Annotated in this window: 38 protein-coding genes and 1 tRNA gene (1 of these 39 cut by a window edge); 15 read left to right on the forward strand and 24 right to left on the reverse strand. The window is 70.5% G+C overall.

Features of this window, described 5'->3' with window-relative positions:
- The 9 genes from ACIBJG_RS32775 to ACIBJG_RS32815 all read left to right on the forward strand — a co-directional run.
- On the forward strand, positions 1-937 hold the end of the coding sequence (locus ACIBJG_RS32775; RefSeq protein WP_399313112.1) for a tetratricopeptide repeat protein. Its footprint begins 1,850 nt before the window's first position; only the last 937 of its 2,787 coding nucleotides appear in the window; the start codon falls outside the window, past its left edge; the stop codon is at positions 935-937.
- A complete protein-coding gene (locus ACIBJG_RS32780) occupies positions 934-2,274 on the forward strand; it encodes a PP2C family serine/threonine-protein phosphatase (RefSeq protein WP_399313113.1) in 1,341 nt (446 codons plus the stop codon). The genes ACIBJG_RS32775 and ACIBJG_RS32780 overlap by 4 nt, the downstream gene beginning before the upstream one ends.
- Before the next feature lie 114 nt (positions 2,275-2,388).
- Positions 2,389-3,741, forward strand: a complete 1,353-nt coding sequence (locus ACIBJG_RS32785) for a VWA domain-containing protein (RefSeq protein WP_399313115.1) — start codon at positions 2,389-2,391, stop codon at positions 3,739-3,741.
- A 106-nt stretch (positions 3,742-3,847) separates the two neighbouring features.
- Entirely contained in the window at positions 3,848-5,227 is a 1,380-nt protein-coding gene (locus ACIBJG_RS32790) for an FHA domain-containing protein (RefSeq protein ID WP_399313117.1), read from the forward strand.
- Between the two features lie 121 nt (positions 5,228-5,348).
- Positions 5,349-5,753: a globin gene (locus ACIBJG_RS32795; RefSeq protein ID WP_399313119.1), complete on the forward strand. Its 405-nt coding sequence runs from the start codon at positions 5,349-5,351 to the stop codon at positions 5,751-5,753.
- 166 nt (positions 5,754-5,919) lie between these two features.
- Positions 5,920-9,240 carry an ABC transporter permease gene (locus ACIBJG_RS32800; protein WP_399313121.1) on the forward strand — a complete coding sequence of 1,107 codons (3,321 nt, stop codon included), beginning with the start codon at positions 5,920-5,922 and terminating at the stop codon, positions 9,238-9,240.
- Between the two features lies 1 nt (position 9,241).
- Entirely contained in the window at positions 9,242-12,067 is a 2,826-nt protein-coding gene (locus tag ACIBJG_RS32805) for an FtsX-like permease family protein (protein WP_399313122.1), read from the forward strand.
- Positions 12,064-13,032, forward strand: coding sequence for an ABC transporter ATP-binding protein (locus ACIBJG_RS32810; RefSeq protein ID WP_399313124.1), 969 nt, complete (start codon positions 12,064-12,066; stop codon positions 13,030-13,032). Before ACIBJG_RS32805 ends, ACIBJG_RS32810 begins: the two co-directional genes overlap by 4 nt.
- A 73-nt stretch (positions 13,033-13,105) precedes the next feature.
- Positions 13,106-14,155: a DUF2804 domain-containing protein gene (locus ACIBJG_RS32815; RefSeq protein WP_399313126.1), complete on the forward strand. Its 1,050-nt coding sequence runs from the start codon at positions 13,106-13,108 to the stop codon at positions 14,153-14,155.
- Between the two features lie 5 nt (positions 14,156-14,160).
- Here ACIBJG_RS32815 and ACIBJG_RS32820 read toward each other — a convergent pair whose 3' ends face one another.
- Genes ACIBJG_RS32820 through ettA form a run of 3 tightly spaced genes read right to left on the reverse strand, consistent with a single transcriptional unit; the run spans position 14,161 to position 16,933 of the window.
- Positions 14,161-14,844: a hypothetical protein gene (locus ACIBJG_RS32820; protein WP_399313128.1), complete on the reverse strand. Its 684-nt coding sequence runs from the start codon at positions 14,842-14,844 to the stop codon at positions 14,161-14,163.
- A complete protein-coding gene (locus ACIBJG_RS32825; RefSeq protein WP_399313130.1) occupies positions 14,841-15,263 on the reverse strand; it encodes an acyl-CoA thioesterase in 423 nt (140 codons plus the stop codon). The genes ACIBJG_RS32820 and ACIBJG_RS32825 overlap by 4 nt, the downstream gene beginning before the upstream one ends.
- 5 nt (positions 15,264-15,268) lie before the next feature.
- The gene (ettA, locus tag ACIBJG_RS32830) at positions 15,269-16,933 is read right to left on the reverse strand and encodes an energy-dependent translational throttle protein EttA (RefSeq protein ID WP_399313132.1); all 1,665 of its coding nucleotides are present in this window, start codon (positions 16,931-16,933) and stop codon (positions 15,269-15,271) included.
- Between the two features lie 244 nt (positions 16,934-17,177).
- Between ettA and ACIBJG_RS32835 the strand changes: the two genes are divergently transcribed.
- Positions 17,178-18,014, forward strand: coding sequence for a hypothetical protein (locus ACIBJG_RS32835; protein ID WP_399313135.1), 837 nt, complete (start codon positions 17,178-17,180; stop codon positions 18,012-18,014).
- A gap of 111 nt (positions 18,015-18,125) precedes the next feature.
- On the opposite strand, the gene ACIBJG_RS32840 is transcribed toward ACIBJG_RS32835, so the two are convergent.
- The 4 genes from ACIBJG_RS32840 to ACIBJG_RS32855 all read right to left on the reverse strand — a co-directional run bounded on the left by ACIBJG_RS32840 (position 18,126) and on the right by ACIBJG_RS32855 (position 24,113).
- On the reverse strand, positions 18,126-19,577 hold the full coding sequence (locus ACIBJG_RS32840; protein WP_399313137.1) for an LAETG motif-containing sortase-dependent surface protein: 1,452 nt from the start codon (positions 19,575-19,577) through the stop codon (positions 18,126-18,128).
- A 234-nt stretch (positions 19,578-19,811) separates the two neighbouring features.
- Positions 19,812-20,390: a single-stranded DNA-binding protein gene (locus tag ACIBJG_RS32845; protein ID WP_399313138.1), complete on the reverse strand. Its 579-nt coding sequence runs from the start codon at positions 20,388-20,390 to the stop codon at positions 19,812-19,814.
- A 103-nt stretch (positions 20,391-20,493) separates the two neighbouring features.
- Positions 20,494-22,464, reverse strand: coding sequence for a GTP-binding protein (locus ACIBJG_RS32850; RefSeq protein WP_399313141.1), 1,971 nt, complete (start codon positions 22,462-22,464; stop codon positions 20,494-20,496).
- Positions 22,461-24,113 (reverse strand): dynamin family protein, encoded by a 1,653-nt coding sequence (locus ACIBJG_RS32855; RefSeq protein ID WP_399313183.1) that lies wholly within the window; start codon positions 24,111-24,113, stop codon positions 22,461-22,463. The genes ACIBJG_RS32850 and ACIBJG_RS32855 overlap by 4 nt, the downstream gene beginning before the upstream one ends.
- Before the next feature lie 318 nt (positions 24,114-24,431).
- On the opposite strand from ACIBJG_RS32855, the gene ACIBJG_RS32860 reads away from it, so the two are divergent.
- Positions 24,432-24,504, forward strand: a tRNA-Arg gene (locus ACIBJG_RS32860).
- A gap of 201 nt (positions 24,505-24,705) precedes the next feature.
- On the opposite strand, the gene ACIBJG_RS32865 is transcribed toward ACIBJG_RS32860, so the two are convergent.
- The 5 genes from ACIBJG_RS32865 to ACIBJG_RS32885 all read right to left on the reverse strand — a co-directional run bounded on the left by ACIBJG_RS32865 (position 24,706) and on the right by ACIBJG_RS32885 (position 28,945).
- Entirely contained in the window at positions 24,706-26,094 is a 1,389-nt protein-coding gene (locus ACIBJG_RS32865; RefSeq protein ID WP_399313143.1) for a tyrosine-type recombinase/integrase, read from the reverse strand.
- Positions 26,094-26,291: a helix-turn-helix transcriptional regulator gene (locus ACIBJG_RS32870; protein ID WP_399313145.1), complete on the reverse strand. Its 198-nt coding sequence runs from the start codon at positions 26,289-26,291 to the stop codon at positions 26,094-26,096. Before ACIBJG_RS32870 ends, ACIBJG_RS32865 begins: the two co-directional genes overlap by 1 nt.
- A gap of 163 nt (positions 26,292-26,454) precedes the next feature.
- Positions 26,455-27,702, reverse strand: coding sequence for a DUF3631 domain-containing protein (locus ACIBJG_RS32875; protein WP_399313147.1), 1,248 nt, complete (start codon positions 27,700-27,702; stop codon positions 26,455-26,457).
- Positions 27,699-28,046: a hypothetical protein gene (locus tag ACIBJG_RS32880; protein WP_399313149.1), complete on the reverse strand. Its 348-nt coding sequence runs from the start codon at positions 28,044-28,046 to the stop codon at positions 27,699-27,701. Before ACIBJG_RS32880 ends, ACIBJG_RS32875 begins: the two co-directional genes overlap by 4 nt.
- Complete coding sequence (locus tag ACIBJG_RS32885; RefSeq protein WP_399313150.1) at positions 28,043-28,945, reverse strand: bifunctional DNA primase/polymerase; 903 nt, start codon at positions 28,943-28,945, stop codon at positions 28,043-28,045. The genes ACIBJG_RS32880 and ACIBJG_RS32885 overlap by 4 nt, the downstream gene beginning before the upstream one ends.
- A gap of 99 nt (positions 28,946-29,044) precedes the next feature.
- Here ACIBJG_RS32885 and ACIBJG_RS32890 point away from each other — a divergent pair, with 99 nt between their 5' ends.
- Positions 29,045-29,341, forward strand: a complete 297-nt coding sequence (locus ACIBJG_RS32890) for a hypothetical protein (protein ID WP_399313152.1) — start codon at positions 29,045-29,047, stop codon at positions 29,339-29,341.
- A gap of 19 nt (positions 29,342-29,360) precedes the next feature.
- Here ACIBJG_RS32890 and ACIBJG_RS32895 read toward each other — a convergent pair whose 3' ends face one another.
- The 10 genes from ACIBJG_RS32895 to ACIBJG_RS32940 form a co-directional block, all read right to left on the reverse strand.
- Positions 29,361-29,534, reverse strand: a complete 174-nt coding sequence (locus ACIBJG_RS32895; RefSeq protein ID WP_399313153.1) for a hypothetical protein — start codon at positions 29,532-29,534, stop codon at positions 29,361-29,363.
- A 16-nt stretch (positions 29,535-29,550) separates the two neighbouring features.
- Entirely contained in the window at positions 29,551-30,057 is a 507-nt protein-coding gene (locus ACIBJG_RS32900; RefSeq protein WP_399313154.1) for a hypothetical protein, read from the reverse strand.
- A gap of 220 nt (positions 30,058-30,277) precedes the next feature.
- Positions 30,278-32,362, reverse strand: coding sequence for a hypothetical protein (locus tag ACIBJG_RS32905; RefSeq protein ID WP_399313156.1), 2,085 nt, complete (start codon positions 32,360-32,362; stop codon positions 30,278-30,280).
- Position 32,363: 1 nt separating this feature from the next.
- Complete coding sequence (locus ACIBJG_RS32910) at positions 32,364-33,953, reverse strand: hypothetical protein (RefSeq protein WP_399313157.1); 1,590 nt, start codon at positions 33,951-33,953, stop codon at positions 32,364-32,366.
- Positions 33,954-34,044: 91 nt separating this feature from the next.
- Entirely contained in the window at positions 34,045-34,266 is a 222-nt protein-coding gene (locus tag ACIBJG_RS32915; RefSeq protein WP_399313159.1) for a hypothetical protein, read from the reverse strand.
- Positions 34,267-34,287: 21 nt separating this feature from the next.
- Positions 34,288-34,620, reverse strand: a complete 333-nt coding sequence (locus ACIBJG_RS32920; RefSeq protein WP_399313161.1) for an RRQRL motif-containing zinc-binding protein — start codon at positions 34,618-34,620, stop codon at positions 34,288-34,290.
- On the reverse strand, positions 34,617-35,621 hold the full coding sequence (locus tag ACIBJG_RS32925) for a DUF2637 domain-containing protein (protein WP_399313163.1): 1,005 nt from the start codon (positions 35,619-35,621) through the stop codon (positions 34,617-34,619). Before ACIBJG_RS32925 ends, ACIBJG_RS32920 begins: the two co-directional genes overlap by 4 nt.
- A 57-nt stretch (positions 35,622-35,678) precedes the next feature.
- Positions 35,679-35,891 carry a hypothetical protein gene (locus ACIBJG_RS32930; protein WP_399313164.1) on the reverse strand — a complete coding sequence of 71 codons (213 nt, stop codon included), beginning with the start codon at positions 35,889-35,891 and terminating at the stop codon, positions 35,679-35,681.
- Positions 35,888-36,232: a hypothetical protein gene (locus ACIBJG_RS32935; RefSeq protein ID WP_399313165.1), complete on the reverse strand. Its 345-nt coding sequence runs from the start codon at positions 36,230-36,232 to the stop codon at positions 35,888-35,890. Before ACIBJG_RS32935 ends, ACIBJG_RS32930 begins: the two co-directional genes overlap by 4 nt.
- Positions 36,229-36,537 carry a hypothetical protein gene (locus ACIBJG_RS32940; RefSeq protein WP_399313167.1) on the reverse strand — a complete coding sequence of 103 codons (309 nt, stop codon included), beginning with the start codon at positions 36,535-36,537 and terminating at the stop codon, positions 36,229-36,231. Before ACIBJG_RS32940 ends, ACIBJG_RS32935 begins: the two co-directional genes overlap by 4 nt.
- Positions 36,538-37,202: 665 nt before the next feature.
- On the opposite strand from ACIBJG_RS32940, the gene ACIBJG_RS32945 reads away from it, so the two are divergent.
- Together ACIBJG_RS32945 and ACIBJG_RS32950 are read left to right on the forward strand one after the other, a co-directional pair.
- On the forward strand, positions 37,203-37,973 hold the full coding sequence (locus tag ACIBJG_RS32945) for a helix-turn-helix domain-containing protein (RefSeq protein ID WP_399313169.1): 771 nt from the start codon (positions 37,203-37,205) through the stop codon (positions 37,971-37,973).
- Positions 37,970-38,443 (forward strand): NUDIX domain-containing protein, encoded by a 474-nt coding sequence (locus ACIBJG_RS32950; RefSeq protein WP_399313171.1) that lies wholly within the window; start codon positions 37,970-37,972, stop codon positions 38,441-38,443. The genes ACIBJG_RS32945 and ACIBJG_RS32950 overlap by 4 nt, the downstream gene beginning before the upstream one ends.
- Here ACIBJG_RS32950 and ACIBJG_RS32955 read toward each other — a convergent pair.
- Both ACIBJG_RS32955 and ACIBJG_RS32960 read right to left on the reverse strand, forming a co-directional pair.
- Positions 38,431-39,000, reverse strand: a complete 570-nt coding sequence (locus ACIBJG_RS32955) for an HD domain-containing protein (protein WP_399313173.1) — start codon at positions 38,998-39,000, stop codon at positions 38,431-38,433. The two genes, ACIBJG_RS32950 and ACIBJG_RS32955, sit on opposite strands and share 13 nt — an antisense overlap.
- A gap of 11 nt (positions 39,001-39,011) precedes the next feature.
- The gene (locus tag ACIBJG_RS32960) at positions 39,012-39,458 is read right to left on the reverse strand and encodes a GntR family transcriptional regulator (RefSeq protein ID WP_399313175.1); all 447 of its coding nucleotides are present in this window, start codon (positions 39,456-39,458) and stop codon (positions 39,012-39,014) included.
- A gap of 969 nt (positions 39,459-40,427) precedes the next feature.
- Between ACIBJG_RS32960 and ACIBJG_RS32965 the strand changes: the two genes are divergently transcribed.
- The gene (locus tag ACIBJG_RS32965) at positions 40,428-41,171 is read left to right on the forward strand and encodes a hypothetical protein (RefSeq protein ID WP_399313177.1); all 744 of its coding nucleotides are present in this window, start codon (positions 40,428-40,430) and stop codon (positions 41,169-41,171) included.
- Positions 41,172-41,703 lie beyond the last annotated feature (532 nt).

Here is a 41,703-nt window from a genome sequence, read left to right on the forward strand (position 1 = left end):
GACCTCGCTGGCGCTGCCCGTCCCCCGGGTCGACGCGAGCGACCCCAACGCGGGGTTCCTCGCCGGGGTGATGGCGTCGGCACCCGCCGAACTGATCGCCGCACTCCAGGCTGTGCCGGCCGCCTCGTTGGAGACCCGGCTGCGTGAGCTGCGGGCCGCCCTGGAGATGAACGACCTCGGCGGCGCGACGGAGACCCTGACGGCGCTGGAGGCGAAGCACCCGGACGACTGGCGGGTGGTCTGGTACCGCGGGCTCACCTCCCTGGTGTCCGGCGACAAGGAGAACGCGGCGCTGTCCTTCGACGCGGTCTACGACGCGTTCCCCGGGGAGCCCGCGCCGAAGCTGGCCCTCGGTATCTGCGCGGAGGTTCTGGGGCAGCTGGACAACGCCGCGGAGTACTACCGGCTGGTGTGGATGACCGACCCGAGCTTCGTGAGCGCGGCGTTCGGCCTGGCCCGGGTGCAGATCGCGGCCGGGGACCGGGGCGGTGCCGTCAGGACCCTGGAGTCGGTGCCGGAGGCGTCGATCCACTTCACGGCGGCCCGCGTCGCCGCGGTGCGGGCCCGGCTGCGCGAGCGGGCCCCGGACGACCCGCTGATCACCGATCTGATGGCCGCCTCGGCGCAGGTCTCGGGGCTGGCCGGGCTGGGTCTGGACGCGGTACGCCGCGAGCAGTTGTCGACCGAGGTGCTGGGGACGGCGCTGGACTGGGTACTCTCCGGTAGTCCCACGGCTCGGCCCTCGGACCCGAAGTCGGCCCCGTACGCGGGGGCGCAGGGGCCGAAGACGCTGCTCGGCAGTGAGTTGGACGAGCGCGGCCTGCGTTTCGGGCTGGAGAGGTCGTACCGGATGCTCGCCCGGCTTGCGGAGCCCGGTGACGAGAGGATCGAACTGGTGGAGCGGGCCAACCGTTTCCGCCCCCGAACGTGGGTGTGAACATGTCGCAGAATCACCAGGAGACGGCCTTGTCGAGGTGTCCCGGCTGCGAGGAACCGCTGGAGCCGGGGGACCTGTTCTGCGGTGCGTGCGGGTACGACCTGTCGGCCGTGCCCGAGCCTCCGCAGGACCGTCCGACGGTCGCCATCGCCACCCCGGCCACCCCGGCCCCCCCGGCCCCCCCGGCCGCGGAGGCTGCGCCGGCTGCCGGTCCCGGGCCGGTACCCGGCTCCCCCGCGGGCGGGGAAGGCTCGCCGCCACCGCCGCCCGTCGGCGCCCCGTCGGCCACCCGTTTCGACGGGCCCGACGCGTCGGGCGACTTCGAGCTGGCCGCTCCGGCGGCCGCGGGAGCGGCGCCCGCGCCCGACCCGCGTACCTCCCCCGACCCCGACCCGGCTCCGGCCCCGTCGGCCGGGTCCAAGGTGTGTGTGGCCTGCCGGGCCGGCCGGGTCGACAACGACGGCTACTGCGAGAACTGCGGCCACGCCCAGCCTCGCGAGCGCGATCACATGGAGCAGGAGCTCGGTTCGGTCGCCGCCGTCAGCGACCGCGGACTGCGGCATCACCGCAACGAGGACTCGTTCGCCGTGTCGACCACCGCGCTCCCGGACGGCTCGCCGGCCGTCGTCGCGATCGTCTGCGACGGGGTGTCGTCGGCCAGCCGGCCCGACGAGGCCTCGGCCGCCGCCTCGCACGCCGCCAACGAGGCGCTGCTGAACTCGCTGCCGCGCGGCACGCATCCGCAGCAGGCGATGCACGAGGCGATCGTCGCCGCCGCCGAGTCGGTCAACCTGCTCGCGCAGGACTCCGCCCAGGCCCAGGAGCAGGATCCGCACCGCCATCAGAACGCCCCGGCCTGCACCCTGGTCGGCGCGATCATGGCGAGCGGTCTGCTGGTCGTCGGCTGGGTCGGCGACAGCCGCGTGTACTGGGTGCCCGAGGACCGCACCAGTGCGCCGGCCCGGCTCACCGAGGACGACTCCTGGGCCGCGCAGATGGTCGCGGCCGGCCTGATGAACGAGGCGGAGGCGTACGCCGACGAGCGCGCCCACGCCATCACGGGCTGGCTCGGCGCGGACGCCTACGAACTGGAGCCGCACACCGCGTCGTTCAAACCGGACCGGCCGGGGCTCGTCGTGGTCTGCACGGACGGCTTGTGGAACTACGCGGAGTCCGCGGCCGAAATGGCCGCCGCGGTGCCCGAGGACGCGTACGAAAGGCCGCTGCACGGCGCCCAGGTGCTGGTGGGTCACGCGCTCGACGGCGGCGGCCACGACAACGTAACAGTGGCCCTGGTGCCGTTCGCCGTACCACCGCAAGGGGCAGGATCCGCCTGAAGCAGCGGGTGAGTCCCCTACCGTCCGCCCCCGTTCCGTCCGCCCCGCACCTCCGATGCCTTTGCCCGCACATCTGTCTTCATCTGACATGTGGAGCCTCAAGGAGCCGATCAGATGGCCAACTTCTCCAAGTCGAACGTGCCGCAGTTCTCCGTCGAGGTGTACCAGAACGAATATCTGCCCGAGGGCGGCCGTGAGGTCAACGGCATCATCACGGTCACGTCGACCGGGGGCGGTACCACCGGCGGCGTTCCCCTGACGGGTGCGACGCCCTCGCAGCTGCCGGGCGGTGCCACCGGCGCAGCGGTGGTGATCATGGTGGACTGCTCGGGTTCGATGGACTACCCGCCGACCAAGATGCGCAACGCCCGCGACGCGCCGGCGGCGGCCATCGACACCCTGCGCGACGGCACCTCCTTCGCCGTGGTGGGCGGCACGCACGTGGCCAAGGAGGTATACCCGGGCAACGGGCGGCTCGCCGTCGCCGATGCGCAGACCAAGGCCCAGGCGAAGGAGGCCCTGCGCCGGCTCAGCGCGGGCGGCGGTACGGCGATCGGGACCTGGCTGCGGCTGGCCGACCGGCTGCTCGGCGCCGCCGACGTGGAGATCCGGCACGGGATCCTGCTGACGGACGGGCGCAACGAGCACGAGGCCCCGGAGGACCTGCGGGCCGCGCTCGACGCGTGCGCGGGCCGGTTCACGTGTGACGCCCGCGGTGTCGGCACCGACTGGGAGGTGAAAGAGGTCACAGCGATCGCCGCCGCGCTGCTCGGCACGGCCGACATCGTCGCCGACCCGTCGGGGCTGGCCGCGGACTTCACGCAGATGATGGAGAACGCGATGGGCAAGGAGGTCGCGGACGTCGCGCTGCGGCTCTGGACCCCGGTCGGCGTGGAGATCAAGTTCGTGAAGCAGGTAGCGCCGACGGTGGCCGAGCTGACCGACCGCCGCACCGAGGCCGGGCCGCGTGCGGGCGACTACCCCACCGGTTCCTGGGGGGACGAGTCCCGCGACTACCACGTGTGCGTGCAGGTTCCGGAGGCCGGTATCGGGCAGGAAATGCTGGCGGCCCGCGTCTCGCTGATCCTTCCCGACCCGGCCGGCGGGGCGCCCCAGACCTTGTCGCAGGGCCTGGTACGGGCGGTGTGGACGGACGACATGGTGGCGTCGACCTCGATCAATCCGCAGGTGGCGCACTACACGGGTCAGGCGGAACTGGCACAAGTCATCCAGCAGGGGCTCGATGCACGCAAGTCGGGAGACTTCGACGGCGCGACGGCCAAACTCGGCCGTGCGGTGCAGTTGGCATCGGCGTCCGGGAACGAGGACACTGCGAAACTGCTTTCGAAGGTGGTAGACGTCGTCGACGCGGCGACCGGTACTGTGCGACTGAAGGCGAAGGTCGCGGAAGCGGACGAGATGACACTCGAAACGCGCTCCACGAAGACGGTTCGCGTCAAGAAATAACCACATATCCGCACTGATGAGCCGCCCGACCGGCCAGGTCCGCCGGGCGGCGACGCAAGAAAAATGACGGCCCCCGGGCCGGACGAGGAGAGGGGGAAGCGCCGACATGCCGACATGCCCGAACGGACACCAGTCGGGTTCCGAGGACTGGTGCGAGGTCTGCGGCCACCGCATGGCCGGGCCGGGCGCGCCTGCGGGCGCCGTCCCCCCGCCGCCTCCCCCGCCACCCGCGCCCGGCTACGGATACCCGCAGGGCTCCGGCCCCGATGCGACCCAGCAGGCCGAGCTCTGCCCCCAGTGCCGCACCCCGCGGGAGTCCATGGCTCCGTTCTGCGAGGAGTGCCGCTGGAACTTCCTCACGAACACCGCGACGTCGTACACGCCGCTGGCTCCGCAGCACGGCGCTCCGGGCGGTCCCGTCCCCGGGCTCAATCTGCCGCCGGGCTTCCAGGCCCAGCAGCCGCCCGGCCCGCCGCAGCCGCGTGAGCCCCGCGATCCGTTCGAGTACCAGAGCTCGCGCCCCTCGCAGGTGAACCGGTCGGCCGAACCGCTCTCCTCGGGTCCGGGCGGCCCGCCCGGACCGCCGGGACCGGGCCCCCAGCCCCCTCACCCGTTCCAGCAGCAGGGCCAGCAGCAGGGCCAGCACGGCCCGCCGCCTCCGCCGCCGTTCCAGCAGCATGAACAGCAGGGCGGCCCGCAGGGTTTCCCGCAGGGCCGGCAGCACGCCCAGCAGGGGAATTCGCCGCAGGGCTCACCCCCGCCGCCGTTCCAGCAGCAGAATTCACCGCAGGGTTCGCCTCCGCCGCCGTTCCAGCAGCAGCAGAGCGCGCCGCCGGCGTTCCAGCAGACGGCTCCCCCGGTCTTCGAGCAGCCCGGACCGCCTGCCCCGCCGCAGCAGCCGCAGGCGCCGCAGACCGGCGGTGACGACTGGCTGCTGTCGCCGCCCTCGCAGGCCCAGGGCCCGCAGACGCCCATGCAGCAGCAGCCGTACCCCGACCGGCAGAACCAGGGACCGGGCCTGCACCAGGGCCCCGGACCGGGTCAGGGGCATGGCCAGGACCAGGGCCAGGCGCCGCTGTCCATGAACTGGACCGCGGTCATCTCCCCCGACCGCGAGTACTTCCTGGCGATGATGCAGCGCAGCGGCCCCGAGGCCACCGGGCTCAACCTCCCGGCGTACTCACCGGAACAGCAGCTGCCGCTCACCGGCAACCAGATCACCATCGGCCGCCGCCGGCACAGCACGGGCGAGTCCCCGGACATCGACCTGTCCGTGCCCCCGGAGGACCCGGGGGTCTCGCACCAGCACGCGGTGCTGGTGCAGCAGCCGGACAGCAGCTGGGCCGTGGTCGACCAGAACTCGACGAACGGCACCACGCTCAACGGCGCCGAGGACCCGATCCAGCCCTACGTCCCCGTACCGCTCCAGGACGGCGACCAGGTGCACGTCGGGGCGTGGACGACGATCACGATCCGCCGGGACTGACGCGGATCCGAAGCACATACGGCCGGCGAGGGAGCACTCCTCGCCGGCCGTCGTGCTGCCCGCGCCGGCCGGCTTCACCCGGCCGCCCGTGCCCGGCCGGTGCGTCTGCGACCATGGACACGTGACTGAGAATCCGCGCGACACGCTGCAGGAGCTGACCTTCTACGAGCTGGTCGGCGGCGAGGACACCTTCCGGCGCCTGGTCCACCGCTTCTACCAGGGCGTGGCCGGTGACCCGCTGCTGCGGCCGATGTACCCGGAGGAGGATCTGGGCCCGGCCGAGGAGCGGTTCACGCTCTTCCTGATGCAGTACTGGGGCGGTCCCCGCACCTACAGCGACGAGCGCGGACACCCCCGGCTGCGGATGCGGCACGCACCGTTCCGGGTGGACCGTGCCGCGCACGACGCCTGGCTGAGCCATATGCGGGAGGCGCTGGACGAACTCGCGCTGGCCCCGGAGCACGACCGGCAGCTGTGGGACTACCTCACCTACGCGGCCGCGTCGATGGTGAACACCGAGGGCTGAGACCCGATCACATGTGTGCGGAATCCGGAACTCCGACTTCGGATAGCGATCACAATCGCATCAAGGTCTGCCCGTAAGCGGTTTCGGTCGTAGCCGCCTTCTGACAGCATCCGTTACGACGCGCCGGGGGCGGTGAGCGCGCTGTGAGCGGTGACCAGGGGGCCAGGTGACGGGGTTCGTCTTTCTGCGGGTGCGGGCCCATCGGCTCCTGCTCGCCGCGGCCGTCCTGGCCGTCCTCCTCACCACCTCGGTCCTGGCCGCCCTCACCGCCTTCTCCGGCTCCGTCGGTGACGCCGCACTGCGCCACAACCTCGCCCACCGGTCGGCCGCGCCCGCGGCTCTCGTCATATCCGTGCAGGCGGAGCGCGACCGTCGGGACGCCGCGGAGGCGTCCGTGCGCCGGGCCGCCCACGACACGTTCGACGGGCTCCCGGTGACCGTACGGAAACTGGAGTCCTCCGGGCCGTACGCGCTGCCGCGCAGCCTGCAGGACCCCGCCGCCCGTAGCGGCGATCCCGACCTCACGCACTTCGCCTCCCTCGACCGCAGCCGGGTCCGGCTCGCCGCCGGCCGCATGCCGGACGCCGGCGCGGGAGAGGCCGGCGCCCCCGTCCAGGTCGCGCTCCCCGCCACCGCCGCCGACGTCCTCGGGCTGAAGCCCGGCGCCCGGCTGAAGGTCACCGACCGGCTCGGCGGCAGACCGGTCCAGATCCTGGTCACCGGCCTCTACCGGGCCGCGGACCAGTCCGATCCATACTGGAAACTGGACGCGCTCGGGGGGCGCGGCATCCGCAAGCTGGTCTTCACGACGTACGGTCCGCTGCTCACCGACCCGGCCGTGCTCGGCTCCGGCCGGATCAGCTCCGGTGAGATGTCCTGGCTGGCCTCCGCCGACTTCGGGACCGTCACGACGGACCGGATGGCCGCGCTGCACGACTCGGCGACGACCGGCCCGAAGGCCCTGCTCTCCGCGCCGGAGTTCAAGGACGGGGCCCATGCGCAGACCTCGCTGCCCACCGTCCTCGACGAGATCGACCGGGCCCTGCTCGTCTCCCGCTCGACGCTGACGATCGTGGCGGTGCAGCTGGTCCTGCTCGCCGGGTACGCCCTGCTGCTGGTGGCACGGCTGCTCAGCAGCGAGCGCGGCGGCGAGACCCGGCTGCTGCGGGCGCGCGGCGGGTCGCGTGCCCGGATCACCTCGTTCGCGGCGATCGAGGGGCTGCTGCTCGCGCTGCCGGCCGCCGTCGTCGCCCCGCTGCTCGCCGGACCGCTGACCCGCCTGCTGGCGGACCACGGCGAACTCGGCCGGATCGGCCTGCGGCTCGACGGAGACGTCACCGGCCAGGTGTGGCTGATCGCGGGCGTCACCGCGCTGGCGTGCGCGCTCGCGGTCGTCGCCCCGGCCCTGGCCAACGGCGCCGGGGGCCGGCGGTCCACCCGTTCCGCCGCGCTGCCCGCACCGGTGCGGGCGGGCGCGGACATCGCTCTACTGGTGATCGCCGCGGTCGCGTACTGGCAGCTGGACCGGCAGACCGAGGGCTCGGGCGGTGGCGGGCTCAGCGGCGACCGCGAGGGCGAACTCGGCATCGATCCCCTGCTGGTGGCCGCGCCCGCGCTGGCGCTGCTCGCCGGCACCGTACTGACGCTGCGTCTGCTGCCGCCCGCCGCCAGGCTCGCGGAACGCCGCGCGGCCGGTGGCCGGGGACTGGCGGCGGCGCTGGCGGGCTGGCAGTTCAGCCGGCGCCCCCAGCGGGGGGCCGGACCGGTGCTGCTGCTGGTGCTCGCGGTGGCGATGGGGATGCTGGCGATCGGGCAGAGCGCCTCCTGGGACCGTTCGCAGAGCGATCAGGCGGACTTCAGGTCCGGCGCGTCGGTGCGTATGACCGGCGGTGTCAACGCGGACCCGGCGAAGTCCGGTGCGTACGCGAAGGTGCCGGGCGTACGGGACGCGGCGCCCGCATTCCGCACGTCGGTGGACCTCTCCGACGAGCGCACCGCCGACGTCCTCGCGCTGGACACCGCGCACGCCGACGAGCGGATGCTGATGCGCGGCGACCTCGGCGACGGCACGGTGGACCGGCTGTTCGACAGCCTCGCCCCGGCGGCGACGGCCCGCCCCGGACTGCTGCTGCCGAAGGACAGCACCCAGCTCCGCTTCGACGTACGGATCTCCGCGGTGACCGCGCCCGGCAAGGTCTCGCCGTCCGGCATGGGGCCGCTGGTCACCGTGGGACTCGAGGACCGCTACGGCCTTGCGTACCAGGTGGTCGCCGGTTCCGTACCCGTCGACGGCAAGGTGCATCCGGTCTCGGTCGACGTGGCCGCCGCCGGCGAGCTCGCCGTCACCGGGATCGAACTGAACGGCAATCAGCCCGTCGGCCGGGGGGAGTCGCACCGGCTCACCGTGAGCGCCCTGCGGACCGCCGGGCCGGGCGGCGCCGAGCAGCCGGTCCCGGTCCCCGACGGATTCCGCTGGCAGGCCGCCGTGACCGCCGCCGTGTTCGGTGAGGTACGGCCGGGCGAGGACGTCCACCCGACCGCCTCGGCCACGAAACCGCTGGGCCTCGACTACACCACGGGGTTCGTCACACCCGAGGACGCGGTGTACGAGCTTCCGACCCTCCATGTCCGGATCACCGCAGGCCGCACCAAGGCGCCCGCCCTGAACGCCGTGGCCACGGACGCCTATCTGAAGGCGACGGGGGCCAGGCAGGGGCAGCACGTCGACGTCACGCTGGCCGGTGAGACGGTCCGGGTGAAGATCGCGCGGACGGTGCACCGGCTGCCGACCACCGGGCCCGGCTCCGGCTCCTCCGACTCCGCCGAGGAGACGCAACGGGCGCGGGACGGCGGGGCGCTGCTCCTCGACATCCGGTCCCTGGGCCGGGTCTTCGCCGAGCGCCCGAACGCCCGGTTCACCGCCACCGAATGGTGGCTGAGCACCGAACCGGGCCGGGCCGCGGAGGTCGCGGACGCGCTCCGCAAGCAGCCCGACACCGACCCCGTACAGGTGCAGGTGCGCGACGAGGTCGCCGAGGACCTGATCAGCGATCCGCTGGGGGCCGGCCCGCAGTCCGCGCTCCTGGCGGTGGCGGTCGTCGCCGCCGCGCTGGCCGCGGTCGGCTTCGCGGTGGCCGCGGCCGGATCGCGGCGGGAGCGTTCCGCCGAGTTCGCCGTGCTGCGGGCCCTGGGCACGCCCCGCCGTCAGCTGGCCCGGATGACCGCCGCCGAACAGGGCGTACTGATCGCGATCGCACTGCTCGTCGGGGCCCTGCTCGGCGCGCTGCTCACCCGGGCGGTCGTGCCGCTGATCGTGCTGACCGGGCAGGCGTCCCAGCCGGTTCCCCCGGTGCTGGTGCAGTTGCCGGCCGGGCAGGTGGCCCTGCTGCTGGCCGGGGTGGCGGCGCTGCCGTTGATCAGCATCGCGGTCCTCGCGCGGCGCCGCACCGACCCGGCGATATCGCTGCGCACCCAGGGGGACAGCTGACATGAGCCCGCGATCGAGAGCCCCCCGTGCCGCACCCGCCTGCGCCCCCTGGGTCCGCACCCGGCTGCGGACGGCCCCCGGTGCCGCCTGCGCGTTCGCGCTGCTGGTGATGGTGACGGCCTTCCTCGCAGCGGCCTTCCCCCGGGCCGTCGACAGCTACGAGAACCAGGGGCTGCGCCACGACCTCGCCGCCGCAGCCCCCACACGCAGCGTCCTGGAACTGACCGGACCCCAGCCCGGCCTGGAACTGCCCGACGCGGCCCGCGAGTCCGCGGTGCGCGAGAACACCCTGGAGTCCGCGCAACACCGGCTCCTGGCCGGGCTGCCCGACCCGGTACGGGCCGACGCCTCCCAGTCCGCGTACGGGGTGCGGACCTCGGACTCGATCACGGCGAGCGAGCCGTGGTTCCCCCGCCCCTACGGCCTCGACCCCCAGCTGACGTACGCCACCCAGTCCGCGCTGCCCGAACACTCCATTCTGCGCACGGGGAAGTGGCCGGCCGTCCACGGCACGGTCTCCCTCACCACCAGGGAGGTCGAGGCCGCCGTCACCGAGCAGACCGCGAAGGCGCTGCGGATCAAGCCCGGCGCGACGGTCTCCGTCCCGACCCACGGCGGTGAGGCGCTGACCGTACGGATCACCGGGATCGTCACGCCCCGGGAGCCCGAGGCCTCCTACTGGTCGGCCGAACCCCTGCTCCGTACGCCGTCCCTGGTCCTCCAGCACAAGCCCAAGCCCAGCCAGGATGATCCGCGCTACTACTGGGCCGCCGCGCTGCTGCTCCCGCCGGACGCCGCGCCGGCCCTGCTCTCCACCATCGGGCAGCCGGAGGTGTACTGGCGGATCGCGCCCGACGGTTCGCGGCTCACCGCGCTCGACGCACCGCGGCTGCGAACCGCTGTGGCCTCCATGGAGGGCGGCCCGGAGCTGCTGAAGATGCGCGCGGTGGCGGGTGGCGAGGTCGCGTTGACGACCGATCTGGACGAGATCCTGACGGCGTACGACGGGATGCGCGGCGCGATCGAGCCGGTCGTCACGGTCGCCGCCGTCGGGATCGGAGCCGTCGCGGCCGTCGTCCTGCTGATGACGGGCGGTCTGATGGCCGGCCGCCGCCACACCGAACTGGCCCTGCTGCGGGCCCGCGGCGGATCCCTGCCCGGCATCGGCGGGCGCCTGCTGGCCGAGACCGCGGCAGGGGCCGTGCCCGCCGGGGCGCTGGGTCTGCTGCTCGCGCTCCTGGCGGTCGGCGAGGCCCGGCCGTGGCCCGCGGTGGCCGGCGCCGCCGCGGTCGTCGTCCTGGTCTGCGTCGCACTTCCGCTGCGGACGACGCTGCTGCACCGCACCCCGCAGTTGCACGGCGGACGCGACGACCTGGTGGCCGCCCGGCCGTCGCGTCGGCGTACCGTCGCCGAACTCACCCTGCTGGTCCTGGCCGTCGGCGCCGTCGCCGCGCTGCGCCGGCGCGGTACGGACAGCGACGGCGGCACGGACCTGCTGATCAGCGCGGCCCCGGTGCTGGTCGGGCTGATCGCGGCCGTGGTCCTCGTCCGGCTCTACCCGCTGCCGCTGCGGCTCGCGCTGCGTTCCGTGGCCCGGCTGCGCGGTGCGGTCGGCTTCCTGTCGCTGGCCCGCGCCGGGCGCTCCTCGGCGGCCGGCACCCTGCCCCTGCTCGCACTGCTGGTCGCGCTGACGACGGCGGCCTTCGGCGGTTCGGTACTCGCCGGCGTCGCGGACGCCCGGGACGACGCGGCGGTGCGCGCCATCGGCGCCGATGCCCGGATCAGCGGCCAGGCCGACTCCATCCCCCTGCCGGACCGTGTGGTCCGTGCGGTGCGCGAGACAGACGGTGTACGGGACACGGCCCGCGTGCAGATCGAGTACGGGGTCGCGCTGCCGATGCCCGATGCCGGCTTCGTGGACTCCAAGGGGGCCACCCTGATCGGCGTCGACCCGGTCACGTACGCCAGGCTGTCCCGCTCCACCGGCATCGGTGCCTTCCCGGCCGACCGGCTGAAGGCGACCGGGCCGGCGACGCCGAAGGGAACGATGCCGTCGAAGGACCAGGTGCTGCCGGTCCTCGTCTCGCCGTCCGTCGCCGAGCGGCTCGGTGACCGGCCGCGTGAGCTGGAGTCGATGGCCGGGGACTTCAAGGTGCGGGTGGCGGGGACGGTGGCGCGTACACCCGCCGTCAGCGACACCTCGTTCATCATCGTGAACTCCGCCTCGCTCACCCATCGGCAGACCACCGCGCTGCTGCTCACCGGCGACCGACTGGACGCCGAGGCGCTGCGCACCGCCGCCCGCGCCCCGGGCGGGAGCTTCACCGTACAGATGCGCGCCGAGGAGCGTGCCACGTACGTCGACACCCCGATGCAGACCGGGGCCGAACGGATCTACACGGCGGCGATCGCGGCCGGCGCGGGCTACGCCCTGCTCGCCGTCCTCCTCTCGCTGCTGCAGACCGCCCCCGAACGCATGACGCTGCTGGCCCGGTTGCGCACCATGGGCCTCACCTCCCGGCAGGGCGGCCGCCTCCTCGCCTTCGAGGCCATGCCGCAGGCGCTGCTCGCCGCCGGCGGCGGGCTCCTCGTCGGCTGGGCGGCCATCGCGCTGCTGGCACCGGGCATCGATCTGATGCGCCTCGCACTCGCGGCCGGTCCCGGCTCCGGCCGGCCGGCCACCGCACCGCTGCGGACCGATCCGTGGTCGCTGGCCCTCCCGGCGCTGGGCGTGGTCGTCCTCGCCGCGGGGGTGGCCGGCGTGCAGGCCTGGTGGGCGGGGCGCCGCGGATCGATCACCGAACTCAGGGCAGGAGACTCCCGATGACGACACCGTCGACCGATGCCACGCTGGCGGAACTCGAGCAACGGGCCGCCGCCCGCCGGGACCGGCCCTCCTACGGGCACGACGCACTGATCGCCTGCGACCGGCTGGTCCGCATCTTCACCACGGACGGGGTGGAGGTACAGGCCCTTCAGGGACTCGATCTCCTGGTCACCGAGGGCGAGTTGCTGGCCCTGGTCGGGGCGTCCGGCAGCGGCAAGTCGACCTTGATGAACATCCTGGCGGGCCTGGACGAACCCACGGCGGGGGCCGCAAGGGTCGCGGGCTTCGACCTCCTCTCCATGGGACAGAAGGAACGGCTCCGCTACCGCCGGGACGTCGTCGGATTCGTCTGGCAGCAGACCTCCCGCAACCTGCTCCCCTACCTGACAGCGATCCAGAACGTCACGCTGCCGATGCAGCTGCGCGGCCGCGGCCGCACTCGCGAACGCACCGCACGCGCGGAGTCGTTGCTGACGATGCTGGAGGTGGCAGACTGCCGCGACCGGCGCCCGCACCAGATGTCGGGCGGTCAGCAGCAGCGGGTGGCGATCGCGGTCTCGCTGGCCAACTCGCCCTCGGTACTCCTCGCCGACGAGCCGACCGGGGAGCTGGACTCGGCCACCGGCGAACAGGTCTTCGCCGCCTTCCGCCGCGCGAACGAGGAGCTCGGCACGACGATCGTGATCGTCACCCACGACCAGGCGGTCGCGAACGAGGTCCGCCGCACGGTCGCCATCCGGGACGGCCGCACGTCCTTCGAGGTGCTGCGCCGTACGGAGGTCGACGCGGCGACGGGCCAGGAGTCCCAGGTGGCGCGCGAGTACGCGATGCTCGACCGCGCTGGCCGGCTGCAACTGCCCGCGGACTACACGGAGGCGCTGGGCATGGAGCACCGGGTGATGCTGGAACTGGAGCAGGACCACATCGGGGTGTGGCCGGACGGCGCAGGGCCCGAGCCCGAATAGGCTCCAGGGCCCGCCTCGGGCCCCGCCGCAGGCCTGCCGGGGAACGGTCCGGGGCCCGCTATAGGATCCGCGCATGACGACGTCCGAACACGAGATCACCGAGCCGGTCGACCTCTGCCTGCCCGACGGCACTCTCGATCCGGCTGCGGTCGGCTGGTCGCGGACGCCCCTGCACCGCGCCAATCTGCGCGGCTGGGGCCGGACGAAGCGCTGGGAGTACTGGTGCGTGACGACACCCACCCATCTGGTGGCGCTGACCGTCAGTGACCTGGACTTCCTCGCTCTGAACACCGTCTACCTGCTCGAATACGCACCGGGCGGGCTGGAGTTGGAGCGTACGGCGATCATCCCCGGCGGCTTCGGCGTCGAGCTCCCCGACAGCATCGCGGGCGCCCCCGGCTCCCGGGACGTGGTGGTCGGCCCCGAGCGGCCGTCCGGCGGCAAGGTGCGCGTCGAGATCCGCGACGAGAACGCCGGCACCCGGCTGAGGGCCCGCTGCCTGACCCCGGAGCGGCTGCCGCTGGAGGTCGACCTCCTGGTCGCCCGCCCGCCGGAGCACGAATCCCTGTCGGTCGTCGTCCCCTGGAGCGACCAGCGCTTCCAGTACACCTCCAAACACACCGCGCTCCCCGCGTCGGGCCGGGTCCGGATCGGCACCGAGTACCTGGAGTTCGACGGGGACGACACCTGGGCCGTCCTGGACCACGGCCGCGGCCGCTGGCCGCGCACGGTCGACTGGAACTGGGGCGCCGCGTCCGGACGCACCGGCGGACATACGGTGGGCCTGCAGTTCGGCGGGCGCTGGACGGCGGGCACCGGCTCCACCGAGAACGGGCTCTGCGTGGACGGCCGACTCACCAAGATCGGTGAGGAACTGGACTGGCGATGGTCCACGACCGACTTCCTCGCGCCCTGGACCATCCGTACGCCGGCGTCCGGCCAGGTCGACCTGACGTTCACCCCGTTCCACAACCGGTCGACGCGCACGGAGACCGGCCTGATCGACAACCGCACCGACCAGTGCTTCGGGTACTACGACGGGCGGGTCCGCACCGACGACGGCACGGAGATCGCCGTGGAACGCCTGCTGGGCTGGGCCGAGGACGTCCACATGCGCTGGTGACGCGGCTAGCCGCTCACCGAGACAGCCAGCGTCCCCAGGCCCCCGGCCGCACCCGCCCGCCGCAGGGCGATCGCCCCGTAAGGCGTACGCAGCCGCAGCCAGGCCCCCGTGGCCAGCAGGGCCACGGGGAAGTCCGGCGCGGCACGCAGGAAACCGAGAGCCTGTGCCGCGTGCACGGCGCGCAGCGGAAGCTCCGTGGCGCCGACGGTCCGCGACCAGATGTCCCGCCCGATGAGATCCCGCTCCGCCCGGGTGCGCCGCTCCTCGGGCAGTGCCGCGTCCCGCGTACGGAACTCGGCGACGGCGTCGTTCAGTACCGCACGCAGGGCGGGAGGATCGGGCAGCCCCGGCCGCTCCTGCCAGCCGCCGCGCGGAGGCAGCACACCGGTCCAGGGAGGCCCCGTCACCGGCGAGGGGACGGCGCCGGAGCCGGTCGACTCCTCCAGGGACTCGAGGAGCTCACCGGCGGACACGGTCACGTCGAACTGATGCGTGTCCGCCAGCCGTACCGCCCGGACAGCCAGCACCTCGAACGACGGCGGCCGGCCGAACACGGCCAGCGCACCGCCGCCCGCCTGCAGCCGTACGGCGGCGGCACGGTCGTAGTGGAGCAGCCGGCCGAGGAAGGCCGCGAGATCCGCGGCCTCCCTCGCGTCGGCGAACTGCAGGGACTGCACGGGCACGGTCATGCCGCAGCGGGCTCCTCGGCCAGGTACTGCTGGAGGAAGAGCTTCTCCTCCGCGGAGATCCGCCGGGGCCGTTCCTCGGCCAGGTCGTACGGGACGACGATGGTCGACGCCCGCACGTACACCTGATCCGGGTCCTTGATCTCGTACGCGATCGTGAGCGAGGCGGCACCTATCTTCGTGACCCACGACTCGACGGTCACCGGCGCGTGCCGGTGGACCAGCGGGCGCACGTAGTCGATCTCGTGCCGGGCCACGACGGATCCGCCCGCGAAGGACGGCGAGCCGTCCCCCGGCGCCAGCCGGAACATGAAGTCGATGCGCGCCTCCTCCAGGTAGCGGAGGAAGACCACGTTGTTCACGTGGCCGAAGGCATCCATGTCCGACCAGCGCAGCGGGCAGCTGTAGATGTGACGAGCCAAGACGATCAGCCTCGCGTGAGCTTCTTGTACGTGGCACGGTGCGGGCGTGCGGCGTCCGCACCGAGACGCTCGACCTTGTTCTTCTCGTACGACTCGAAGTTGCCCTCGAACCAGTACCACTTGGAGTCGCCCTCGTACGCCAGGATGTGCGTGGCGACCCGGTCCAGGAACCAACGGTCGTGGGAGATGACCACGGCCGCACCCGGGAACTCCAGCAGCGCGTTCTCGAGCGACGACAGGGTCTCGACGTCGAGGTCGTTGGTGGGCTCGTCGAGGAGCAGCAGGTTGCCGCCCTCCTTGAGCGTCAGCGCCAGGTTGAGGCGGTTGCGCTCACCACCGGAGAGCACACCGGCCGGCTTCTGCTGGTCCGGGCCCTTGAAGCCGAACGCGGAGACGTACGCCCGCGACGGCATCTCGACCTGGCCGACGTTGATGTAGTCCAGCTCGTCCGAGACGACCGCCCAGAGCGTCTTCTTCGGGTCGATGTTGGCGCGGCTCTGGTCGACGTAAGAGATCTTGACCGTGTCGCCGACCTTGATGGCACCGGAGTCCGGCGTCTCCAGGCCCTGGATCATCTTGAACAGCGTGGTCTTGCCCGCACCGTTCGGACCGATGATGCCGACGATGCCGTTGCGCGGCAGCGTGAACGACAGGTTGTCGATGAGGACCTTGTCGCCGAAGGCCTTCGAGAGGTTCTCGACCTCGACGACGATGGAACCGAGCCGCGGGCCCGGCGGAATCTGGATCTCCTCGAAGTCCAGCTTCCGCATCTTGTCCGCCTCGGCCGCCATCTCCTCGTACCGGGCGAGACGCGCCTTGGACTTGGTCTGGCGCCCCTTGGCGTTCGACCGCACCCACTCCAGCTCTTCCTTGAGCCGCTTCTGCCGCTTCTCGTCCTTGCGGCCCTCGACCTTGAGGCGGGTGGACTTCTTCTCCAGGTACGTGGAGTAGTTGCCCTCGTACGGAATGGCGCGGCCGCGGTCGAGCTCGAGGATCCACTCGGCGACGTTGTTCAGGAAGTACCGGTCGTGGGTCACGGCGACCACGGCGCCCGCGTACTTCGAGAGGTGCTGCTCCAGCCAGTTCACCGACTCGGCGTCGAGGTGGTTGGTGGGCTCGTCGAGCAGCAGCAGGTCGGGCGCCTCGATGAGGAGCTTGCAGAGCGCGACGCGGCGCTTCTCACCACCGGAGAGGTTGGTGACGGCCCAGTCACCGGGCGGGCAGCCCAGCGCGTCCATGGCCTGCTCCAGCTGAGCGTCCAGGTCCCACGCGTTGGCGTGGTCCAAGTCCTCCTGAAGCTTGCCCATCTCGTCCATGAGCGCGTCGGAGTAGTCGGTCGCCATGAGCTCGGCGACCTCGTTGAAGCGCTTCAGCTTGCCCATGATCTCGGCGGCGCCGTCCTGGACGTTCTCCAGAACGGTCTTCGACTCGTCGAGGTGGGGTTCCTGCATGAGGATGCCGACGCTGAACCCGGGCGACAGGAAGGCATCACCGTTGGACGGCTGCTCCAGGCCCGCCATGATCTTCAGCACCGTGGACTTACCGGCACCGTTGGGACCCACCACACCGATCTTCGCGCCGGGCAGGAAGCTCAGCGTCACGTCGTCAAGGATGACCTTGTCGCCGTGCGCCTTGCGTGTCTTGCGCATCGTGTAGATGTACTCAGCCAAGAGAAACCGTCCGGCAATCGATGAGTGGGCAGATACACCCCATCTTGCCTGACGGCTACCTCTTGACGGAAACCCGTATCGGCTGGTGGCCGTGACCTGGGCCTACGCCGGTCCACGCCCGTAGCTGATCTGTCACTGGCTGTCGCCGTCGATCACTCCCGAGCGAGAGGGCGCCCGCCTTCACGCCGATGGCACTCATAGCAACATATGGCCTAAATACCCCCAAAAGGGCTAGGGTCAGGCAGTGAGTCGAATCGAGAGAGTCGCCGAGGGTGCGGGGCCGTTCACGACACGGCTGACCTGGCATCTCAGCAATGGGGACACTGCGGTCTGGGAGTCGCGGCCGGCACGCAAGCGCTGCCTGCTCACCGTGCGGGCAGCGGGCGCGTCCGAGCCCCGCTCCCGAAAGGCGGACCGTGTATCGGTCCACCGTCTCCGCAGGCTGAACGGCATTGCGGCCGGTGCGTTTGCGGTTGGTGGAGGCTTATTTGCCTACGGGGCCGCGGTGGCGCAATTCGGCACAGGTGGTGCGACGGTCGCCTGGATCTACTTCGTCGGCGGCCTGTTCTTCAACGTGGGCGGATACGTGTCGCTCCTCCAAGCGGTCAACGCTCCTCACCAGGACGACGGAATCGGGGCGCTTGCCGCTCGGCGCTGGAGATGGTGGAGCTACGAGCCCGGCCGGATCGACTGGCTGAGTACCTTCCTGCTGTTCGCGGGAACGCTTGTGTTCGGCATCAACCTCCTGAGTTCCTTACTGCAAGGGCTTTCGGCGCAGCAGGTGGACAAGCTGGTCTGGGCCCCCGACATGATCGGGTGCACCTTGTTCCTTCTTTCGGGGCACCTTGCCCTGGTCGAGGTCTGTCATGGCCGTCCAGGCATCCGACCCCGCGATTTCGGCTGGTGGGTCGTCTCTGTCAATCAACTCGGGTCCGTACTCTTCCTGGCCGCGGCGCTGGCTGACTTCACCCGTCCTGCGACGGGAAGCGTCGTGAACGTCGGCATCGCCAACTGGGGCACCCTCACGGGAGCACTCTGTTTCTCGGCCGGCGGGATGCTCCAGTACTTCGAGCGCCCGTGATCCCCAACTCGCGGACGTCATGCTCCCGGCCCGCGGCACGCAACGGCCCCGGCCGGCCGAAGCCGTACCGGGGCCGTGATCAGGGCGTCGTGACCGTCCGCCGGGCGTTCGTCACTCGCCGGAAGAGGCCTGGTCCTTGTGCCGGCGGAGGAAGAAGACCGCGCCGCCGCCGATGACGACCAGGGCGATCGCGATGCCCGCGATGATCGGGGTGGCGTTGGAGCTGCCGGTCTCGGCCAGGTTGCCCTCGGCGCCGGCCGTGCTGCCGCCGGCCGTGGCGGTGGTGATGGTGGGCTGTTCGGCGGTCTGGGTGGTGAGGCCGTCGGTGTCGTTGCCCGTGATCAGGCAGTCCAGGACGCCCTTGAACGTGCGGCTGAATCCGGCCGGTCCGGTGACCGTGACGTCGTACGCCTGGTCCTCGGCGACCGGCACCGTCACCGTCTCGGACTTGCCGGGCGCGACGGTGTGCTCCGCCCCGGCCAGCTCGTACGTGAACGCCTCGTCGCCCTTGTTGCTCGTGGTGACGTCGACGCCGCCCTTGGCACAGTTCTTCTTCGCGGTGACCGCCGGGATCGCGCCCTTGCCGGCCCATGTCGCGGTGGCGCTCGCGGAGACCGTGGACTCGCTGGACCCGGCCAGGATCTGGGTCTGGCTCTTGGTCGCACCGGCGAAGGCCCGGCCGACGGGGACCGAGGTGGTGGCCTGGACGGTCAGGGAGGCGGAGCCGTCGGCGGCGCCTGCCGGGATGTCGAAGTAGAGCTGTGAGCCGTTGGCGGCCGTGGTGACGGCCTTTCCCTTCTTGTCGGTGATCCTGACGCCACTGGCGGAGTCGGCGGGCGGGGTCACCGAGACCTGTCCGGCGTTGGTGCGCACGGTGACCGGGCCGACGCGCTGACCGGAGCGGCCGGACACCGCGGCCGGGTCCAGGGCGAGGGACGCCTTGGGCTCGGCGGTGTCGGTGGCGGACTTCTGCAGCCAGTCGGCGAGCTTCTCCGCCTGGGCGTCGGACGCGGTGACGTCGGCGTTGTCCGAGTAGCGCCAGATGGCGACCTGGGTGCCCGCCGCTGCCGTCTGCTCGGTGAGCGGGCCCGTGCCTGCCGTGTCGGCGAGTGCCTGGAGGTCGTCGGCCTTCGGGTAGGAGTGCTCCAGGATCCAGCGGATCCTGCCGGCGTTCTTGTTCGTGCCGAGCGAGGTCTGGTTCCAGGGGGTCTCCAGGTACTTCGCCTGGTCCTGGGTGGGGTTGTGGATGTCGATGCAGTACGTCTTGAACTTGCCGCCGCCGTCGACCGTCATCTCGAAGAGCCCCGCGGGCAGCTTCTGGTTCTTGCCGTCCGTGTGGAGGACCGCGCTGTCGAACGTCTTCAGCCCGTCCAGGGTCGCGGTCGCGCCACCCTGGTGCGGGGGTGCCTCGTCGGCGACCGCGCCGCCCGCGCCGGTGAGGACGCCGGCCACGACCAGGCCGGATGCCACCACCGAGGCAGCCAGCCGGGCTATGCCCCGGGTCCGTCGGGGGTTGGCCGTCGTCGTGGATGACGAGACGGTCGCTGAAGAAGCAGAAAACACAGAATTCCCCTCCGGGCGAGACCCTCGCGTCCGATACGCGTGTGGGGAATGTCCCGCCAGCCGACTCAAGTGCCCTGTGAGTACTGAGGAATCCTAAAGACCGCGCGAAGCACAGTCCCCCGTCATACCGTCCGACAACCATTCCGAATCGGAATCGTTATCCCGGGTAACGTCCCGGTGGGAGGGCAGGACTCGGGCCGGAACGCATTCCCGCCTCCTCCACCGGGCGGTCCCTCAGGGCGCCGACACCAGTTCCGGACTGCCCTTCTGACGTGCCGTCCGACGCCTTGTGACAGGGGCTTCCGCCCGGCCGGCCGCTGCCGGTTCACGCTCCGCATCCCGTGGTTCCACCTCGTCCGCGGGGTGTTCGCGCTCCGCCGGACGGTCCCGCACCGCCCACCGGTCCGGCTCGTCCGCCGCCCGGGTGCCGGCCCGTGCCGTCAGCGCGGGCTCACCCCTGACCACGCGCCGGAAGGCCGACGTCCCCCGGGTCAGATCGTGTCCCACGGCCATCGCCTCGATGTCCACGAAGGTGCGGCGCTGCCCCTCCCGTTCCTCCTCACGCACCTTCAGCCTGCCGTGCACCACCAGGGGCTCCCCCACGGCCACGGAACCCGTCAGGTTCGACGCCAGGGTGCGCCAGGCCCACACGGTGTAGAAACTGGTGTGCCCGTCCGTCCAGAGCTGTTTCTCCCGGTCCCAGCGCCGCGGCGTCACCGCGAACCGGAATCGCGCCATTCCCCCGCTCGCGGTCTCCCGGAACTCCACGCCGGTCGCCGCGTTCCCCACCAGCGTCACCAAGGTCTCGTTCATGACTCCGCCTCCCCTTCGGTCCGGATATCGGTGACCGCGCTCCTGCGTCCGGTCACTGATCCCATGCTGAAGGGGAGGCGGAATTCCTGCTGAAGCCTGTGGACTAACGGCCCGTTGTGGAAAACTCCGTCACCGCCACGAACCGCTCGCGCACCTCCCGGTAGCGCACCAGCTCCGCCGACACCGGATCGAGCACCCGGGCCCGCCCGCAGGCCGCCGCCGCCTCGCGCAGCCTTCGCTCGGCCTCCTGGCCGTACCGCCGCGCCGGCCCCCGAGCGGCCGCCACGCACGACCACTCCACCAACGGGCCGCCGATAATGCCCGCCAGCATCACCAGAGCGGGCGTCAGCAGACCCGGCTGCAGTACGCCGATGATCTGGCCGGCCAGCCACAGACCGCCGAAGATCTGCAGCAACGTCATGGCCACCTGGGCCAGTACGGCCGCGGGCCACCAGGCCGGCCGCGGCGGCCTCGCACTTCCGCGCCCGCCGTGCTCCGGGTCCGTACCGCCCCGGGCACCGGCCGCCGCACCGGCCGTGCCGCTGGCGGCATCCGCACCCCGGTCCTCCGTCCCGGCGGCCCGCCCGGCCAGTTCGTCGAGCGCCTCGGGCAGCCCCTGCGCCCCGTGCACCGCGGCCTCCCGCACCGCCTGCGCCCACGGCCCGGGCAGCCCGTCGGCGGCGTCGTCGGCCACCGTGCGCACCGCTTGTTCGACCCGTTGGCGAGCGGTGAGCTGCTCCTCGGGCGGCGCGGCGAATGCGCCGCGGTCCAGGCCGCCGGGCTGCCGGGTGGACTCGTACCAGCGCCACAGCCGCAGCCACGGTGTCCCGCACGCCCGTCCGGCGTTGCGGCGCCATTCGCGTTCGGCGGCCTGTCCGGCGGCGGCGGCGCCGACGGCCTCCGCGAGCCGGTCGGCGAACTCCTCCCGGGCCCGCTCCTCCAGGCCCGGCCGCCCCTCGGCGACGTACGCCGGGCGGAGCCTCGCCGCCGCCGCGTCCACATCCGCGGAGAGCCGGCGAGTGGCCGCCGTACGGTCCTGGACGAACCGGCCGAGCAGTTCGCGCAGCTCGCCCACCCCGTCGCCGGTGAGGGCGGACAGGGACAGGACAGTGGCGCCGGGTTCGCCGTGTTCGCCCAGGGCCATACCGTCCTCGTCGAGGAGCCTGCGCAGGTCGTCCAGGACCTGGTCGGCGGCCTCGCCGGGCAGCCGGTCGATCTGGTTGAGGACCACGAAGGTGACCTCCGCGTGTCCGGCGAGCGGCCGCAGATAGCGCTCGTGCAGGGCCGCGTCGGCGTACTTCTCCGGGTCGACCACCCAGATCACCGCGTCGACGAGCGCCAGCACCCGGTCCACCTGGTCGCGATGTCCTCGCGCCGCCGAGTCGTGGTCGGGCAGGTCGACCAGGACGAGTCCCTGGAGCGCCTCGTCGGCCGCCGTGCCGCCGGCCTGCGGCCTGCGCCTGAGCCGTCCGGGGATCGCGAGCCGGTCCAGCAGACCCGCTGCACCGTCCGTCCAGGAGCAGGCGAGGGGCGCGGCGGTGGTGGGCCTGCGCAGTCCGCTCTCGGAGATCTGGGCACCCGCGAGGGAGTTGAAGAGGGTCGATTTGCCGCTGCCGCTCGCTCCGGCGATGGCGACGACGGTGTGGCGGGAGGAGAGCCGCTGCCGGGCCGCTGCCTCGTCGAGGACCCGCCCCGCCTCGGCGAGGTCGGTCCGCTCCAGCCGGGCCCTGGAGAGGCCGACGAGTTCGCGCAGCGCGTCCAGGCGGGGGCTGAGCGGGCTTCCGGAGGGCACGTACGCCTCGACCTGCGGCCGTACGTCGTCGTCCTGGGCTGCATCACGGGCCTCGTCGGCCGTGGTCTCGTCGGTGGCGGCGGCCGCCCGGCGGGCGATCAGTCCGTCGTCCCAGCCCCCGGGCTGCCTGCCATCGTCGTGGCCGGGGTGTTCGCCGGGGTGTTCGCCGGGGTGTTCGCCGGGGTGTTCGCCGGGGTGTTCGCCGGGGCCGGAACCGTCCGGACCGCGTCCGGGTACCTGTCCCCGGCTCTGTCCCGGACCTTCGTCAGTGACGGCAGTCATCGCTGCCACCTCTCCTTCTGCAGTACGGACAGCGCGGCGATCAGTTCGGCCTGCGGTTCGGGGGCCACGTCGAGGGCGTCCAGCGGGGCGAGCCGGCGGTCACGTTCGCCGCCGAGTACCTGGTCGAGATAGGTGGTGAGCAGCGCGCCGCCCTTGTCGCGCAGGCGCAGGGCGCCCTGGGCGCCGATGCGTTCGGCCAGTTGTTCTCCGGCGGTACGGGCCCGTCGTCCGCCGAGGAGGGCGGCGGCGAGGAGCGCGGCGACGGTTTCGGTGTCGGGTGCGGTGTTGCGTTCCATCAGGCGCACCTCTTCCTCGGCCAGTTCCTCCAGGACCCGGCGCCACCTCCGTACGGTCATGGCGATCCGGCCGCGGATGTCCTCGGCCGGGCCCCAGCCACCGGCTTCCCGGCCTGCCGCCTCGAAGGCGAACAGCCCGGCCGCGGGTTCCCGCCGCCAGGTCGCGCGGATCGTTTCGTCGGCGGCGGCAACCGCGCATTCCAGCAGTGCGGCGAGGGACTCCACGAGTGCGTCGAGCACCTCCTCCGAGGTGCTGTAGAGCGGATAACCGCGCCACCGGGTCCGGGCGTCCCCGGCGAGCGCCCCGCCGTTCTGGAGCCGTCGCCGGACGCGTGCGCCCTCCTTGCGGTACGCGTCCTCCACCACACCGGTCAGCCGTACGGCGGCCGCGTACTGCGCGGCGACTGCTCCGGCCAGGGCCGGCATCCGGACGTCGAGGGAGTCGATGACCCCGGCCGCCGTCCGGCCGACCGCCTGCTGACGGGCCGCCGGGTCCTGCGCGCGGTGGGTGAGCCAGGCGCGCAGCGGGGCGACGGCGGTGGTGGGGAGCAGTCCGCTGCCGCCGCCTGCCGATTCGGGCAGCTCGGGGATGGTGAAGCGCGGCACCTCGCCGAGCCCGGCCTTGGTGAGCAGCGCGCCGTACTGCCGCGACACCTCGGCGATCACCTGGTGGGGTACCCGGTCGAGGACGGTGACGAGGGAGGCGTCGTACTCCTTGGCCGTACGCAGCAGATGCCACGGGACGGCGTCGGCGTAGCGGGAGGCGGTGGTCACCATGACCCAGACGTCCGCCGCGCAGATGAGTTCGGCGGCCAGGACCCGGTTGCGTACGACGAGCGAGTCGATGTCGGGGGCGTCCAGCAGGGCGAGGCCGCGCGGCAGCCCGGCGGCGGTTTCGACGCGCAGGGCGGTCCCTTCCTCGGCCGCGTTCCCGTCGTGTCCGTCGAGGTCGTCGCACTGGCCGGGGTCGGCGGACTCCTCGGGCGGCAGCCAGACCCGGGTGAGCTGGGGCAGTACCCGGATGTCGGCGAACCAGTGATGATCATCCGGATGGCAGACGAGCACCGGCGTGCGCGTGGTCGGCCGCAGCACCCCGGCCTCGCTGACGCGGCGTCCGACGAGGGAGTTGACGAGGGTCGACTTGCCCGCGCCGGTGGATCCGCCGATGACCGCGAGCAGGGGTGCCTCGGGGTCCTTGAGGCGAGGCAGCAGGTAGTCGTCGAGCTGGGCGAGCAGTTCGATCCTGGTCTGCCGGGCGCGTGGAGCTCCTGGGAGCGGGAGTGGAAGACGCACGGCAGCGACACGGTCGCGCAGGGCGGAAAGTGCGTCGATGAGCTGAGGCCGTACGTCCAAGGTCACCACATGCGAAGAATGCCCAATTTTGGCGCCTTTTTGAAGCGTATAGCCCCCTCTGCGCGCCGGTTCCCCCGTCCGGACAGAGGGGACGAGTGGGGCGCAGGCATAACGAGTGCACAACACCCGGGGCGTGAGGCGTCAAAAGCGGTGCATGAATCGCACCCACCTGCGATTATCGTCTCGCTTCACTGAACCTCCACATCGTGCCACGCAGGTGAAGCAACCGGGCCGAGCCAATCGGAGCCCTATCCTTGTCCCGGCAAGGTCACGGACCGCCCGGGTCCCAGGACTCCAGGCCGCCGCGGCCCACACCCGGCCCCCGTAGCTCAGTGGATAGAGCAGGCGCCTTCTAAGCGCTTGGCCGCAGGTTCGAGTCCTGCCGGGGGCGCACATCGCGCACCACTACGAGGCCCTCCACCCCGGAGGGCCTTTTCGCTGGTCAGACGCACACTAGACAGTGGCCCGTAGAGGGCGCGTAAGCGCCGGACCGGCCTCGGGAGGCTGTGAGGGCGGTCCGGCGCTGTCCGGCTGTCACCGGGTTTCTACGGGTGGCCACGGAGAATGCACGGAGAAGTTCTCCGCGCCCCCGTCAGCCCACGTCAGGGAGCTCGGGGAGGTCCTCCCCCGCTTCCATCCGCTTCTTGAGCTCGGAAAGCTGACCGGACACGCAGCGGGCGTAGATGGCGAGCAGGATCGGCACGCTGTTCCCTGCCCATTCCGCGACCTGTGCCGGCGGAATGCCGTCGTTGAGCCACTTGGTCAACCTCGTGTGCCGCAGGTCGTACACCCGCTTGCCCAAGGGCGAGGCGAACTCATCAGGGGTGAGGACCTTCACACGAGCGGATCGCCAGGCCCGGCGAATGACAGAGCCCGCGAGCAGCTCGCCCTTCTCCCCCTGGAACAGCAGGTCGCCCGGCTTCAGTTCCTCTGCCTTGATGTGCTCGCGGAGAATCCTCGTGAGCGACGGATGCCCGGGGACGCCGCGGGTGTCGTCCGCGGCTCGCCCCTTCAATCCCCGCTCCTCGTGGACGGCCCCGGTGTCGGTCCAGTTCTTGCCGACCTCCGGCTGAGCTGTGTGGAAGAGCAGCTCGCACCACTGGTCTACGGCCTCGGGGGCAGGCAACCGCACGTCCCTCACACGCATCGCGACCGCCTCCTCGGGGCGCGGACCGGCGTAGTAGAGCAGCGCGAAGAACGCATGCAGTCGGGGGCCGCCGCGGGTACGACTGCGTACACACCCCAGCAGCCGGGCCGCCTGGACGGTATTCAGCAATGCCCGCTTGTCCACCGCAGACGATGTCTTCGGCGCGGTCCCCCTGCCCTTCGGGAGGGGATTCGATCGCAGGACCTTACGCTTCACCGCGTGCTCCATGGCGACGTTGAGGACGCGCCGATTGCGCTTGACGGAACTGGCGGCGGCTCGTGTTCCATCCAGCCGCATGTCGAACGCCCGCAGAACTCCGTCCACCTTGGCCGGGTCCTCCCAGGCCGCCATGGACAGTGAGTTCCGTTCCACCCATCTGAGGATGGCTGACACCTCCGGGGGCGCCTCCTCGCGCCGCTTGGTGTTGAAGGCGAACTCACGGAGCGCCGTGCGCACGTCGACGGGCCGAAAGCCTGTCGCCGGCATTCTCAGCAGAGCGATGGTGGTTGCCGTCAGCGCCTTCGCCGTGTTCTTCCGGCTGTTGCCGGCCGTCCGGTCCCATTGGAGGTCGGTGAACTGAACGGCGAAGTCGTACCAGTTCACCGCAGTAGCACCCGACTGATGGGACACGGGCCGCCCGGTGCTGAGGCTGAACGCCTCACCGCGCCGGGTCGCGCTGACCAGCTCGGAGCGGAAGGCGTCCGCGAGCGCTCGAGTCGCGAACGGGGCTCGCTGCTCGTTGCCGTCGAGGGTCCACCGCACAGTGTGCGTGGTGCCGCGCGCGCCCTTGTACGTCGCGGTCTTCCAGACCTTGACGTTGTACGTCGTTTCCATCAAGCAGCGTCCTCGTGGTCGTCGAGCCAGTTGTCCAAGTCGCTCCGCCGTACGCGCAGGTCGCCGTTCGGGAGCTTGATGCAGCGGGGGGCGCGGCCCTTCTGGCGCCAGTCGTAGAAGGTGGATCGCGAGACGTGCAGCTCTTCGCAGACTTCGGGGAGGGTGAGCATCTTGGGGGTTCCGGTCTTGCTGGGCATTGGGCGTGCCTCCTTGGCCATGCCTCTTGTCCTCGGTGGATCCGCCACGTCCGCCACGCCGCCACATCGCAGGTCAGATGCCTACGTTTGTGGCGGATAGCGATTCTGTGGCGGATAGGTGCCGCCACACCCGTGGCATGGCGGCACCTGGTGGCGCTGGGTCTCAGCCCGCGACCGGGAAGAGCGGTGTGGCGGTTTCCGCAGACATGTGGCGGATGGCTGTGGCGGTATCCGCCACGGATTCACCCCCGCTGACCTGCGGTGTGGCGGATGTGGCGGACGTGGCGGATTCCTCCGGGGGCGGAGGGCAGTACCGGGTCCACGCGTCTGTGAGGTCTTCCGCGTAGTAGCCCTTGGGGAAGCCGGACGGGGTGCGGATGCCGCGCGGCTTGATGGGCTTGTTGGCGGGGGTGACGTACTGGGCGAGCAGCCGGGCGAGAGTTCGGGAGCTGATCGGCTTGTCGTCCAGGTCCCCCCACGGGCCGTCGTCCATGGACAGGAGGCATTCGAGGATGACGGCGGTGGGCATGCGGTCCGCGCCGCAGAAGACCCGGTCCCGCAGATCGGTGAGCAGCCGGACCCCGAGGGACGCTTCGTCGTTGTCGTGCGCGGCGTTGATCAGCTCCAAGCAGGCCGCACGGGCGCGGGTGGGCCAGTCGCCCCCGGCGGCATCGGCAACGGCGAGCAGTGGTTCCCATACGTCGGCCGGCCGGTCGGTGACTCCCTCGGGCATCTCGGGCCACGCGTCCGCGACTTGGTCGCGGACGGTGTCGGCCCACGCAGCGAGCTGGTTGCGCAGTTCGTGGCCCTGCTTCTCGTGGATGCGCTGCCGGTAGGGCTCCACCTTCTCGTTCGGGGCGCGCTTGCGCATGCGGACGATGATGGAGCGGGTCAGCACCGTGTCCGGCAGCGAGCCGAGCCCAGCCATGGCGACTGCGCAGTATGAGCCGAATACCTGCGCGTTCTGGTTGGAGCCCTCTCCCACGCACCGCAGGGCGCCGCCGATGCGTCGGTACCCGGCGTTCAGAAAGCCGCGTAGCGCTTCGTCCGCGCCGGCCTTTGGGCCGAAGATGGTGTCCACCTCGTCGAAGAGCACGGTGGGCAGTCCGGCGGCGGAGTCGACCAGCCGGTACAAGGCGTTCGCGGATGCCGAGACGGTGCTGACCGGGCGGGGGGTGAGGAGTTCCACGATCTCCAGCGCTCGGGACTTCCCCGACCCCGGTTCGGGCGAGAGGAACGCGATCCGGGGTGTGGTCTCGAAGCACTCCACCAGGTGTGCGTGAGCGTCCCACAGGGTGACGGCGACGTAGGCGGCCTCGGTGGGGAAGACGTTGAACCTGCGGTGGAATGCCTCCACATCGTTGAGCACGGTGGCGCCGTCGAGGGACGGTGCGGGTGGTGTCGCATTCATACGGCGGCGCCTTCCTGGTGGGTGCGGAGCGGGCAGCGGGTTTTGTGGTCGGTGTGGTCGGCGATCAGGGCCTGGGCCTTGCGGTGGCCGGCAGCGAAGAGGTTCCGGCCGCACTCACAGACGCTGGTCGCGGTGGGGATCGCGCCGCGGGGTGCGCTGATGGAGAGCCAGGCGATGGGGTAGCGGCCGTCTCCGGTCTGCTGGTCAGGGCGAACAGCAATGGGGACGCCTTCGGCGACGCCCTTCGCCGCACCACCGCCGGAAGGGGCCGGGGCCGGTTCGGCGATGCTGAGCCGGGGCGTGGGTGGATGGCCTTCCAAGCGGGGGCGGGGTGGGGTGCTCATGCCGTTTCCCGGGGCCGGGCGGTGCGGATGGAGCTGTCCAGGGCGCTGCGGATCGTGGCGCGGCACTCGGCAGCGGTGAGTCCCCGGGCCTCCCCCGCCCCTTGGAAGGCTGCTTCAACCTCGTGCCGGGCCAGGTCGCCCCACGCGACGAAGCGCCCCACCTTGAACGCGGACCGGTTGAGCGTGTTGTTGCCCTGCTTCTCCGGCGCCGCGACGACCCGGTTGCACTCCCGCTCCAGCGCGGCCCTGCCCGCCCGGCTGCCGCTCACGACCGGGGCGACCAGCGCCACGACCGGTGTGGGCCGGGCCGGTCGGAGCAGGCTCAGCAGCCATGCCGGCAGGGGTGCGACGGGGGCGGGGTCGGTCACCTCGTACGGGCCGGTTGTGGTGGTGCTGCCCGCGGCGACGACGTAGCCGCCCCACGCACGGGTGTCCACCAACGGAGCGAGGGTGCCCGCGGTGTTGCCGAGCCGTGTCCCGGGCGGGGCGGTGAAATAGAGGTGGTGTCCGCCGCTCGCGGTCCGGGTCCGGTAGGTGGCGGGGACGGGATGCCCGGTGCGCTCGCAGAGCGCTTCGAAGGTCGTCACGCCGGAAGGCGTGCCCTTACTGCTGTTGGGCTTGGGCATGTCGAGGTCGACGACGACCAGCCCGGACGGTCCGGTGGCGATCCCGACGTTGAACGGCCGGTCGGCCCATGCCCGGCGGATACGGGCCGGGTCGATGGTGGCGCGGTCCTCCCACTTACGGTGACCACCCGCGCAGTCCCCGAGCAGGGTGCAGACGTGCACACCGTGGAGTGCGGGCCGCTTGTCGGCGGGCCGGAGCGGGAAGACGTGCCAGCCCTGTTCGGCGGCTTGTAAGGCTGCGGACAGCGGCGCAGATGGGGCGGGATGGGGCATGCTGAATGTCTCCAGTTCTCTGGTCGAGTGCTGGACGAGGGCGGCCGTGACTTTGGCGAGAGACGGCCGCCCTGTCCGTTTCTGGTGAGGGGGAAGCTGATGATTGAGATCACCGAGCGGTTACAGAGGCGGATACGCCGAGACTTTCCCGACGCGAAAGTTGCCGAGGAAGTCGAAAGCTCTCTGCGTCTCATGGTCTGGAAGCTGGGCCCGGACGGGATGATGGGCGTGGGTCAAGAGCGCTTGATGGCTGCGGTGGTGATTGATGCGCGCGGGGATGTCCGCCAGATGAGGGAAACCGCGAGCCTTGAACGGATCGACTGGCGTGACCTGCTCGTTGCGACTCACCTCGCGGACAGCGACTTCCCGCAGCATCTCGATCAAGAACTTCCGTAGCCGACACGAACGTTGCCGGTCAGCTATGGAAGCGGTTGGAGTCGGGGCGCTGTTCGCGCCAGGCTTCGGCGCACACCTTGTGGACCGGTTCTCGGTCGTGGGAGCGCATGGGGGTGGGTTTGCCGCAGAGCACGCACGGCAGGTTCCGGGTGGCGTCGAAGTGGCGGGCGTCCCGCCAGTCCAGGAGCGGCACGGCACATCCCCCGGGGTTAGTGGTGGTTGATGGTGCCGTTGGCGCGGCCGAACATGCCGGACGCGGTGATGTTCTGCGTGATGTGCGTGCTGCCCCGGCCGGCACCGGTGGCGGCGCGGCCGAGCCGGAGCAGGACGGGGACGCCGATGGCTGCGGCGGCGATGAGGGCGACGGCGGCCCAGAGGGCTTCACTCATGGCGATCAGTCCCGGGGCTGCGTAGGAGATCCCGATACCGGCGGCGGCGATGCCCCCGCCGATGGTCGGGGTGAGGAGTGCGGTGGTCTTGGCCCATGCCGGGATCGGCTGCGCGACCGGAACCGGCGGCGCCTGCGGGGCCTGGGCCGGGGTGTAGGCGAGGGTGCGGATACCGCCGGGCAGGGTGACCATCTGCACCCCGGGCGGGATCTCCGACGGCAGCATCACGGGCCCCTCGGGCACGGGGAGATAGTTCGGGTACCCGGCCGGGACGGGGGTCGGATAGGTGGGTGTGGAGGCGGTGATCTGGTACGCGGTGTCATGCACGACGGGTCTCCTTCAGCAGCACGGGCGGCACCCGTTGGTGTGGGGTGTCGCCCGTGCTGGCTTGTCGTGTCGCTTGTCGTCCGGCTTGTCGTGTGCCTTGTCGCTTGTCTTGTCTTGTCGCTTGTCGCCTTGCAGGTCACAAGCCGTTTTCGACCCGCACAGACCCGTGTGGAGGGGTTCTCGGGCCGGTGGGGCGACAGGCGACAAGCAAGGGATGCGGTCAGGTGTAGCGGCGGTGGACGTAGCGGGTTTTGGTGCCCTCTCCGACGCGTACGGCTTCGCCGGTCTCGGCCCATTCCTTGAGCCATCCGGCGACCGTCTGCCGGGTGGTGCCGTGCCCGTCGGCCAGTGCGCGGGAGATCGCGGAGGCCCCGGTGCCGTCGGGGCCGGCAGCGATCAGGATCTGGAGCGCTGCCTGGCGGGCGGCGTTGTTCTCCGGGCGCAGCGCGGAGAGGTTCAGCCCCGGTGCGGCGGTCGGTTCCGGCGTGCTGCCGGGCTCCGGGGCGGTCGCGAACTGGGCGTCGATCTGTTCCATGAACGCCCGGACCGTGGCGTCCTCGTCGGCGACCGGGGCGGGCTGCTGGTCGCGGAGTGCGGAGAGGTTCAGCCCGCTCCCGCCTGCGGCCGACTCAGCGGACCGTCCGGCGGAACTCGGGGTGGTGTGGTCGCGCATCCACTGGGTGCGGTCCGGGTTCCACCGGGCGGCATACGCGGGTCCGGCGGCCTTGGCGGACGGGCCGTCGAGGGTGGGGTGGATGCCGGCGGTCGCGGTGACGATGTCGCGGATCTGGTTGGGCAGGATCCGCCACGACTTGAACAGCCCGGGCTCGCTCTCGGGGGTGCCCATGAACCCGGCGCCCTTGTAGGGGGCTTGCTCGGGGCGCAGTCCGCGGGAGCCGGGGAACTGCTTGCCCAGGTCCATGCCTTCCTTCTCCCCGCCGGTCAGCGCGACGCGGATCTTCGCTTCCCGCCGGAGCATGAGGTTGCCGAGAACGCTGCTGGTGGCACCGAGGGCGGTGAGGACGGTGCGGATGCCCATGGCGCGGGCGATCCGGATCACTTCGAGGATGAGGGCCGCGAGCTTCTTCAGCTCGCGGTCGTTGCTGGACAGGATCTCCGCACCCTCATCCACGACCAGCATGATCTGCGGGATCTGCGGGCTGATCGGCAGGAGGTCCGTGTTGGCCTGTGACATGAGGTCCTGGTAGGCGGTCTTGCGGTGCTTCGCGATCCTTACCAGGGCGTTCAGCATGACCAGCGCCTCTTCGTGGGAGGCGGCCAGCCAGTCGATGCCGGGCCGGGCCCCGTCCAGCGGGTTGCCGTTGGCGTCGAAGGCGGGGCGGACCCAGGGCAGGCCGGCCGATCCGGCGTTCAGGTCGATGACGCAGGTGAGCGCGTCCTCGGTGCGGGCGAACCCGGCGAGGATCGTGTGGACCATGTTCGTCTTGCCCGACCCGGTCGGACCGACGACCAGCGCGCACTGCTCACGCAGGTAGGCGCGGATCTCATCGGCGTTGGTGCGCAGGCCCCACGGGATGCCGGTGTGGATGGACAGGCGGCTGTAGTCGGAGGGGTAGAACACTTCCTGCTCAAGGACGTTCTTCGTGGTGACGTCGATGAGGACGCGGCCCTGGTCGATACCGGGGCCGGCGGTGGCGGTGCAGCCGTGCGGGAGACGGGCATCGGCGCTGAGCTTGGCCGCTTCCTGCGCGATCCGCCCGTACGTGGTCCCGCCCGCGGGGAGTTCGGCGTCGATGGTGAAGCCGGTACCGGTCGGCCACATCTCCACCGCCAGCACCCTGAGCGTGATCCCACAGACCCGCTGCACACGGTCCACCCACTCGGCAGCGATCGCCCGACGCCCGGCCGACAGCTCAGCGGCCACCTGTCGTTCGGCCGCCTCCAACGCCTCCAGTTCGCGGGCTTCTTCGTGGATGAGGGTGGAGTGCGCGGTGGTGCCGATCCCGACACCGATCGCGGCGAGGGAGCCGAGTGCAGCCCAGGTCAGGGGCCCGGATGTCATGGCCCAGGTGGTCCATCCGGCGCCGACCAGCCAGGAAGCCGACCGCATGCCGATCGTGCGGGCGGAGAGGCGGTCGCGCAGGGAGCTGATGGTGTGGCCGATCGCGCCGGTGGCGCCGACGGCCAGCGCCCAGCCGGGCGGCATGCCGGTGGCGGCTCCGGTGGTGGCGAGGGCGAAGGCTCCGGTGGTGGCGGACAGGGCGCCGGTCACGGGTCCGTGACCAGCAGCCCAGTCCCACACCGGACCACCCTCATGGTTCTTGGTGGTGGTGTTGGTGGTCATGTCAGACGTTCCAGCCCTTCTCGGCCTCGGGACCGTTGCGGGGGTCCTCGTGACGGGCGATGTCGTGCTCGTGAACGTTGCGGAACAGCTCACCCAGGTCGCCGGACGCGTCGACCGCCCGCATCAGAGCGCCGTAGATCTCGTCAAAGGCCCCGGCGATGTCCTTCTCCAGCGGGAATTCGGAGTCGGAGCGCTCGGCGAGGATGCGGAAGGTGTTCGCCACCGAGGTCAGGGCGTCGGGGAGGTTCTCGACCATGGAGAGGATCTCCATGCTGTTCTCGGGCTCGTAGGTGCGGGCCGCGTTCTCCATCTCGGCCGCGGCCTCTTCGAACTTGAAACCGGACATGCTGACAACCTCCACAGGCGTGGTGTTCGTGGCGGGGAGCAGGTGGAACGGGCGCTGAACGGTGTCGCCGATCGGGATGCCGCCCGCAGCGGCGTCATCGAGGGCCTTCTCCTCGGCGGCCAGACGCTCGCGTATCGCGGCGTCGCGGGCGGCTTTGCGTTCCTCGGCGGAGCGCATCATGTGCCGGTACAGGCGGCGGCCGGGCTGCTGCAGCCAGGCCCAGCCGAGCTTCCGGCCCAGCGGTGTGCTCAGCATCCCGAGCACACCCAGCGGCGCGGCCAGCAACGCGGCCATCAACCGACGGCCCTGCTTCCGGACCGCTGACCTGCGCAGCGCGGCCCGTGCTGCCTTGCGGACACCGGCCTTGCGGACGCGGTCCCGGCTGGACTCCAGCCGGGCGGCGGCCCGCCTGTCCTGTGCGGTGCGGCCCTTGCCGATCACGGCGTCACGGACGGAACGGGCCTTGCCCGCCGCAGCCTTACCGGCCCGGCCGATCAGCCCGGACCGGGCCTTGCCGGGGCCGGTGGTGCTGCCGGCGCGTGCGGCGCGGCGGGCATCGGCTACCGAACGGCGAGCCTGGTTCGTGCCTGTGCGGGCCGTGTGACGAGACGGGGCCTGCTTCCGGGCCGTATCCCGCAGGCCTTTGACCTGCGAAACCCGGCCACCAGACCCGCGGCCCACCGACTTCCCGAGCTTGCCCCGACCCGCACCGGCGGCGCCCCGGCCCAGCCCGGAACCAGCCCTGCTCGCGCCGGGAGCGGACGGACCGCCAGCGGAACGGCCCTTGCCTGAACCGGGCTTGGTGCCGGAGCCGGTCCGTGACGTAGCTCCGGTGGAGCGGGAGGCGGTGCTGCGGCCCTGCGCTGGAAGACCCCGCGTAGTACCGCCTGTGCGGGCTCCCGTGGCCTTCCGGAGGGTGCCGGACCGGGGCTTGCCCACCTTGTGACGGGCAGCGCGGGCCTTGCTGCGGCGGCGTACCGCGGCCGTGGTGGCGACCACAGCAGCCCCGGCGGCAGCCACCGCGGCACCGACCGGCCCGGCGGCCAGCGCGGACGCAGCGACCACCCCGATCGTGGAGTTCGCCCCGGTCACAGCCAGCGGCACCACCGGCCACCCGCCCGCGGTGTGCTCCACCTTCTTGCCGGTGGACTGATCGGGGGTGGTGGGTGCCGGGTTGGTGGGAGGGGGTGTTGTGAGCGGGGCAGCAGCGGGGGCTGCTACCGGTTCTGTGCTGACTTCCGTCATGCTGAGTGCACTCCCTTTGCGGAGGAGGCGGTGGCCCGGACACGGCCGTCCAAGCAGGCGTCCGGGTCACCGCGCAGCCAGTCGTACGAGGTCAGAGCGTGTTCAGTTCGAGCGAGAAGAACGTGACGCAGGCCCGCTCCAGGTCCGGGTAGCGCTTCTCGAACGCGTCCCGGATCTCCGCGTACACCTCGTGCCGCCTCTGTCCGGGCCGGGGCGTGAGGTAGGCGGACCAGGTGGCCATCGCGTGGCCACCGCCCGGCAGGGGCTTCTGCGCGGTGATGACGAAGTGGTACTCGGGCAGTTCCTCGGGCATGTCGGATCTCCCAGTGAGTGTTCAAGGCGTGGGCGGGGTGTCGTGGCAGGGCACGCACATGCCGAGCGAGGACGGGATGCGATACCCGGCATCCCGCCGGCAGTTCGGGCAGACCTGCCGGGCCGCGTTCGCCTTCGCGAGTGCGGCCCGCTTGGCCGGCGTCATCGGCCGGACCGGCTTGGCCCGGTCGACGCGGTAGAGGTAGGCGACCAGAGGGCCCCGGCGCTTCCGTGGGCGTTCCAGCACGGCGGCGACGTCCTGACCGCCGGGCCGCAGCCCGCAGGCGCGGAGCTGGCGACGGGTGGCGTAGCCGGCAGGGGCCAGGCGCCACCGGTAGACCGGCAGCGTGCTCACTGGCTCGCGCTTTCAAGCGCCCTGTTCGGGGCGGGGTCGCGCAGTTCCTGGTAGCGGGTGGAGATCCAGCCGACGGACCAGCCGGTCAGCTCAGCCGCGGCCCTCACCGCCAGCCCCGCTTCGAACGCGGCACGCACGGTTGCCCGTGCCTGCTCCTCGGACTGCTTCTCCATCGCGGGGCCGACCGCCAGCAGTGCGGCCCGTTCACGCTCGGCCCGCTCCTGCCGCTCGGCCTGTTCACGGTGTTCACGCTGCTCGCGCTCACGACGCTCAGCGGCACGGCGCCCGGCGGCCTCTCGTTCGAGGCGTTCACGCTCTGCCTGCTGCTGTTCACGCTCGCGTTCACGGCGTTCACGGATCTCTCGCTCGGCACGCTCCCGGGCCTCGGCCCGCTCGCGCTCCTCCGCCCGTGCCGCCTGCTCCCGGGCGGTCTGTTCACGGGCCAGCAGCGCTTCATGCTCACGCTGCTCACGCACCAACTGGGCGGCGTGCTCGCGCTCCTCACGGGCCCGCCGCTCGGCCGCCTCACGGCGCTCCAGGGCGACTTGCTCGCGCTCGGCCTGCTCGGCCTTCTGTCGGGCTTCCTGCGCGGTCAGGGCGGCGGTGATGGCCTGGCGGTAGGCGAGACCAGTCTCCGCAGTGACGATGAGCAGGAGCGGGGCGACCGCATGCACGGCCACTCCGACCAGCTCTTTCCTCAGTGCGGACTCGGCCACGTTCAGGGCCAGGGTCATGCACCCGGTCATCCACCGCAGCGCGACCGGCCACCGCCCGCCGTGCCCACCAAGACGGGCCAGCACGGCATCGAGCCGGACCACGATGACGACCGCAGCATCCACCACGAGCGGCAGAATCGGCGCGGTCCACTTCCACCCCTCGACCGTGTGCCGCTCCATCAGCGGCGTCACCGTGAGGATGGAGAAGAGCATCGCCCCACCCACGATCAACCACGTGCCGACCGACAACGCGCGCTCTGCTGAACGGATCTGAACGCTGTTCATGACACCACCCCCGACCGTGAACACAGCCCGGGCGAGGGCTCCATGGCCATGCTCGGCTTACGGCTCATCACGGCCCCCGTCCCCACCGCGGGAGCGGCGGTGGTGGGTCACGGCCAGCAGGTGAGTGCAGGCGATGAACACCAGGATGTTCCACACGGACCGGCCCCAGGACGGCAAGGGCAGTAGCCACGACAGCACGCACGCCGCGATCAACAGGGCGCCGCCGTACCGCAGCCACCACGCGCCCAGACCGGCGTTCGGGGCGCTCATGTGGCCACCTCCCAGGGAGCAAGCGGCGCGGCCGGTGCCTGCTGCCGCCCGTATCCGGTCAGCTGGACGGTGACACCATCCAGGGCCGTTTCAGCGCGCAGCCACGTCATGGGACCGCCGATCTCCTCTTCCCTGGACACCGCCGCGTAGCTGATGCCGAGCGCCGACCGCCAGACCTCGAAGTTCGTCTCTCCGAGGTCGCCGTGGAAGGACAGGCCCAGCCGGTTCGGGAAAACCGTGGACACGGTCACGTCCGCGGCCGGCAGATCCGGGAACCGCTCCACGAGCAGCGCCCCGGCCGCGACTGCGGCGGCCAGGCCGTTCATCGTCTGCGTCCTCATGCCGCCACCGCCGTACGGGCGGTACAGCCGTTGGCCGGGCGGCGGACCGTGCGGCGCGGGCGCCGGCCGGACGGGCGCGGCTGCTGCAGCGGCAGCGTCCGCAGCAGGCTCGCGGCGTACGCGGCCGTCTCGGGGTTGCTCTCCCGGAGCTCCGCGAGAACCTCCTTGGCGACGTCCAGTCGGGCCGCCCGGTCCAGCGGGGACTCGGTGGCGGTGCCGGTGAACAGCTCCAGGTCGATACCCAGGGCCAGTTCAATGAACTCAGTGCGGGTAACGGGCTCGCGACCAGCAACGATGGTCTTCATGGGTCGTTTTCTCCTGTCGGTGGGACGGCCCAACAACAGCGGCCCCGGTGTTCGAGCACCGGGGCCGCGCGCCGTCTGCGGGTGAAGCAGGAAGAAGGTGCTCCGGCTCCCCTCCACCCCGCCCGTACGACCCCGTGAGGTCGGACGGGCGGGGGAGGCAACCGGCCACTCAAGGCCAGGTCAGGCAATGACGCGAGGGGCAGGCCGTCCGTGCCGGTCCAGCACGAGTACCGCCCGCATACTTCGGCGACTCATCAGGACTCCTCTCTGTCGCGGTCGGTCGGGATCAAGCACTGCAAGGGGGACCACGTCCCCACTCGCCGGCCGTTGCTCGCGGTCGCCGGGCCACCTCGCCAGTCGGGCCGAAGCCCATTGCGTCCTACCTGGCCTTTAGCGGGATTGCAGCGTCCCCGCCCTCTGCGCATGCAGCACCTCTCACCAGACCGAAATCCGGAGAGGTACATGTAGTACCTGTTCCTCATCATGGGGAGAAGAATGCGCGGCGTCAAGCCCGTTCACTCTTCGGGGCTGCCGCGCCACTCCGTTGATGTGCCTTCAGCTTGGTCGCCGAAGCCCAGACGTTGGACTCCGTACCTGTACGGCTCGTGCACGACTTGGCTACGGTGAAGTCGTCCCTAGTCGTCCCACTGCGGGGAGAGCGCGACATGGCGAATGAGCGGCTGCGCGGCGCGATCACCAAGAGCGGCTTATCGCTCGATCAAGTCGCGGAACAGCTAGGCGTGTCGGCCAAGACGGTCGAACGCTGGGTCAACGAGCCGAAGCGGCAGCCGTACCACCGCTTCAAGTACGCGGCAGCCTCGCTACTGCGGTGCGAGATGTCCTACCTGTGGCCAGACGAGCGGACGTCGGCGCAGGTCACGGAAGCTGGGAATGCTGAGCTGATCAAGCTCTACCCCCATCGCTCCGTGGTTCCGAACCGCCTCTGGCCACAGCTCTACGCCCGTGCCTCGCGACACTTTGACGTACTCGTCTACTCGGGCTTCTGGCTCACCGAGGACGCGGCATTCCACCAGATCGTCAAGGAGAAGTCAGCTGCCGGCACCCGCATCCGGTTCATGCTCGGGGATCCCGAGTCTGCAGCCGTCGCCGTGCGCGGAAAGGACGAGGGAATCGGGGGCGCGATGAGCAGCAAGATTCGCAACGCGCTGGTCAACTATGCCTCGCTGTTCCAGCTCCCCGGGGTGGAGTTTCGGCTCCACTCCACCACGCTCTACAACTCGATCTACCGAGCCGATGACGAGATGCTCGCAAACGGCCACCTGTACGGGGTGGGCGCGTACATGGCACCGGTGCTGCACATCCAACGGGTCCCCGGAGGTGAACTGTTCGACGCCTACGCAGAGAGCGTTGAACGAGTCTGGGAAACCGCGCGGCCCATCTCCTCGCCCACCGACCTAGGAGCTCCAGACGCATGAGCCGAGTCGACTACTTCCGTGACCCCAACGCCCCCGCGGCCAACTCAGTGGTGCCCTCAGTCACGGCCGCCGTGCTCGATGACGCGGGCAGGCTTCTGGTCATTCACAAGACCGACAACAACCTGTGGGCATTGCCCGGAGGTGGTCACGACATCGGTGAGCGCATCGCTGACACGGCCGTGCGTGAGGTCGACGAGGAGACCGGCATCAAGGTTGAGGTGGACGGCATTGTCGGGCTCTACACCGACCCGGAACACGTGCTCGCGTACACCGATGGCGAGGTGCGGCAGCAGTTCTCTATCTGCTTCCGGGCCCACCCGGTGGGCGGAGCCCTCCGTACGAGCAGTGAGTCCAAAGAGGTCCGCTGGGTGAACCCGGCGGACCTCGCTGAACTCAACATCCACCCATCCATGCGCCTGCGGATTCAGCACGCCCTGGACGAGTCCCGCAAGGAGCCCTACATCGGCTGACTATTGGGCGAGGCAAGGGCCATCCGGCCTTCCACCCGCTCGGTGGCGGCGTAGATCTCCGGCGCCGCTCGCTGGATGAAGCGACCAACGATCGTGTCCGGCCCGTACCGCTGCACGATCTCTTCCAGCCGGGCCGCCGGCGTCGTGTGCCCGCCGTCCGGGGTGGTGGTCATGTCCGACACGATGAGGGCATCAACCAGCTCGGGCCGCTCCAGCTCGAACTCGGTCTCCAGCTCATGCCGCAACCCCCGCTCCTCCGCCTCCAGGAGCGCACAGGAGTGATGCGCCACGAGCCGGACAACCCGCTCGTCGGCGCCCTCCTGATCTCGGAGAAACCGGGCTCCGTCGAGCGGATGGAAGCCGGTGGTGGCGATGGATGGGGAGTAGCCGACGTCGTGCAGCACGGCGGCAGCTTCCAGCAGCTCGGCGTTACGACCGAGGATCGGGCTGAGGGAACGTGCCCGCTTGGCGACCCCGAGGGAGTGCACCCAGCGACGCGGCAGCGGTTCGGCCAGCATTGATTCAGAGAGCGAGTACGCCCACTCAGTAAGCCCCATGGACGGCAAGGCTATGACTCCTCTCGAGTCTCCGGAAGGGCGCGCACGGTCCGCCCCTTGCCGTGCACAGTGACGAGCAGACCGATGCCCCCCATCTGCGCAAGAGCGTGACGTACGGCCGTCCGTGACACCCCGAAGCGCTCGCAGAGGTTCGCCTCTGACGGGTACCTGTCGCCGACGGCGAGCGAGTCCTCCGTGATGACTGCGATCAAGCGCTCGACAAGCGGCGGAATGGGAGCCCGGGACACGCGCCAGCCGGCCCCCGGCACGGACGTGATCAGCCTCTCGGACTCAAGCGTCTTAAGCGCGCGACGGATGGTGTTGCGGGAGACATCGTGGGCCTTCATCAAGGCTGCCTCTGACGGCAGGGTGCTGCCCTTGAGCTCTCCCTGCTCGATCTCCTTCCGCAGCGCATCAGCAATGAGCAGATAGGTTCCGCGCGGACTGACCTCCGGCACGGCGCCTCCTTCCACGAGCTTCGGTTGCTGCCAGGGTTGCACGTAAGTAAGGAGTGGCCAGGTGCTAGGCGGGCCCGAGGCATACACCCTTTGCTTATCGACACTAACCATGTTGCGGCCTGCGGGAGTCCAGTCGACGGCCACCCCCTGGCGCCGGCAGCGCCGACTGGGGTCCATTCCACACCGAACAAATTGCGGACATAACCACACTTTTGCACCATATGTAGATTCGCCAGCCACAATTCGGGGCGCATCGTAGAATACCGCTAGTTAATTGTGCCCGCCTCAAGCTTACGACGACCAAGGGATTTGTCATGCACGTCTGGGAGTCCAGAGTAGTCGTTAGGCTAGCCGATCATCTAATTTACTACCCCACCGAAGTCTGGACTCTGGAGTTGGACGACCAGGGTCCGAGCGGGGAAGACATTTTGGATGAACTGCAACGGATTCCGACCCTAGACGGTGAATTGGAAATTCCGCATCCGAATAGCGTTCGAGGCTCGCAGAGCCAGACAAACTGGGGAGCATCAGGCTCCTTTGGTGAATACGTAATTGACGTCTCAGTGAATATCGCGGGAGGCATCGGAGCGGTGGGCGTCGGCGCTCTAGTGCAAACAGTTTTCGGTCGCATCACAAAGCGCTCGCCAAGCCCCCAACAACCCCTCACGCCAGAAGAGTCCGGGAACCTCCTCAAGTCACACTTGGCACTCCATTACGGGGTACCGGTTGAGCAGCTGATTGAAACAGAATCAACATACTCATTGGATCTAAGCGTTACGGAATTCTCTTTTGTGTCTTCCATGGACGGGACCGAGTTCGGTGGCTCAGTGGGGACTGCAGGGGAGAATCGGCGCTGCACTCGGGTATGGAGGAGAGCAGCTACACCCCTCGTACGTCCGGAGTTCAGAACAGCCCTAACAGGAGAAACGGAATGAGGCTCAGGCAAGCCAGACTGCAAGGAAAATCGTCATGATCAGTGGAATAATCAGCACGCTGGCCGCAGCAGCGGTAGTCGGAATTTGCGTTTTCATTCGCCGTTGGTTGAAACGTGGTGCTCCGCTATCCGTAACAGGGGAAGTCCTTGTCCCCAAGGCCTGGCAGATGGCGTTGCCCACAGACGATACGCTTCCGCAGCACATACGCGAGGGGGAACGATCTTACCTACCCATGTACAGGATGCTGCGCCAGCGGGGAGCTGCCGATTTCAAATCAACGACAGTGAAATTGTTGGTAGAAAATCGCACGGAACAACCTCTCATAATTACCAAAATCACTGTCGGGAAGGAGCATGTTGGCGACCCCTACAACGCAGTTTGGGTGCAATATCCTCCTGCGGGTGCAGGGGGTGCTGTCATTCTAGATTTCCTCCTTGACGAGGAATACCCTGATGCATGGGAAGCCTCTTACGAGGACTCTATCGAGCGGCTTACTCGGTCGGGTAGTCGCCCATACTTCGATGGAAACTTCATATCGCTTTCCGCTGGGGAGTCGCAATCATTTTTGATTACTGGCCGGGCGGAGAGCATCCGGTGCTCATGGACCCTCAAGATCGAAGTCGTCCAGTCAGGAAAACGTCGGGTGATCGATCTCGTGCCAGAGGGTGGCCCGCTGCTCACCTCTGGTGCCCCTGAGGGAGGGTTCGGGCGGCAATTGGAATGGAGTTGGTACGACGGATCAGACGCAGCCTTCGTTGTGCCACCGTGGCTGACTTGACCTTTTGTGCGACGCGCGGTCGGGTAAGCGCCGCCTGAGACTGGACCTCCCCAGGCCGTGGCGGCCCAGTAGGACAGTTCAAGCATGTCTCTGAGGTAAGACCTCATTTCGACTTGCGACAGACAGCAAGCGGACAGCGCACGCGCTTGCATGACGCCGGAGGCATGTATCGGAGCCGTCTGTCGGTCGTCAGCGGGTGACAACGACGACCACCAGCGCCCCTCAGTCACCGCGCCTGCGCCTGCAGGAGCACGGCAAGTCACAGGCCCCTTAGGGGTACTCATTTCCATCCAGGGCTAGCCGTCAGGCAAGACGGGACGCCTCTTTCCGCCCAGCTACGCCAAGAAGGCCCACTCACGGGCGCACCTTCAGTAAGGTCCCGGCATGAAGCAGCACTCAGAACTCATCAACGGCCAGAGGATCCGCACGCAGCAGATCTGAAGTTCCCCCCGCGAGCTGGACAGCGGGTGTTTACGCTGCCGGGGCGAGGTCCTGTCTGAGCAAGGCTCTCGTTTCGAGCGGGGTGACGTAC

Origin of the sequence: Streptomyces sp. NPDC050422 (genome assembly GCF_044458665.1) — a bacterium.
Classification (GTDB): Bacteria; Actinomycetota; Actinomycetes; order Streptomycetales; family Streptomycetaceae; genus Streptomyces.

Bases quoted from the DNA above. Each gene is read 5' to 3' on its own strand.
- ACIBJG_RS32785 (WP_399313115.1), top strand. From the start codon at position 2,389: ATGGCCAACTTCTCCAAGTCGAACGTGCCGCAGTTCTCCGTCGAGGTG.
- ACIBJG_RS32790 (WP_399313117.1), top strand. From the start codon at position 3,848: ATGCCGACATGCCCGAACGGACACCAGTCGGGTTCCGAGGACTGGTGC.
- ACIBJG_RS32805 (WP_399313122.1), top strand. From the start codon at position 9,242: ATGAGCCCGCGATCGAGAGCCCCCCGTGCCGCACCCGCCTGCGCCCCC.
- ACIBJG_RS32810 (WP_399313124.1), top strand. From the start codon at position 12,064: ATGACGACACCGTCGACCGATGCCACGCTGGCGGAACTCGAGCAACGG.
- ACIBJG_RS32815 (WP_399313126.1), top strand. From the start codon at position 13,106: ATGACGACGTCCGAACACGAGATCACCGAGCCGGTCGACCTCTGCCTG.
- ACIBJG_RS32820 (WP_399313128.1), bottom strand. From the start codon at position 14,844: ATGACCGTGCCCGTGCAGTCCCTGCAGTTCGCCGACGCGAGGGAGGCC.
- ACIBJG_RS32845 (WP_399313138.1), bottom strand. From the start codon at position 20,390: ATGAACGAGACCTTGGTGACGCTGGTGGGGAACGCGGCGACCGGCGTG.
- ACIBJG_RS32850 (WP_399313141.1), bottom strand. From the start codon at position 22,464: ATGACTGCCGTCACTGACGAAGGTCCGGGACAGAGCCGGGGACAGGTA.
- ACIBJG_RS32865 (WP_399313143.1), bottom strand. From the start codon at position 26,094: ATGGAAACGACGTACAACGTCAAGGTCTGGAAGACCGCGACGTACAAG.
- ACIBJG_RS32870 (WP_399313145.1), bottom strand. From the start codon at position 26,291: ATGCCCAGCAAGACCGGAACCCCCAAGATGCTCACCCTCCCCGAAGTC.
- ACIBJG_RS32875 (WP_399313147.1), bottom strand. From the start codon at position 27,702: ATGAATGCGACACCACCCGCACCGTCCCTCGACGGCGCCACCGTGCTC.
- ACIBJG_RS32880 (WP_399313149.1), bottom strand. From the start codon at position 28,046: ATGAGCACCCCACCCCGCCCCCGCTTGGAAGGCCATCCACCCACGCCC.
- ACIBJG_RS32885 (WP_399313150.1), bottom strand. From the start codon at position 28,945: ATGCCCCATCCCGCCCCATCTGCGCCGCTGTCCGCAGCCTTACAAGCC.
- ACIBJG_RS32890 (WP_399313152.1), top strand. From the start codon at position 29,045: ATGATTGAGATCACCGAGCGGTTACAGAGGCGGATACGCCGAGACTTT.
- ACIBJG_RS32905 (WP_399313156.1), bottom strand. From the start codon at position 32,362: ATGACCACCAACACCACCACCAAGAACCATGAGGGTGGTCCGGTGTGG.
- ACIBJG_RS32910 (WP_399313157.1), bottom strand. From the start codon at position 33,953: ATGACGGAAGTCAGCACAGAACCGGTAGCAGCCCCCGCTGCTGCCCCG.
- ACIBJG_RS32915 (WP_399313159.1), bottom strand. From the start codon at position 34,266: ATGCCCGAGGAACTGCCCGAGTACCACTTCGTCATCACCGCGCAGAAG.
- ACIBJG_RS32925 (WP_399313163.1), bottom strand. From the start codon at position 35,621: ATGAACAGCGTTCAGATCCGTTCAGCAGAGCGCGCGTTGTCGGTCGGC.
- ACIBJG_RS32930 (WP_399313164.1), bottom strand. From the start codon at position 35,891: ATGAGCGCCCCGAACGCCGGTCTGGGCGCGTGGTGGCTGCGGTACGGC.
- ACIBJG_RS32935 (WP_399313165.1), bottom strand. From the start codon at position 36,232: ATGAGGACGCAGACGATGAACGGCCTGGCCGCCGCAGTCGCGGCCGGG.
- ACIBJG_RS32940 (WP_399313167.1), bottom strand. From the start codon at position 36,537: ATGAAGACCATCGTTGCTGGTCGCGAGCCCGTTACCCGCACTGAGTTC.
- ACIBJG_RS32945 (WP_399313169.1), top strand. From the start codon at position 37,203: ATGGCGAATGAGCGGCTGCGCGGCGCGATCACCAAGAGCGGCTTATCG.
- ACIBJG_RS32950 (WP_399313171.1), top strand. From the start codon at position 37,970: ATGAGCCGAGTCGACTACTTCCGTGACCCCAACGCCCCCGCGGCCAAC.
- ACIBJG_RS32955 (WP_399313173.1), bottom strand. From the start codon at position 39,000: ATGGGGCTTACTGAGTGGGCGTACTCGCTCTCTGAATCAATGCTGGCC.
- ACIBJG_RS32965 (WP_399313177.1), top strand. From the start codon at position 40,428: ATGATCAGTGGAATAATCAGCACGCTGGCCGCAGCAGCGGTAGTCGGA.